This window comes from Polaribacter sp. Hel_I_88, assembly GCF_000687935.1.
Taxonomy (GTDB): Bacteria; Bacteroidota; Bacteroidia; order Flavobacteriales; family Flavobacteriaceae; genus Polaribacter.
Window position 1 is genome coordinate 1,845,484 of the sequence record NZ_JHZZ01000001.1, and the last position, 57,671, is coordinate 1,903,154.

The window sequence follows — 57,671 nt, forward strand, 5'->3', positions numbered from 1 at the left end:
GAGTTTTCAGTTTATTGGCATTTTCGATTGCCCATTCTCCAGTTTCAATAAACTTAATCGAGTAATTTGGACTAATTTTAGCGTGAATTAAAGGATCATTCATATATTTTTTAACTTCTTTTTTATCTCTAGAAATTGCATTTATATCCAACTCATTTCCCATTGTTAAAGATGGAACGATGTTTTGAAGCATTTTACCTACAAACAATTTTATAGCTGGCGGTTTAAAAGCCAATTTTAAAAATGGACTTGTGGCTATAATTCCTTTTAAATGGTGTTCTTTTCTGATGCTATAATTTACAACAGCATTACCACCCATAGAATGTCCGTATAAAAAAACGGGTTTGTTTGGAAACAAATCTTTTGCTTTTTCTATCACTTTAGTAATGCTTTCTAAAACAGCTTCAAAATTTGGATTATGACCACGTTTTCCTTCGGTTTTACCATGTCCAAAATGATCAAAAGTAACCACAGAAAAATTGTTCTCTGTCAATTTTTTTGCTACATGTTTGTAACGACTAGAATGTTCGCCCATTCCATGAGCCAAAACTACGACTGCTTTTGTGTTTTCTGCTTCCCAATATTGACCGTAAAATTTAGTCTTATAAAAGTTGAATTTAAATTCTTTATGTGTCATAAATAAATATTTACACAAAAATAGAGAATTATTATTCGTAAGTTATACGTATATTTATCGTAAATAATACATAAAATGATTCAAAATAAAAAAAGAAAAGAAGTTACTTTAGATGCTAATATCATAGAATTACTAGAGCTGCAAGCAAAAAGGGAAGGTAGAAAGCTGAAAAATTTTATGGAATATGTTTTGTGTGAAAAGGCAAATGATTTTCAGCTAACAGAGGATTATAAAAAAATGATGGACAAAACTTTAGATGATTTTGATAAAGGAAATATTAAATTTAAGGATTGGGATGCTGTGAAAAAAGAAATGTATAAGAATGATGTTTAAAATATAATCTTATTAATAAGATTTTTAATTAGTTATATTAATATCATCAGAAGTACTTAAAACACCATCCTTTCCGAGTGAAATTAGTTTGTAATTTAAGGAATCTTTTGAGATAGTGTAGCTAAAATTGTTTTTCCAACCATCTAAAGTGATGTTTTTACGCAATGGATTTTTTCTAATAATTGTTTTTAATTCCTTTGGATAAAAGCCAAACTGCTTTTTCTCTGCTTCTAATAATAATTTTATTTCAATAATTTTATCTAAAGTCGAAGCAAAATTTTGATTTCGAATATTGTTTAATCTTAAAATGAAAATAGGAATTGAGATTATAAGTATTACAATCCCAATTTTATTCATAGGACTTATCATTCTTTTTTTTGTCAAGTTGTTTTCTTTCTCGAACTTTCTTCTTTTTCTAACTTTAAACCAATGTTTAATATCTGAATAAAGCTCTATAACATCATCAATTAAACTATGCACTTTTATTGTTTTTCAACCAAACTCTAAGTTCCTTTCTCAAAGATTGCTCAGGTTTTGGCAAAGGAATTGTATTTCCGAATTTCTTACTTCTATTAAATTTAGAGAATGTGATTTTTAGTTGTTTCCATTCTTCAGGATACAATTCTAAAAATTTATTGAACATTGATTGTTCTGTTTGTTTCTCTTTCAATTTATCAAAAATAAGTTTGAATTTTTCTTCTTTTTCTAAGCTCATCTGGTTAATATTTTAAGATTTTTTTGATTTGTTTATTCAGAATTCAACAAAACAAATTTCATTGCTTTTGCTTTCAGTAAACATTCTTCATATTCTTTTTCGGGAATTGATTTTGCTGTAATAGCACCACCAACAGAATACGAAATATACTTTTTTTCATCGTTATAAAGTATACTTCTAATGACAACATTAAAATCGAAATCGCCATTTGGTGTAAAATACCCCACAGTTCCAGAATACAATCCACGTTTTGTTTCTTCTAAATTTTCAATGATTTTCATCGCAGAAACTTTTGGAGCGCCAGTCATACTTCCCATTGGGAAAGTACTTTGTAAAACATCAATTGGATGCGTTTTATCATCAATTTCAGAAACCACAGTCGATATCATTTGATGCACTTGTTTAAAAGAATACACCTTGCACAATTCCTCCACTTTTACAGAACCCATTTTTGCGGTTTTTGATAAATCGTTTCTTACCAAATCTACAATCATCACATTTTCAGAACGTTCTTTGATATCTCTTTCTAAATCAGATGCAATTTTGGCATCATCAATTTTACTAATTAAACGTTTTGCAGTGCCTTTTATAGGTTGAGAAATAATCTTATTTCCTTCTTTTTTAAGATATCTTTCTGGAGATGCACTCAACAAATATTGATGCTCCATTTTTAGAAAAGTAGCAAATGGAGGCGTAGAAATTTCATTTAAATGATTGTACACTTTCAACGGATTTATGGTTGAATTTTCTGCATAAAATTCCTGACAAAAATTAGCTTCATAAATATCGCCTCTTTTAATGTGTTCTAAGACTTTGTTCACTTTAGAGTGATATTCGTCTTTATGAATTCGGAGTTTTATTTTGAAGTTATTTTTCGAATTCACTTCGACAAGCTCAATGTGACAATCAATTTTATTAATTTCCTCAAAATCTACATCAATTTCATTATCTACCATTTTTAAATACTGAAATTCAACGGTATTATCTTTGATAAAAAACAACTTTTGAGGCTGAAAAAAGTACAAATCTGCAAAATCTAAGCCATCAAAATTATGAGATGAAAGTCGTTCTACATCATTCTTTACATCATAAGAAATATAACCAAAAATATAGTCTTTTGTAATAGTTTGATATTCTTTTAGCTTCTCAAAAGCATTAAAATAATCTGTTTTTATAGATGTGAATTCTTCAACAGCTAAACAACCATCAAAACTAGAATATTGCTGTTTGTAATTGTTAGAATCCAACCACAAAACTGTTTCAAATTGTTGTGCCCAAAGTAAAATTTGCGCTTTGAATTTAGCTATATTATCAACAGTAAAAGTTTTTGTAGTTCTTTGCATATTTTCTGTAAAAATACTTGAAAGTTTTAGAAATAAAAAAGACCTCACAGGTTTTAGAAACCTGTGAGGTCTGTAATACTATAAATTTATTTTAAGCATTTAATGGTTTTCCATCCCAAGCAGCTTTTGCAGCTTCTTTTACAGCCTCAGAATACGTTGGGTGACCATGACAAATTCTTGCTAAATCTTCTGCACTTGCTCTATATTCCATAGCAACAGCAGCTTCCATAATTAAATCTGCAACTCTTGCACCAACCATATGAACTCCTAAAATTTCATCTGTTTTTTTATCAGCTAAAACCTTTACAAAACCATCAATATCTCCACTTGCTCTAGATCTTCCTAAAGCACGCATCGAAAATTTACCAGCTTTATAGTCTATTTTTGCCTCTTTTAATTCTTCCTCAGTTTTACCAACTGCAGCAGCTTCTGGCCACGTATAAACAATGCCAGGAATTAAATTATAATTGATATGTGGTTTTTCGCCAGCAATATATTCTGCAACTACAACACCTTCTTCTTCAGCTTTATGAGCTAACATTGCACCTTTTACAACATCGCCAATGGCATAAATATTTTTTACGTTGGTTTGTAAATGATCGTTGATGGTAACTTGACCACGTTCATTAACTTCCACACCAACTTTTTCTAATCCTAAACCTTTTGTATATGCTTTTCTTCCTACAGAAACCAGGCAATAATCACCAGAAAATTCAATTTCTCTATCTTTTTTATCAGTTGCTTTTACAACAATAGTATCTCCATTTCTTTCAACAGAACTCACTTTATGACTTGTTGCAAATTTAACGCCTTGTTTTTTGAATACTTTCTGTAATTCTTTAGAAACATCAGCATCCATTCCAGGAACAATCTTGTCCATATATTCAATTACAGTAACTTCTGCTCCCAAACGTGCGTAAACAGAACCTAATTCTAAACCAATAACTCCACCACCAATTACAATTAAATGTTTTGGAACTTCTTTTAATTTTAAAGCTTCTGTAGAGGTTATAATTCTGTCTTTATCAATATTGATAAAAGGCAAATTGGCAGGTTTTGATCCAGTTGCGATGATGATATCTTTTCCTTCAATAACTTCTGATGAACCATCATTTTTAGATATTTGTACATGCGTTGCATCTTCAAAAGAACCTAAACCTTCAAAAACATCAATGTTATTTTTGTCCATTAAATATTTAATTCCACCAGTGGTAGTTTCTACAACATTGGCTTTTCTTGCAACCATTTTTGTAAAATCGAAAGATGGTTTTTCAACAGAAATTCCATGTTCTTCAAAATGATTTACAGCATCGTAAAAATGATGCGAAGAATCTAATAAAGCTTTAGACGGAATACAACCAACATTTAAACAGGTTCCTCCTAAAGTGCTGTATTTTTCAATAATCGCAACTTTTTTTCCTAATTGTGATGCTCTAATTGCAGCAATATATCCTCCAGGACCAGAACCAATAACAATAATATCGTATTTCATGTGATGTTTTTTAATTGACATTTAAACAACAAAAATAAGGATATTTTTAGAGAATACTATTCAAATTATGTAGATTTACATTTTGATAATTTATAAATTTTATCTCATGAAAGTTTTAAAGAATACAGGAATAGTTTTATTGATAATTTTAGTGATTGCTCAGTTTTTTGGACCTGAAAAAAACGATGGTAATATCGATACTGTAAATGCATTTATTGCAGAAACGAATCCACCAGAAAATGTTTTGAATGTTATGAAAACTAGTTGTTTTGATTGCCATTCTGCAAAAACAAATTACCCTTGGTATAACTCAATTACACCCGTTAATTATTGGTTGGATGAGCATGTTAAAGATGGAAAAAAGCATCTAGATTTTTCTAAATGGAGTGAATACTCTTTGAAAAAGAAAGAACACAAAATGGATGAATTGCATGAAGAAGTAGAAAAAGGAGAAATGCCTTTAAATTCTTATACTTGGACACATGATGAAGCAAATTTAACGCAAGAACAAGTGGATGCTATTGTAACTTGGGGTAAAAAAGTACAAGCTGATTATAAGCAACAATTGAGCGCAGAATAATTGAAACAACATGTTTTAATAATTGGAACAGTTTGGGTAGAACCCAATTCGTCTGCTGCTGGCAGTAGGATGTTGCAATTAATTGAACTGTTTTTAAATGAAAATTATAAGGTAACTTTTGCTTCTACTTCTCAAAAATCTGAAAAAGCTGCAAACCTAACTTCTTTACATGTAGATGAAGTTATTATTGAATTAAATGCATCTACTTTTGATGATTTTATCATCAACTTACAACCCACAATGGTTCTTTTTGATCGATTTATGACAGAAGAACAATTTGGTTGGCGAGTTGCAGAAAATTGCCCAAATGCACTAAGAATTTTAGATACTGAAGATTTACATTTTTTACGAAAAGTCCGTCATCAACAACTCAAAAAAGGAGAGGAATTTACCAACGAGGCTTTATTAAAATCTGAGGATACAAAAAGAGAAATTGCCTCAGTTTTAAGATGCGATTTGTCTTTAATCATCTCAACGTATGAAATGGATTTGCTAAAATCTGTTTTTAAGATTGATGAAAAAATCCTGTATTATCTTCCTTTTCTTTTAAATAAGATTGATGAATATCAATCTGAAAAATGGAAAACTTTTGAAGAAAGAAAGCATTTTGTTTTTATTGGTAACTTTTTCCATAAACCAAATGTAGATGCTGTTATCACTCTTAAAAAAGAGATTTGGAGTGAAATTAGAGAATATCTTCCAGAAGCAGAAATGCACATTTATGGTGCTTATGTAAATCAGCAAATACAAGAATTACACAATAAAAAAGAAGGTTTTATTATAAAAGGATTTGCAGAACACTCAAAAGAAGTCATAGAAAATGCAAAAGTTCTTTTAGCACCTTTAAGTTTTGGGGCAGGTATAAAAGGCAAATTAACAGAAGCCATGATTTGTGGAACGCCAAGTGTTACAACATCAATTGGAGCAGAAGGAATGCACAATAATTTACCTTGGAATGGTTTTATAGAAAATGATTTTCATCAATTTTCAAAAAAAGCAATAGAATTATATTCTGATAAAAGTATCTGGAAAAATGCTCAAGAAAACGGAATTGAAATCATCAATAACATCTACGATAAAGAAAAATTAAGTCCACTTTTTATCCATAGAGTATTAGAAATTCAAAAGAATTTAGAAAACCATAGAACTCAAAATTTTTTTGGAAGTATGTTGCAACATCAAACGTTACAAGCTACAAAGTTTATGAGTAAATGGATTGAAGAGAAGAATAAGTAGGCAGTTTTTCAGGCTTCAGTTGGGAGTAATCAGCAGTTTTTTTAGTTTTCAGTTGCAGTTTTCAGTCATCAGCAGAACTTTAGTAACTTGCTGACTACAAATTGATTTACTGAGAGCTGTCAACTGGACTATAATCTAAAGGCAAAGCATTTGCGAATTTTTTATAGGACCAATAGCCCTCATAATAAACATCTAAAGGATTTACTAAAAGACCATTCCTGTCGATTACAGATGGTTTTTTTAACGGAATTACAGAAGATGATTGTGGATAAGCTTCTCTCATTTTACTAAAAACACTTCTCTTAATGTAGCCTATTTCTTCTTTTTCTTTTGTGTAAACTACTAAAATATTATACTCTATATTTAGATAATTTCTCATATTTTTCTTTGAAAAAATATCAGTAATAGGAGCTTTACTTTTATAAATATTGTCTTTATATTTTGGTAATTTTACTTTTTTAAGTAAAACTCTTGCTGAATCCAAAGCATTTTTAGGTACTGTTATTTTTTCTGTAAAATTTATTGTAGGTAAAGATAACCTTACCAATTCTCTAGCTTTTTTTATTTCTGCTTCACTTGGTCTTTCTGGGTTAGGAACTCTTTTAAAAAGATGTATTAAAAAGCCATCTTTGTAGGTTGTTCCTTTTAGTAGTGATTGATAAAAATGAACGTAAGAGCCATTATAAGTTTTCAATCTATTTGCTAGCCAGCGTTTTTGCTTCCTTTTATTCCCTTTTAATTCTTGATATCTTGAGTATCCTAAATAACTTACATAATTTTTATTTCTTTCAAAGTGTTCTAATTCATAAATAATTGAATATCCTAAACCTTTATGATATATTTCTATTGGTTTTCTGGCATAAGCAGTTAAAATATTTTCTAATGCATTATATTCAAAATGTAAAACTTCAGGATTTTTAATTTCACAATCTTTTGAAAGTTCTGATTTGCCAATAAATTCTTTCTTAAATTCAGCAAGGTTATACTTCCATTCATCATCATATACCGTTTTTTTTATGATAATTTCATCTAACATTTCATCATCTTCTACTAAAGCAAAAACCAATGGTTTTAAATAATTGGCTGTGTTTAAGGCGTAATTAATTTTTTTGAATCCTAAATAAGACACAATTAAGTCATATTGCCCAGGTTTTACAGAAATTGAAAATTCACCATTTTCATCTGTAGTAGTTCCTAACATTGTATTGTTTAAATACACAGCAACATTTTCTAAAGGGCCATTTTGTTGAAAAACAGTTCCTTTAATTTCTATTTGCGAAAAGGACGAAACAGTAGAAAAAACCAAAAAAATAAAAAATAATTTCCTCATTGTATATTTATATAACGAATAAAGAAGAATTTTATAACAATTTCTGGTGATTAATATTTAGTCGTTAAAAAGTCTTCAGTTGGCAGTGGCAGTTTCCAGTTCTCTGTTGACTGCAAACTGCGACTGCAAACTGAATACTAAACCAATCCAGCTCTTTTTAAAAGTGCATCTGGTTTTGGTTCTTTTCCTCTAAAACGTTTGTATAATTCCATTGGCTTTTCTGTACCACCTTTCGATAAAATATTTTCCTTGAATTTTGTAGCAACTTCTTTACTGAAAATCCCTTTTTCTAAGAAATATTCAAAAGCATCTGCGTCTAAAACTTCTGCCCATTTGTAAGAATAATAGCCAGCAGCGTAGCCACCTTGAAAGATATGTGAAAACGAGGTACTCATTGCATTATCTAAGACATCTGGATATAGTTTTGTATCCCCAAAAGCAATGTTTTCAAACTCTTTTATACTTTTTATTGCTGATGGATTTTCAGAATGCCATTTCATATCTAACAATCCAAAACTTAACTGACGTAACGTTTGCATGCCTTCATGAAAACTTGCAGATTCTTTAATTTTCTCAACATATTTCATTGGGATGATTTCGCCAGTTTCATAATGTTTTGCAAACAACTTTAAGGCCTCTTTTTCATAACACCAGTTTTCTAAAACTTGACTTGGTAATTCAACAAAATCCCAAGAAACAGAGGTTCCAGATAAACTATTGTAAGTGGTATTTGCTAGCATACCATGTAAAGCGTGCCCAAATTCATGAAACAAGGTTGTAACTTCATTAAAAGTCAATAAAGATGGTTTGGTTGCTGTTGGTTTTGTGAAATTACAAACAATAGAAACGTGAGGTCTTTCATTCACGCCATTTTTTATATATTGAGATTTGTAACTTGTCATCCAAGCACCATTTCTTTTTCCTTTTCTAGGATGATAATCAGCATAAAAAACAGAAATAAAGTTGCCTTTATTATCAGTAACATTGTATGTTTTTACATCTTCATGATATTTATCGATGTTAAAAACTTCTTTAAAATTCAAATCATACAAACGATTTGCAATCTCAAAAACGCCATCAATTACATTTTCTAACTTAAAATATGGTTTTAAAATTTCTTGATCTAAATCAAATAATTCTTTCTTCAGTTTTTCTGAATAATAAGCACCATCCCATTTTTGCAGCTGATCAATTCCGTCTAAATTTTTAGCGAATTTCTCTAAATTTTCAAATTCTTTTTTAGCTGCAGGTTTTGCTTTGGTTAATAAATTATTAGAAAAATCGATTACTTTTTCTGGTGAAATAGCCATTCTTTCTTCCAAAACAAAATGAGCGTGTGTTTTATATCCTAATAAATTTGCTCTTTGTTGACGAAGGTTTACAATCTCTAAAACAATTTTTTCGTTGTTAAACTTGTTGTCTTGGAACGCTTTTTTACCAGCAGCAATTGCCATTTCTTTTCGCAATTCTCGGTTATCAGCATAGGTTAAAAACGGAATGTAGCTTGGGTATTGTAAGGTAAAAATATACCCTTCTTTATCTTGTTCTTTTGCTTGTTGACTTGCAGCTTCTTTAACAGATTCTGGCAAACCAGCAACATCTTCTTCATTCGTTAAATGCATTTCAAAAGCATTGGTTTCTGCCAATACATTTTCGCCAAATTGTAAGGATAATTTAGAAAGTTTCGCATCAATTTCACGAAGTTTTGTTTTATCAGCATCGTTTAAATTGGCACCATTTCTTGCAAAACCTTTGTATTGTTTATCTAACAAAGTTTTTTGTTCTGGAGTTAAATCTAAATTTTCTTTATCATCAAAAACCGATTTTACTCTTTTAAAAAGTTCCTCATTTAAAGTGATGTCATTGCTAAACTCACTTAACCAAGGAGAAACTTCCTGTGCAATTTTCTGAATTTCATCATTCGTTTCTGCCGAATTTAAATTGAAGAAAATACTCGTAATTCTACTTAATTTATCGCCAGAAAAGTCTAAAGCAACTGTGGTGTTTTCAAAAGTTGGAGCATCAGTATTTTGTACAATTGCATCAATTTCTGCTTTTGCAATTTCTATACTTTTTTTAATGGCTGGTTTATAGTGTTTGGTTTCTATTTTAGAAAACGGAGCTGTATTAAAATCTTGTAAAAGTGGATTCATGTTTTGTATTCAAGGTTTAATATTTAAAATTCAAGATTAAATTTTGAATCTTAAATAATAATTTTTTAAATTTTAATTAAATATGACATAAATTCACAAATAAATAGAGGTGAATTTATGTCATAAAAATAAGAATAAGTAGTTGATTAACTTTGAATTTTGAACTAAGAATTTTGAATTCTTTTCGCTGCTTTTTCAACTTTTAATTTCAAACCTACTTTATAGGTAATTATTTTATCTAACACACATTTATCTGAAGTTCCGATAATTTGTGCTGCTAAAATTCCTGCGTTTTTTGCACCATCTAAAGCCACAGTTGCAACAGGAACGCCTCCAGGCATTTGTAGGATTGATAAAACAGAATCCCAACCATCAATAGAATTTCTGCTTTTTACAGGAACTCCAATTACAGGCAAAGGACTCATACTTGCTACCATTCCTGGTAAATGTGCTGCACCTCCAGCACCTGCAATAATTACTTTTATGCCACGTAAATGAGCATTTTTAGAATATTCTACTAATTTTTCTGGAGTTCTGTGAGCAGATACAATATCAACTTCTATAGCAATATCAAAACTCTCTAAAATATCAATTGCTTCTTGCATTATTGGAAGATCTGAATCGCTTCCCATTATTATTCCTATCATGATTTAATCAGTTTTTTTAGAAGCCATTTTTTAATTTCTGGAAATTTTAAATTTCCTTTTGATGCTTCAATTACAAAATTATAAGTCTCTTCTTTTGTTGAGTTTAATTGCAGTCCTTCTTCAATTAATAGCATTTTCATCATTGCATATGCAACTCGCTTATTCCCATCAATAAAAGGATGATTTATAATAATACTTTCAAAAATTGCAGCAGATTTTTCTACAACTGTTGGATATAAGTCTTTAACATCAAAAGTTTGGAAAGGTCTATTTATTGCAGATAATAATAAAGATTCATCTCTTAATCCAGATGATCCACCAGATTCTTTAACCACTAATCTGTTTATTTCAACAGCAAGTTCTTTAGAAATCATTTCGCTAAATCCTCGAATAAAGATTTTTCATCTTTTAAAATCTGCTTAACAATATTTAGTCTGCTTTTATCTGAAGAAGATGTTTTTTTAAAATACAAATAAGCATCATTTAATTTTTCATCAGATAAATTATCAATTATTCTTTTAAGAGAATTCTTTTTTTCTAAAATATTCATAATTTTAAATTTACTAAATTTTATTTACTTATCACTCTAATCATTTCCTTAACCTTCTGCGCAATTGCTCTAGCTTTATCAATATCAGCATTTACAATAGTTACATGACCCATTTTTCTAAAAGGTCGTGTTTCTTTCTTGCCATAAATGTGAGGCGTAACTCCATCAATCTTTAAAATTTCTTCGATATTTTCGTAAATTACATCACCAGAAAAATTTTCCTCACCAACAAGATTTACCATTATTCCTGCAACTTTACTAGCTGTATTTCCCAAAGGTAGATTTAAAATTGAGCGTAAATGTTGTTCAAATTGATTGGTATAACTCGCTTCAATTGAATAATGACCAGAATTATGTGGTCTTGGAGCAACTTCGTTTACCAAAATTTTATCATCCGAAGTTTGAAACATTTCAACTGCCAACAAGCCAACAAAATCTAATTTACTAACTACATTTAGTGCAACTTCTCTTGCTTTTTCTGCGACTTTAAAATCGATTCTAGCTGGGCAAATAACATATTCTACTTGGTTGGCTTCTGGATGAAATTCCATTTCCACAACAGGGTATGTTTTTGTTTCTCCAGCTGCATTTCTTGCAACAATTACAGCCAATTCGTTTTTAAACGGAATTAATTTTTCTGTAATACATTCTACTTTTGGCAAGCTTTGTAAATCTGCAACGTTTCTTACAATTTTAACACCATTTCCATCATAACCAAATCGTGCAGCTTTCCAAACAAAAGGAAACTCGATAATATCATTTTCGTAAGAATGTATTAATTCTTGTAAATAGGCATAATGAGAAAATTCTGCTGTTGGGATTTGGTGATCAACATAAAAGTTTTTCTGCCTTGCTTTACTTTGAATAATGCGTAAATCTTTCGGTTTTGGGTAAATGGCTAAACCTTCATCTTCTAACTGATCTAGGGCGTCTAAATTTACGTTTTCAATTTCGATGGTTAATACATCAACTGATTTACCAAAATTGTAAACAGCATCAAAGTCTAACAAATCTCCAACCACAAAAGTGTTGCAAATTGCTGCACAGGGTGCATTTTTATTTCCATCTAAAATCGAAGTGTGAATATCGAATTTTTGAGTTTCTGCCAAAAGCATTCTACCTAATTGACCACCTCCTAAAATACCTAATTTAAAATCTGAAGAAAAATAGTTTTTCACGTTTATTGTTGTTGTGTTTCAGCAAAAATAAGCATCTAAAAAGTAAGAAGCTATTAAAAATTACTGATTCGAATTCTACTTCCGTTTTTTGTAACTCTATACTCAATGGCTGGACACTCAAAACCATCCGTTTGTGGAGCTCCACCAAAATCTACACTATAACTACTTTCATGACAAGAACAAGTTAAAACTCTGTTTTCAAAAGTCATTGCAGCAGCACATTCATTTTTTGGGCATAATTTATCGAAAGCAACAAAATCGGTTCCGTTTGTGTTAAATAATAAAATGCCTTTAATACCACCAGGAAGTTCTGCAAAACCTCCAGGAGTTTGTGCATTTATCAAACTTGGGTTGTTTAAATCTGTAGTAATACTTAAATTAGGTGATCTTAAACAGTTTGTTAAGTTTGTAGTATCAGAGCAATTTATAAACATTGTAATACCAACTAAAAGCAATATTTTTTTATACATATTCAATGTGTGTTTTTATAAAAACGATTGCAAGTTACAAATATTTTGTACATTTGTTATCAAATCTCATTCCTGTGAAGGCAATGGGATTTTTTAAATTAAATAACTATGAGTGAAGTATCTTATTATTCAGAAGAAGGATTAAAGAAGTTGAAAGACGAATTGTTGCAATTGGAGCAAGTTGAGCGTCCAAGAGTAACGCAAGAAATTGCAGATGCAAGAGATAAAGGCGATTTGAGTGAAAACGCAGAATATCATGCAGCAAAAGAGGAGCAATCTCATTTAGAATTTAAAATTGCAAAGCTTAAAAATGTGGTTGCAAATGCGCGTATTTTAGATGAAAGTCAGTTAGATACGTCTAAAATATTAATACATTCCAACGTAAAAATTAAAAATACTACAAACGGAATGGAATTTAGCTACAGATTGGTGGCAGATTCTGAAACCGATGTTAGAAACGGAAAACTATCTGTAAACTCGCCAATTGGTAAAGGTTTATTAGGTAAAAAAGTTGGTGATATTGCAGAAATTAAAGTACCAAATGGAATTATGAAATTCGAGATTGTAGAGATTTCGAGATAATTTTATTTGAAGCTATTTCCTGCTTTCCACTATATCTTTTTGCTGAGTTCTCGATACAAATTTGCAAAAAAAAAAGCAAATTCACTCGAACTAAGCAAAAAGGATGTCGTTCCAATCAGGGCTAAACTTGTTTGCAAACTTTCTCAATTAACTAATTTAGAAAGTACTATTTTAAAGAAACTATTATAATTCGGGTTTTGGCTTTGCTAAAACCCGAATTCTTTTTTATATTTAACCAATAACCAATAACCAATAACCAATAACCAATAACCAATAACCAATAACCAATAACCAATAACCAATAACCAATAACCAATAACCAATAACCAATAACCAATAACCAATAACCAATAACTAATAACCAAAAAATGAGCATATTCACAAAAATAATTACAGGCGAAATTCCAAGTTATAAAGTTGCAGAAAACGAAGATTTTATTGCGTTTTTAGACATCAACCCAAATGCAAAAGGACACACTTTAGTAGTGCCAAAAAAAGAAGAAAACAAAATTTTCGATTTATCTGAAGAAGCCTATATTAATTTAATGCAGTTTTCTTACAGAGTTGCAAAAGCGTTAGAAAAAGCTGTTTCTTGTAAAAGAATAGGAATGAGTGTAATTGGTTTAGAAGTACCACATGTGCATGTTCATTTAGTGCCAACAAATGTGATGAGTGATATGCAGTTTACTCACAAAGTAAATTTAAGTAGCGAAGAATTTGTTGCTTTAGCTGAAAAGATTTCTAAAGAGTTTGAGTAAATCTCATGATTTGAAAGAATTATTAAAAGATTTTTTTAGAGGCTTATTTTATGTATTAGATGAATATACAATTATCACAGGTATCATATTTCTATTTCTATCTGGATATTTAATTATAAAGGTTTTACCAAAAGCATATAATGCAAATATGCAAAAAAAAAGTTTATATAGATATTGGAATACTTTAGGAATTGTATTTGTGTTAACATTTTTAAGTTCGTCAATACTCTTCATTCAAATTTATAGAATATTTAAAATGCTTTTTTTTCCATAGTTTTTGTCATTTCGACCTTTCGTCTTCGCTCAAGATAAACTTTAGGAGAAATCACATAACAGTGAAAACATAAAGTTGTTTTTTTATTAGTTTTTTGCATCTAAAAATTCAGTAATTTTTCAATTATTCCAACAGTTTGTAAAAAATTCTAGCCCTGATTGGAACGACATCTTTTTTTATTTTTCATAAAAAAGATATAGTGGAAAGCAGGAAAAAGCTCCAAAAACTAAACCTTATCCAACAAAATCTGAAAAGTTGTTCCTTTGTCAATTTCTGACTTTTTAACGAAGATTTTTCCATTATGATAATCTTCTACAATTCGTTTTGAAAGCGATAAACCTAATCCCCAACCACGTTTTTTGGTGGTAAAACCAGGTTTAAATATTTGTTTAAATAATTTTTTAGGCATTCCTTTTCCTGTATCAGTAAGCGTAATTTTTATTTTCTTTTGTTCGCTTTCAATTTGTAGGTTTAAATTTCCTTTTCCTAACATAGCATCAATACCATTTTTAATGAGATTTTCAATTACCCAACCAAATAATTCCGCGTTTAAATTTGTGTACAGTTCTTTGTCAGTAGCCGAAAATGAAAATGAAATTTGTTTAGAGCTTCTAGATTCTAAATAATCGAAAGCTTGTTGTGTAATGGTTACAATATTTTGCTTTTTGAGTTCGGGTTTTGAGCCAATTTTAGAAAAACGGTTGGCAATGGTGTTTAACCTGTGAACATCTTTTTCAATTTCATGAATATAAGTTTCATCAACTTTTTCCATTTTTAAAATGGCAATCCAACCTAATAAAGATGATAAAGGTGTGCCTATTTGATGCGCAGTTTCTTTAGCCATTCCTGTCCAAAGTTTGTTTGTTTCTGCAGCTTTGTTTGAGCTGTAGAACAAGTAAATAACCGCTAAAAACAACACTAAAATTAGTAATAAAGCTAAAGGATAATAGGTAAGTTTGTCTAATAAAGCTGAATCTCTGTAATAAATATAGTCTGTTTTGCCTAAATAATCTACTTCAATAGGTTTGTTTTGATTCTTCATTATTGCTAATTGTTCAGCCAAATATGTAGAATCGTTTTCTTTTTTAGGATCTAGATTGTTTGAGCCTTTTATAGCTCCATCAGCATCTACCAAAATAAATGGAATATCTTTAGTTCTGCTGATAATATTTAAAGGAAGCCCAGAGATATTTTTATCTAAATCTGCCAAATTATCGGTTCTAAGCTCTTTAATGGCTTCACCATGAATCTCCATTTTTGCTCTTTCTGCCTGTTTAAATTTTTGAAAGAAAGTATAGGTATTCCAAAGAATTAAAGTAACAATTACAAGAGAAACCAGAATTGTAATTCGTTTGAATACTAAAGTGTTTGAGAAAATTTTCATTAAAAACAAATATAAAGATTTCTTGTATATAACTCATTTCAAGTTTTGATAGTATCTTTGTTGCAACAAAAATTATTAGTCATTTCTCTTATTTTTGATATTTAACATAAATGAGTTTGTATTAAAAACTTCTCGATACAATTTTCTCATAAAATCGAAAATCACTCGAAGTGACATTTATCTAAATTTTAAATATGCTTTCTATAGATCCAAAAGAAATATCAACAGGAAAATTACATGGTTATTTATTAGGTGCAATTGCTCCAAGACCCATTGCGTTTGCAAGTACCATTGATGCTGAAGGAAACCCAAATTTATCTCCTTATTCGTTTTTTAATGTGTTTGGTTCAAATCCGCCAACATTAATATTTTCGCCAGCAAGAAGAGTAAGAGACAATACTATAAAACACACGTTAGAAAACGCTTTGGAAACAAAAGAAGTAGTTATAAATGTGGTAAATTATGACATTGTGCAACAAATGTCTTTAAGCTCTACAGAATATGCAAAAGGTGTAAATGAATTTGAAAAAGCAGGTTTTACAATGTTAAAATCGGATAAAATAAAACCTTTTAGAGTTGCAGAATCTCCTGTACAATTTGAATGTAAAGTAAAAGATGTTATTTTTACAGGTGATGAAGGAGGAGCAGGGAATTTAATAGTTTGTGAGGTAGTAAAAATGCATATTTCTGATGCTGTTTTAGATGAAAATGGAGCGATTGATCAACATAAAATTGATTTGGTTGCAAGAGCTGGAGGAAGTTATTATACAAGAGCTAGAGATGGTTTTTTTGAAATTGATAAACCAATAGCTACTTTAGGAATTGGTGTTGATCAAATTCCTGCAGAAATTAGGAACAGTACCATCCTTACAGGAAACAATTTGGGCATGTTAGGAAACGTAGAGCAATTGCCTTTAGATGAAACTGTTGATAACTTTGCGAAAGAACATCCGCAATTTATTGGGTTAGAAACTACAAAAAAACATACATTTGCCCAAGATTTTTTAAGTAATAACGATGTAGAAAGTGCTTGGAAAGTACTTTTATTAAAATAAATATTATGGAAGTTATTGGTAAAGTAAAGTTAATTGGAGAAGTACAAACGTTTGGTGCAAACGGATTTAGAAAAAGAGAATTGGTTGTAACTACAGACGATCAATATCCACAGATGATTATGATTGAATTTGTACAAGATAAAACAGATTTATTGAATAATTATAAAGTGGGGCAAGATGTAAAAGTTTCTATTAATTTAAGAGGTAGAGAATGGATCAATCCACAAGGAGAAGCTAAGTATTTTAACTCTATACAAGGTTGGAGAATTGAAGGTATTTCTGGAGGAGCATCTGCACAAAACTTACCACCTGTAGATCAATTTGAGCCAGCATCTAACGTTTCTGATGATGAGCCAGATGATTTACCATTTTAATATAGACATTAGTTTCTTGACTATAGTCGATAGTAATAAAAAGAGTGCAATTTTAATGAAAATTGCACTCTTTTTATTTTTGTTTAAACTCTAAAGTCTATTTCTTCTTTTCTGGCATTGGTCCACGTAAATGCACAACTAAACCGTTTAAAAAATTACGTAAAAATTGATCTCCACATTCTACATATTTTGGGTGATCTTCTGCTCTAAAAATAGCACCTAATTCCGCTTTTGATACTTTAAAATCTACCAAAGCACAAATTTCTATAATATCTGTATCACGTAATTTATGTGCTACTCTTAATTTTTTGAAAATATCATTATTACTTAATCCCATATTATAAATATACGTTTTTTAGTGATACTATTAAAGTTGATAAACTATGTAAAGTTAATCTACTACTTGAAAAATGGCCCAAGCATAAGCCGCAAATCTAGCAAATCGAAAAAGCCCAAAAAAGACTACATTTCTAAAAGGATATTTGATCATTCCTGCAGCTAAACAAGCAATTGAAAAAGGTAGAGGTAATAATGCCCCAACTAAAATTAAAAAACCTCCCCATTTTCGAGTGTTTTTTAAATTTGCAGCCATTTTTACTTCTAAATATTCTTTAAGTGATTTTATTTTTAAAGCTGTTTTTCCAATAAAATAAGAAACCAAACCTCCTAAATAAGACAACGTAGCTAAAATTGATAGGTTTATTATAGGACTTTCCGTTTTTCCAGACCAAGCAATAAAAATTTCTGGAGGAACTAACCCCAGCAAAGTTTCGGAAACGAAAAAAGTTATTAAAATACCGGTTTTAGAAAATGTCTCTGTAATTGTTTCTAAACCTTCATTAATATCATATACATATTTATTAAAAAGAAACACGCCAATAACAACCAAAACAATTGGAATAAATGCTTTTTTTACGCTTTCCCAAACAAATAAATAAAAGCCAGTTCTCCCATAATAATTATGGAGTCTTTTACCTATAAATTCAGTATTTTTCTTTCTTTTTTTGCGCTTTTTTTCCAAGAAACTTTTTATTTTGTTTAATTTACAAAAATACTAACAATAATCTTATCTTTTAAACTAAATGATAGTTTAACGGATTTTTAATAATTTACTACATTCGCATAAAAATATACAAAAAAAGTGATTTGGCTTTCAGATAAAATAGAATTTCCAGCATATAAATTTACAACTAAAGATGGTATTTTGGCTTTGGGTGGAGATTTGTCATCAGAAAGATTAATTCATGCCTACAAAAATGGAATTTTTCCTTGGTTTTCAGAAGATGATCCTATTGTTTGGTATTGTCCTCATAAAAGAATGGTTTTATATCCAAAGGATTTAAAAGTATCAAAATCCATGCGAAAATTCATCAACAAAAACGAGTTTACGATTACAGAAAATACGGCTTTTGAAGAAGTAATTTATAATTGTAAAAACATTGAAAGAGGAGATGGTTTTGGTACTTGGATTACAGATGAAATGGAACAAGCTTTCATCAACCTGCATAAAAATGGGGTTGCAAAATCTATAGAGGTTTGGTTTGACAACAAATTAGTGGGTGGTTTGTATGGATTAGAAATTAATAATATTTTTTGTGGAGAAAGTATGTTTAGCAAAGTTTCTAATGCCTCAAAATTGGCGTTTATTCATCTATCAAAAAATAAAAATTACAAATTAATAGATTGCCAAATATATAATGAACATTTGGCAAGTTTAGGTGCCAAAGAAATTGATAGAGATTTGTTTTTAGAGATTTTGAAAAACTAATTTTTGCTGTTCTTTTTTGATATTTAAAAAGTAAGTCCAAAAAAAAAGACTTTCTTGAGGAAAGTCTTTTTTTAAGATTATACAAACTAAAAATTAGTTAGCATCTTGCTCTAATAAATCAAAAAACTGATTTAGTTTAGGCATAATGATAATTTTTGTTCTTCTGTTTATAGATTTATTTTCAGCAGAATCGTTTGGTGCTAATGGCACATATTGACTTCTACCAGCTGCAATTAATCTCTCTGGAGTTACTCCATATTTATACTGTAAAATTCTTGTGATTGAAGTTGCTCTTAAAGCAGATAAATCCCAGTTATCTTGAATTATATTTCTTTTAATTGGTGTAGAATCTGTATGCCCTTCAATCATCACATCCATTTTAGGTTGATCCTTAATTACCTTTGCAATTTTTTCTAAAACAGTGTATGCTTTATCAGTTACGTTATAACTACCGCTTTTAAATAATAATTTATCAGAAATAGAGATAAAAACAACTGTTTTTTCGACATTTACAGTAATATCTTCATCTTGAATGCCATCAGTTAAATTTTTAGTTAAGTGATATTTTATAGCTAGATTAATAGAATCTTTCTGCGTCATTGCTTGTCTAATTCCATTAATATACTTGTCTTTTTCATTTAACTGAGAAATTACAGTTTTAATGTTGTCAGAAGAAGATTGCGTTAAAACAGTTAAGTTTTCAACTTGTTTCAAAGCTGTTTTTTTATCTTCTTTTAAAGAACTAATTTGCTCTCCAAGAGCATTTAATTTAGCTTCTTGCTTTTCTTTTTCTATTAAGTATTTTTGTAAGGTAGTTTCTACTGTTAATAGTTCTTCTTTAGTCTGAGAATTGTTAGCTTCTAACTGCGCATATTTCTTTTTAGAAACACAAGAAGTTACAAGGATTAAAGAAAATAGTACTAATATTGATGCTTTTTTCATTTTTTTTATAATTAAATTCAAGCAACAAATTTAACAAAATAGACATACAATAAGCATAATAAATAGGATTTTATGAAAACTTTATATGCTATTTTTGTAAAAAACTACCATAATTATGAAAACTATAAAAACTATCCTATTTTATTCATTTTTATTGACTTTTATTGCATGTAAACAGTCTTCTATTAAAAAGGATTTTGTTTTAAAAGGCTTTGTTTTTGGTACTACTTATAAAATAACGTATTTAAACGCCGATAAAAATTACAAAAAATCTTTAGATAGTCTTTTCTTATTGGTAAATAATTCAGTGTCTACTTATATGGAAACTTCGGATATTTCTCAAATAAATCAAGGAAATACTAGTATTTCTATTGATGAAATATTTACGGAAGTCTTTAAAAAATCTAAAAAAATATATAAAGAAACTGATGGGTTTTTCGACCCAACTGTTGGAAATTTAGTGAATGCTTATGGCTTTGGACCTAAAAACGAAATGTTAAATTTAACAGATATTGAGGTTTTTGAACAAATGCAATTTGTTGGTTTGGATAAAGTAAAACTTGTGAATGGTGAAATTGTAAAAGAACATCCTAACGTTTATTTAGATTTTAATTCGATTGCTAAAGGTTTTGGGATTGATGTAATTGCACGTTTTTTTAATGATAAAAATATTGATAGTTATTTGATAGAAATTGGTGGAGAGATTAGAGCAAAAGGAACCAAGAAAAATGATGAACCTTGGATTATTAAATTGGTGAATCCTGTGGATGTAGAAAATGGTTTTAAGGTGATTAATTTGTCTGATAAATCGATGGCAACTTCTGGCAACTATAGAAAATTCAGAGTTTCTGAAGATGGAAAAAAATATGTTCATACTGTCAATCCAAAAACAGGTTTTGCAACAGAAAGTAACTTGTTAAGTGCTTCTGTAATTGGTGCTGTAGACTGTGCAGATGTAGATGCGTATGCTACTGCGTTTATGGCAATGGGTTTAGAAAAAACCAAAGAGTTTTTAAAAAATAATAACGAATTAAAAGTGATTCTTATCTATCTGAATAAGAATGGAGATTTAGAGGAATATAGCACTTATAAGTAGTTTTAAGGTGATAAAAAGTTTCAAGAATTCAAGTTACAACTTATAACAAACAGGTAAAATTTCGCCTTTCATCAAACAAAAACGGTTTAATATTTCTTCGGATATCTTTTTGGTGTAGTCAATTTCATCAACCTTAAAACCAACAGATCGTAGTTTGTTAAAATAGTCGAGTCCATACACTCTTACATGATCATATTGCCCGAAAATTTTGGCACGTTCTTTTTTATCGGTAATAGAATCGTCTTCAAAAGTTGTTTTTCTTGATGTATCTTGTGGAATCTGAAAAATACCAAATCCACCTTTTTTGAGCACTCTATACAATTCCTGCATGGCTTTTTTATCATCTGGAATATGCTCTAAAACATGATTGCAAAAAATTACATCGTAAGAATTATCAGCAAAAGGTAGATCGCAAATATCTGCTTTTACATCTGCAATCGGACTTTCTAAATCAGATGTTGTGTAGTCTAAATTTTTTTGTTTTCTAAAAATATCTAAAAAACATTGTTCAGGTGCAATGTGTAATACTTTTAGTTTCTCTTTGGATGTAAAAAAATCAGTTTCATCCTTTAAAAATAACCACATTAATCGATGCCTCTCTAAAGATAATGTTGATGGGGAAAGCGCGTTTTCTCGTTGTTTTCCATATCCATAAGGTAAAAATTTACGAAAAGATTTTCCATCAATAGGATCTGTAAATTTATCGCCTTTTAAAGTTAATGCTATTACTGGACGCACCAAATAACTAACCTTTATAAGCAAAGGTCTTGGTATTGTATTAAGAATTTTTTTGAAAATTTTATTTGACACAGATTTCACGGATTTTCACTGATAATTACTTTCATAATTTCATAGGTAAAGATTATAAAAATTTACCAAGTCAATATTATAAAATTACTCTTTTGTACTTTAAACTATCTTCACCAAAGTTAATTAATAAACCGATTCTTAATTTTGAAACAGCTAAATAATTTAAAGTTTGTTTTACATGAGAATCCGTTAAACAACGAATAGCTTTTATTTCTAAAACGATGTTACCATTAATTATAAAGTCTACCCTATATTTATGAGGAAGAATATTCCCTTTGTATGTAATATTAAATGTTTTCTCTTTTGAATATTCAATATTATTATTTATAAATTCTATTTCTAAGGCATCACTATAAACTACTTCACTAAATCCTTTTCCTAATTGGTTATGAACTTCCATACAAATTCCAATAATTTTATATGTATCTTCTTTATAAAGTAGACTGTTCATAATATTTAATTATTTAATTCGTGAAAATCTGTGAAATCTGTGTCAAAATTTATCAGATAAAATCTCTTTACTGTCTAAACTCATCTTCTTCATCAGTAACAATTCCCAAAGCTTCATTAATATATTTAAAAGTAGAAAGTAGTTCTGGTTTTCCGTTTACAATGGCAACATCATGTTCAAAATGCGCAGAAGGTTTATTATCTAAAGTGGTAATTGTCCAACCATCAGCATGATGTCTTATTTTGTGAGTTCCCATATTTGTCATAGGTTCTATGGCAACTACCATTCCTTCAACAAACTTTTTTCCTCTTCCTCTTCTACCATAGTTTGGCATTTCTGGATCTTCGTGCATTTCGCGTCCTAAACCATGACCTACCAATTCTCTTACAACACCATAACCGTGCTTTTCTGTAAAGTTCTGAATGGCATAACCCACATCGCCAACTCTATTGCCTGCTTTAAATTCGCGAATTCCTACATATAAACTTTCTTTGGTAACTTCTAAAAGTTTTTTGGTTTCAGCATCAATTTCGCCAACAGCAAATGTATAGGCATGATCTCCATAAAAGCCATTTTTAAGAGCTCCACAATCAATAGAAATAATATCACCTTCTTTTAAAGGTTCTTTAGTTGGGAAGCCGTGAACAACTTGCGAGTTTGGACTCATACAAAGTGTATTTGGAAAATCATACAAACCTAAAAAGCCAGGAATTGCACCTTGTTCTCTAATAAAATCTTCGGCAAGCTTATCTAAATATAAAGTAGTTACACCAGGTTTTACTTCTTTGGCAAGCATTCCTAATGTTTTAGAAACGATTAATGCACTTTCGCGCATAATTTCTATTTCTTCTCGGGTTTTAATTTTAATCATTTTAAAAAAATTGAGCCACAAAGTTACTATATTTATTGAGAATTACTTGTTTGAGGAAGATAAAGGATTTTGAAAAAGAAAGACGTGAATTATATAAATTATACAAATTTTATTATTTGTGGCTATTTGTGAAGTTTTTCCTAAAAAAAAAACACCAAACTTTTAAGCTTATAACTTAATGTTTGGTGTTTGCAATAATTTAAGACGAACGTTATTCATCTTTATTTTCTTTTTGAATATTTTTACCTATTACAAATACTGAGACTAAACTTACAACTGTACCTCCAGCTATAATTCCTCCGACAGTAGTTTCTCCCATAGCAGCTAAAAAAGTTCCACTTCCAATACCTACAATTCCGATAATAAGTCCAAATATTTGCCCTAATTTACTTTGGCTTGATTGACTAGTAATAACTTTGTCCTCCATTTTCATTCTATGAACTTGTTGAACTTCTGCCATTTTCATAATTCTATCTGCTCCTTCTGGTATAACTGAATTATATTTAATTAAAGTGTCAGCATCAGGCAAAGGACCTGAGTGGCTTTTATGTTGAATAGAGACAACAGAAATACTATGAAGTATCTCCATTTTTTTCTTAAGAGGAACACCTTTAAATATTTCGGGATTAAGACTTACTAAATCCTCTTCTATTTCTTGTAATTCTTCAGGTATTTCTTGTTGAGCTTTTTGAATTGCAGCCTTATTAGATGATTTTTTTGACACTAAAAACTATTTTAGACAAAGCTCTCGCTTATTTTTATTCTCAAACTTTTCTTTTGATTTCTTAATATCATCACCTATATTTTCCCAATCTGACATTATTGCTTTAAAGTCAGCTTCTTTTTCTGTTTTAGAATAGTTATAATCAAAATAACTACCTGCTAAATTCAAAATAGAACCCATTCCTACCCAAAAATTATTTTTCGGTAAGAGGTGATTAGTTCCATATTTAATATTTCGTTTCTTCATAGTTATAATTTAATGACTTAAATGTAATAAAAAAATTATTCTTAATATAGCACAAAAGTAGTAAAAATACTACATCTAACAATGTACATATAAAATAGCTAATTTCATGCCAAAACAAAGTTAATATTTAATATATTAACGTAATTATAAGATGAAATATTGTACGTTTTGTTACAAACTACTTTTTATATAAGTAACTTTTATTCGTTAACTAAAGTTTTTCAACTATTTAATCTTCACTCTTATCATAAGAATGTTTGTAGCTTTTACCTTGCACAATTTTTAAAATATCTTTTTCGATGGTTTCTCTTGGGTATTCTACAAAACGTCCTACTTCTTTATCGTTTTTTAAAAAGATAAAAGTTGGCACTCTTATAAGATTGTATCCTTCTTGTAAATTGTCTGGAGTTCTTTTATTTCTTCCTACAGATATCAATTCAAAGTAGTCTTCATTAAAACCAGTTTCTTCTAAAATTTTATAAAAACGAGGAACTTCTCTTCTGCTATCTCCACACCAAGTTCCCATAAATCCTTTAATTGTAAAGTTGTTTATTTCGCCTTTCAATTGTTCAATTACTTCTTTGTCAGTTGTGTATTCTTCATACCTGCTGTCAAACCAAGATTTATAAGCATCATCTGTAAAAGATTCTTTATTAACAATACCAATTAAATAACCTCTGTCATTTTTTTCTGCATTAACCTCTGCAGCTTTTTCTCTTTCAATTACTTCAACTTCATCAATAACTACTTTTTTGCTGTCTACAGAAGTTTTACTTGTGTTACAAGCCATAAAAATAATTGTTGACAATAATATTAAAGTGTATTTCATAATTATAATAACGATTTTTGTGTCATTTCTACTGGTTGTTCTACTCCAATTAGCTCTAAAATTGTTGGAGCTATATCGCCTAAAATACCACTTTTTATTGATTTTATTTCCTCATCAATTAAAATAAAAGGAACAGGGTTTGTGGTGTGTGCTGTATGAGGAGAACCATCAGGATTCATCATAGTTTCGCAGTTTCCATGATCTGCAATTAATAGGGTTGTGTAGCCATTTGCCAAACCAGTTTCAATTACTTTTTGTGCACAAATATCTACAGTTTCGCAAGCTTTTATGGCAGCTTCCATAATTCCTGTATGACCAACCATATCTCCATTTGCGAAATTTAAACAGACAAAATCTGCTTCGCCTTTCTCTAAATCTTCACACAAAGCCTCAGTTAATTCGTATGCTGACATTTCTGGTTGTAAATCGTACGTTGCTACTTTTGGTGAGTTTTTTAAAATTCGAGATTCACCTTCAAAAGGAGCTTCTTGGCCACCAGAAAAGAAAAACGTTACGTGAGGATATTTCTCTGTTTCAGCAATTCTTATTTGTTTTTTACCCGCTTTTGATAAAACTTCACCTAAGGTGTTTTTAATATTGTCTGTATTATAAATTACGTTGATACCTTTAAAAGATTCATCATACAAAGTGATGGTTGTAAAATGCAAATCTAATTTTTTCATTCCAAACTCTGGAAAATCAACTTGAGATAAAGCACTTGTTAATTCTCTTCCTCTATCTGTTCTGTAATTAAAGAATAAAACTACATCACCAGATTCAATTTTGGCTTTTGCAGAACCATCTGCATTTGTAGCGATAATTGGTTCTATAAATTCGTCAGTAATTCCAGCTTCGTAATTTTCTTTAATAGTTGCAACAATATCATGGGTTTTAGTTCCAATTCCTTTTACGATACCATCGTAAGCTTTTTTAATTCTTTCCCATCTATTATCTCTATCCATCGCAAAATAACGACCAGTAACAGAGGCAATTTCTCCAGTGGTTTTCTTCATATATTCTTGAAGATCATTCATGAAAAAAGCACCAGATTTTGGGTCACAATCTCGTCCATCAGAAAAAGCATGCACAAAAACATTTTGCACATTTTGTTCTTTTGCAACATCTAAAAGACCTTTTACGTGGTTAATGTGTGAGTGAATTCCACCATCTGAGACCAACCCTAATAAATGTACTTTTTTATTATTTTCTTTGGCATATGTAAACGTATCTAACAAAACTTTTTCTTGTCCTAACGTTTTTTCACGAACAGCTTTGTTGATTCTTGCTAAGTTTTGATATACAATTCTACCAGCACCTAAATTCATGTGGCCAACTTCAGAATTCCCCATTTGCCCTTCAGGCAAGCCAACATTTTCTCCATCTGTTCTTAAAGATGCGTTTGGATATTTATTGTATAAAGCGTTTATGTATGGTGTTTTTGCGTTGTAAATGGCAGATACTTTTGGGTCTTGTGTAATTCCCCAGCCATCTAAGATCATTAAGATTACTTTCTTGTTCATTTTTCTATATTATACTGTAAAAATAAGAAAGATTTTAGAGAACCATTTAAAATTTTACGAAACCGATAACGTAAATCAAGATGATCATTATAAAAATTAGAATTATACTATTTCTTTTTAGAGTTTTTCTATTTTCTTTTTGAAGTTTTTCTCTGATATTTTTAAGTTGATGAGGAGTTGCTTTTTTATCAAAAGAAACTTGAATATTTTTACCTGCTTTTAAATCTTTCATTTTTTTAAAAGCAGAAACACGCTCTCTTTTGTTGTTTTTTAACGAAGTAACCATTGCAGCTATTGAACCCATAACGTAGATATTTATATATAAGTAGTTGAAAATCAATAAATGTTACAAAAACAAACTGAAATATGTAGTGAATGAGATTGTTTATATTTTTATTAGAATCGATTATGGAATCAATTTTTAACAAGAAAAAAGTATTTCTTCATTTACAAAATTCGTAATTTTACACAGTTAATTTTATCAAATATCTAATGGAATTGCATTTTGAATTAAACGAAGTTACCAAAAAGTTACCCAAACATTTGCACAAGTTTGTTGTAAAGCAACCTTATGAAGAATATACCTCTCAAAACCAAGCAGTTTGGAGATATGTGATGCGAATGAATGTAGATTATTTGAGCAAAGTTGCTCATAAATCTTACATGCCAGGTTTGGGAAAAACAGGAATTTCTACAGAAAATATTCCTAAAATGGAAGGTATGAATCGAATTTTGAAAGAAATTGGTTGGGCTGCAGTTTCTGTAGATGGTTTTATTCCTCCAAATGCTTTTATGGAATTTCAAGCCTATAATGTGTTGGTGATTGCATCAGATATGCGAACCATAAATCATATAGAGTATACTCCAGCTCCAGATATTATTCATGAAGCTGCTGGTCATGCACCTATTATTGCAAATCCTGAATATTCTGAATATTTAAGACGTTTTGGAGAAATTGGAAGCAAAGCAATTTCATCTGCCAAAGATTATGAAATGTACGAAGCCATTCGTCTTTTATCCATCTTAAAAGAAAACCCAAATTCTACTGAAAAGGAGATTAATGAAGCACAAGAACAAGTAGAGTGGTTGCAAAATAATATGGGTGAATTGTCGGAAATGGCAATGATTCGTAATTTACATTGGTGGACAGTAGAATATGGTTTGATTGGTACTTTAGAAAACCCAAAAATTTATGGAGCAGGTTTGCTGTCATCTATTGGAGAAAGTGCTTGGTGTATGCAAGATGAAGTTAAAAAAATGCCTTATTCAATTGAGGCTGCTAGAATTAATTTTGATATTACAAAACCACAACCTCAATTATTTGTTACGCCAGATTTTGCCTATTTAAGTTTGGTTTTAGACGAATTTGCAAATACAATGGCTTTGCGAAAAGGAGGTTTAAATGGGATAAAAAAATTGATAGATTCAAAAGGTTTAGGAACAATTGAATTAACAACAGGAATACAGATTTCTGGAAATTTTGATAAAGTAATTCCGTTTAAAAATAACAAAGTTGCCTATTTTCAAACTGTTGGCGAAACTGCTTTGGCTAATAGAGATAAAGAGTTGATTGGTCATGGAATTTCAACGCACAAAAATGGTTTTGGAAGTCCTATTGGGAAGTTAAAAGGAATTAATTTGCCTATTGAAGACATGAGTCCAAGAGATTTAAAAGCCTATGGAATTTACGAAGGCGAATTTATGACTTTGGAGTTTGAAAGTGGCATCATTCTAAAAGGAAAAGCAATTACAGGAACCAGAGATTTACGTGGTAAAATTTTAATGATTACGTTTGATGAATGTACAGTAACTTACCAAGATGAGGTGTTATTTAAACCAGAGTGGGGTTTGTATGATATGGCTGTTGGTAAAGAAGTTGTTTCTGCGTATGCTGGAGCTGCAGATGTTGCGTCTTTTTTAGATACAAGCAAAGTTTCTGAAACAAAAACGCACAAAATAACCTATTCAGAAGCTGCTAAAAAACTGTATATTTTGTATGATGAGGTTCGTGAAATGCGTGAAACAAATTCAGCAACTGAAGCAAAAATAGAAGTGATATTTCATCGACTTAAAAAAGAATATTCAGAGGATTGGTTGCTATTATTAGAATTGTATGAATTGGCGTTAGAAAACAATTTTGCTATTAAAAAAGATATTCTAAATACTTTGGAAGCATTAAAAAGTATCAAAAGTTATACAAAGCTTATAGAAAATGGCTTAAATTTGCATCTTAATTAAATTAAAACAACATGGGTTTATTTGACATGTTTAAAAGAAAAGATATGAGTTTAGATATTAAAGAATATTTAGAAAACGACGCTGTTATTTTAGATGTAAGAACACAAGAAGAGTGGAATGAAGGGCATATTGAAAACGCAAAACATATTGTTTTAAATTTAATTCCTTTAAAAATTGAGGAAATAAAAGCTTGGGATAAACCAGTAATTGCTGTTTGTAGAAGTGGAGGTAGAAGTGGGCAAGCTGCACAGTTTTTAAAGCAAAATGGTGTAGATGTTATCAATGGTGGTCCTTGGCAAAATGTAGATCAGTATATAGAAAAGTAAAAATAATATATGTTTTAAAGATTCTGCACAAATTGCAGGATGAGTTCAACTAAAAAATTTAAGGAATTTTAAAATTCCTTAAATTTAAGTTTTATTAAATCAAATTCCTTTTTTGAGCTTTCATAACAGCTTCCATTTTACTGTGAACTTGTAGCTTTTTGTAGATATTTTCTATGTGTTTTCGAACAGTTGAAGGCGAAATAATTAAATTATCTGAAATATTATTATAATTTAAACCTTTGCTTAACTGAAGTAAAATTTCGGTTTCTCTTTTGGTCAATTTAATTTCCTCAACATTTTCAGGTTCAGAAGTAGATAAATCAGGATTTCGTAATAAATTTAAGGTTTTCAAAGCAATACTTGGCGTCATTGGTGCACCACCTTCTGTTACTTCTATAATACTTTTGTATAAATTTTCGGCGTCAATTTCTTTTAATAAATAGCCATTTGCACCTGCTTTTATAGCATTAAAAATATACTCATCATCATCTACAACAGTTAACATAATTACTTTTATCTGCGGATATTTGTTTTTTACCAATTCTGTAGCTTTAATACCATTCATTTCAGGCATTTGAATATCCATTAAAATAACATCTATATTATGGTTTTCCTCTAATTTACCAATGAGCTCTGCACCATTATTAGCATGAAATTTTACGGAAATATCATCAAAAAAAGATAATTTTTCTTTGATGGCTTTCGTTAAGAAATAATTGTCTTCTGCAATGCAAATTTTTAAGTTCATAGCTAACATCTTGATTCATAAAAATAACAATTCTTTTTAATGTTTGTTATACGTCATTTGCCGTATTTTCTAACGCAATTTCTAGCGTAATTTCTGTTCCTATTTTTTCTTTTGAATTAATGCTCACTTTTGCATCAATTTCACTCATTCTTTTTTCCATGTTGCTTAAACCATTTCCTAAATCAACGGAATTTATATCAAAGCCTTTGCCATTATCAATAATAGAAATCACAAAATTTTGATGATCTTTTTTAAGATGAATTTCAACCTTGCTTGCATCCGCATATTTTATTGCGTTATTTATGGCTTCTTGAATTACTCGAAATAAATTCATGCCTATTAAAGACGAAAAACTAGTGTTTTTATCAATAGTGTATAAAATTTCAAACTCTAGTTCTGGCACTGCAAGTTTTGCTTTTTCTATGAACGATAAAATTCTTGAATGCAAATCTTCCACTGAAATTTTACTTTTATTCATAGCCCAAATAGTATCTCTTAACTCATGGATGGTGCCTGATGTAAAAGAACTAATTGTGCTTAATTTGTCTTTTAATTTATCATTAGCATCTTTAGAAATAAACTTTAAATTATCGATTGATGATATGATAAAAGTAAGTTGAGAACCAATATTGTCATGCAAATCTCTAGAAATTCTTAAACGTTGTTCTTGCAGCCTGTTTTGAGTTTTTATAATTGCTAAAGCATCTTTTAAATCGATTTCTTTTTGGAGTTGTTTTCTTTTAAATTGATTTTTTTTGTAAATCCCAAAAAAGATAATTCCTAAAATTAACAATGCTGATGCCAAAAGAATTGCATACAAATTTCTGTTTTTTATGGCTAATTCTTTTTCTAAGAGTTCTTCTTTTTGTATCGCAATTTCTTTTTCTTTTTTTGCAGTTTCATATTTAACTTCAAAATCAGAAATTTTAGTTTGTAAAGAATTTTTAGAGAGTTCGTTCTCTAAATCGTATTGCTTTTGAAGATAGGTGTATGCTTTAGCAAATTGGTTTTTTGCTGCATACACTAACGATAAATTTTTATATACTTTGGCTTTATCAGCAGGATTATTCGAAATTTCTATTAACGGAAGTGCTTTTAATAAATAACTTTCTGCACTATTTATTTGCTTCAATTTTAAGTAATTAACACCTAAATAAAGATAAGAAACTCTTAAAGTTTGAGCGTCATTAGTTTTCTCAGCATCAATTATTACAGACTTGTAAATAGAAATTGCTTTTTTATGTTGATTTCTTACAGTGGCTAATTGAGCAATACCAGTTTTACTGAATAAAATTACCTTGCCATATTCTATTTTTTCAGCAATATTTAAAGATTTTTGATAATAATTTTCTGCTTTCGAATATAGTGACGTGTCTTTTTCTTTCTCTCCAATTTCTTTATACATTCCTGCAATGTTATACAAGCTGTTAGCAACATCAACTTGATTGGTTCCGTTTTTCTTTATCTCTAAAGCTTGTAGATAAAACTCTAAAGCTTTTTGATACTCTTTCATATCTTCATAAATCAAACCAATATTGTTAAAAGATTTACCTAAGGCAGTAGAGTCATTTAATTTTTCTGCAAGAGAAATTGCTTTTTTATGAACGTCTAAAGAACTTTCTGCTTTCCCTAAATAAGACATGGCAAGTGCTTTATTATTCAAAAAACGCAGTTCATCCACTTCGTTTTTCTCTTTTTCAGCCAATGCAAGTGCGCTTGTAAAGTTTTTCAAAGCACTTTCAAAGTCGCCTTTATAAAAATTTAAAACACCTAAATCTCCATAATATTTGTTGTGTAAAAAGTAATCATACTCATCTTTCATTTTTTGCCAAGCCAAATCGTATTTAGCTTGAGATTTTACATAATCTCCTTTTATTAAATATAATTGAGCATATTTTAAAATTGCATGAATGTTTTGCGTTTTAAGAGTTTCTTCAAAATTTGTTAGTTGAATTGTTTTTTGAATATAAATTTCTGCGGAATCTTTATTTGAATTAAAATAATAATCCACCAAATGCATTAAAGTGGTACTTTTTTCTTTTGTACTTGTGGTGTTTTTTAACACCAATTGTAAACTATCAACTTTTTTATCTTGCGAAAAAATGGAAATGCTAAAAAATAAGCTAATACTAAAAACGCGTAATAATTTCATAAAACACTGGTTTTGAAAGCAACAATTTACACTAAAATTTAAATTAATAAAATATTTCATCGAAACTAAATGCAAGTTGCATCAATTCAGTTTTAATTTTTAAAATTCCATTGTGTAAAAAGGCACTATTCTTTTTAAGTTCTAAATCAATATTTATCAACTCATTTTTAATTGATTTTTCTTTTTCTAATTCATTTTCTAAATTTTGTAAAGTGTTATTTCCTAACTTTTTATAATTATTTAAATAAATGTTGATAATTAATAGTAGTATAATTACAGCAAAAAACAGCAATAAAAAAGCCTCAGTAATTAACATATTATATTTTTTTTTGAAAGGATAACACTTGATATTGATAAGAAAAAAATATCGAGAACTTATTTTCTAAAAATAATATTCTCGATAAAAAACTCTCTTTCATAATTTTATAAATGGGGAAATCTAATAGTTTTTATTTCCAACTGATGTTTGTTGTTCACCATTGTAAATTTTAGTTTTAGCTTTGAAATCCTCTACTTTTTTTTGAGAATTCAATCTATTTACGAAACAAAAAAAGTGTATAAAATATTTTTTGTTTTCATAATTAGTAATCCTAAAATTCAGCTACAAAACTGTTTAAAAAGAAATACGAAAACAATACGTCATTTGACGTATATTTAAAAGAAATGAATTTTATTAAAAATTGATGAAAGGAAATTGTTGCTGTATTTTTTCTTTTTTTGAAGATAAATTTTTTAAAAACTGTTGATGTCCTTCAGAATTTTGATTGAAAGGTTTGTGGAGTATGCCTTTTTGAATTGTATCAACTTCTTTTAAGATTGATGCTGTTTCTGGTGAAAACCAAGCGTCTGCAAATTTCCCCCAAATATAATTAATGGCTGTTGCATTTGGATGAATCATATCTTCTGCGTAAAAACGATAATCACGCATTTCGTCCATCATAAGTTCATAACTTGGAAAATAATGGATGTTTTTTCGAGCATTTATGATTTTGTGAATTCCTGCAATTAAATGTGCTTTACTTTGTGTATTTTCGATAAAACCATCTTTTAAATGACGAACAGGAGAAACTGTAAAAATTATATTTGCTTTGTTATAAATTGATTTTAGCAGTGCAATAATTGCCTCTAAACTTTCAGTAATTTCATCAACAGTTAAAAGTTCTTTTAAGAATTTTTTTTGCGGAATTTTATGACAATTGGCTACAAATTCATCAGTTTCTATAAATCTATAAACCCAAGCAGTTCCTAAGGTAATTATAATATGAGAAGCTTCTAGTAATTTTTTATTAGTTGATAAAACAGCCGCATTCAAATTTTCTAAAATTTCATTTTTGTTGGATGAACTTAAACTGGAATGCGCATCAAAACAATGCCAACGTTCATTTTGAAAAATAAGATCACTTTCTAAATATACTTTTTCATTTATAGCATTAGTAATAAAAGTTTCAATTGCTTTTGGATTAAAAAGAATTCCAAACGGATTTTGAGTTGCTCTAAATTTAAAATAGTTTAATTTGTTACCAATATTTTCTGAAAAACACGAACCTACTAAAAACAGTTTTGAGTTATAATCTATTTGATTATGTTCTTGTTTTTTTAATGGAATTTGAGTTTGTAGTTTCATGATTTTTGCATCGTGTTTTTTAAGTATCAAACAAAAAAGAACTCACGTACCAAATTCCGAAACCAGAAACAATTAATACAAATAGGATTAATAAAAGAGCAATTAAGAATTTTCCTGTATTTTTAACTTTCTTCAATCTAAAATTTTTTTTATTTTAAATAATCTTTTGCTCTTTCTAAAACTTTAGGAATTCCTCCAGGGTTTTTACCTCCAGCAGTTGCAAAAAATGGCTGTCCACCTCCACCTCCGTGAATTAATTTCCCTAATTCTCTAACTACTTTTCCTGCATCATAACCACGTTCAGCAGCCAACTCTTTAGAAATATAACAAGTTAACATCGCTTTTTCTTTTGATGGAGCAGTAGCAAATAACAAAAATAAATTTTGATACTCTTTCCCTAAAGCAAATGCTAAATTCTTAATTCCATTAGGATCTAAATCTATTTTCGTAGCCAAAAATTGCACACCATTTATTTCTTGCAATTGGTTTTTAAGTTCGCTAGATAAATTTTGTGCTTTATCTTTTAATAATTGCTCCACTTGTTTTTGCAAATCAGCATTTTCATCTTGTAGTTTTTGAACTGCTTTTACAGGATTTTTAGAATTGTTTAAAAGTGCTGCAACTTCTGATAAAACAGCATTATTATCCGTATAAAAATCTTTTACAGCTTCGTTTGTAATGGCTTCAATTCTTCTTATTCCTGCAGCAACTGCGCCTTCGCTTTTTATTTTAAAATGCCAAATATCTCCTGTGTTTTTTACGTGAGTTCCTCCACAAAGTTCAATAGATTTTCCAAATTTTATAGCTCTAACTGTATCACCATATTTTTCGCCAAACAATGCTAATGCACCATTTTCAATAGCTTTTTCCATGGTAATATTTCTACTTTCTTCTAAAGGAAGTTTTCCAGAAATACGTGCGTTTACAAAGTTTTCTACATCTTGAATTTCATCTGAAGTTAATTTAGCAAAGTGAGAAAAATCGAATCGTAAAGATTTAGGTTTTACTAAAGAGCCTTTCTGCTCTACATGCGTTCCTAAAACTTCTCTTAAAGCTTGATGTAATAAATGTGTTGCTGTATGATTACTCGCAGATAAATTTCTATGTTTTTCATCTACAATAGCTTTAAAACTTCCATTTATATGTTCTGGAAGATTTTTTGCAAAATGAATAATTACATTATTTTCTTTTTTGGTATCTAAAATATAAACGATATCTCCTTGAGGAGTTTCTAAATAACCTTTATCACCAATTTGTCCTCCACCTTCTGGATAAAAAGGTGTTAAATTAAACACCAATTGATACATTTCGCCATCTTTTTTAGATGTTATTTTTCGGTATCTTGTGATTTTTACTTCTGCTTCTAAAAAGTCATAACCCACAAATTCTTCAACAGCATCATCTATTAAAATAGTCCAATCTTCTGTGCTCATTTCACTTGCAGCTCTTGAACGATTTTTCTGTTTTTGGAGTTCAGCTTCAAACCCTTTTTCATCTAAAGTATAGCCTTTTTCTGATAAAATCAAAGCTGTTAAATCTATAGGAAATCCAAAAGTATCATACAATTCAAATACTTTATCACCAGAAATTTCTTTAGTTTTTGCTGATGAAATAATACCATCTAACAAAACCAAACCTTGATCTAACGTTCTTAAAAAAGAAGTTTCTTCTTCTTTAATTACATTTTCAATCAATTGTTTTTGTGCCTTTAATTCAGGAAAAGCATCACCCATTTTATCACTTAAAACAGCAACCAATCTGTAAATAAAAGGTTCTTTTTTATCAAGAAATGTAAAACCATATCTTACAGCTCTTCGTAAAATTCTACGAATCACATAACCAGCTCCAGTATTGCTTGGCAATTGCCCATCTGCAATAGAAAATGCAACTGCTCTAACATGATCAGAAATTACACGAGTTGCAATATCTTGTTTGGTGTCTGAACCATATTTTGTATTTGTAATGGTACCAATTTCTCTAATAATTGGCGTAAAAACATCAGTATCATAATTAGATTGAACATTTTGTAAAACCATACAAAGGCGTTCAAAACCCATACCAGTATCAATATGTTTGTTAGGTAATTCTTCTAAAGAACCATTGGCTTTCCTATTATATTGCATAAAAACCAAGTTCCAGATTTCCACTACATGAGGATGATCTTCGTTGATTAAAGTGCGTCCATCAACTTTAGCTTTTTCTTCTGCAGATCTAATATCAACATGAATTTCAGAGCAAGGTCCACAAGGTCCTTGTTCGCCCATTTCCCAAAAATTATCCTTTTTATTACCTTTTAAAATTCGGTCTTCAGCAATATATTGTTTCCAAATATCAAAGGCTTCTGTATCCATTTTAAGGTTATCAGCATCATCAGAACCTTCAAAAACGGTTACATATAAAATGTCTTTATCAATTTTGTAAACTTCGGTTAATAATTCCCAAGCCCAAGCAATTGCCTCTTTCTTAAAATAATCTCCAAAAGACCAATTCCCTAACATTTCGAATAAAGTATGATGATAGGTATCATAACCAACTTCTTCCAAATCATTATGTTTACCAGAAACACGCAAACATTTTTGCGAATCTGTAATCCTGTTTTGTTTTGGAGTTCCATTTCCTAAAAAATATTCTTTAAATGGTGCCATGCCAGAATTTACAAATAGCAAAGTTGGATCATCCTTTGTTACCATTGGTGCAGAAGGAACCACCAAATGAGATTTTTGTTTGAAAAAATTTAAAAAAGTAGCACGAATATCTTGAGATTTCATATAATAGAAGTTTCCAACAAGTTGGATTTTGTTAATTTATTTTTAAAAAACTACTTGAAAAAAAGCAGTTGTAAAACATTTTGTAAATTTGCACGTTCTTATAAATGAGTTTTATTGAAAAAAATCAATTATAGCACAAAAATAGAACATTTAGTTATATGGCAAAAGTAAAATATTATTATGATGAGGATACGCTTTCTTACAGAAAAATTGCTGTAAAGAAAACGGACTATTATCGAAGAATATTGTTTAGCTTTTTAGGAGTTATATTAATTGCTTTCTTTGGTTTTATTGGGTTTAGTCAAATTATTACATCACCTTCTGAACGTGCTCAAAAAAGAGAATTAGAGAATTTAAAGTTCCATTATGAGTTGATTGATAAAAGATTGGAAGAAAGTTCTGAGATTCTATCACAATTACAAGAAAGAGATAATAATATTTATAGAAGTTACTTTGAAGCAAATCCGATTCCTGAAGAGCAACGAAAAGCTGGTTTTGGTGGAGTTAACAGATATAAAAATTTAGAAGGCTTTGATAATTCTGGATTGATAAAAAACTTAACGAAAGAAGTTGATATTTTATCAAAACAAATGGTGGTGCAATCTAAATCTTTAGATGAGATTGTGGCTTTAGCGAAAGAAAAAGAAGATATGTTAGCTTCAATTCCTGCAATTTTACCCATTAAAAAAGGAGAATTTTATGTGGCTTCAGGGTATAAAATGAGAATGCATCCTATTTTAAAAATCAATAAGTTTCATAAAGGAATGGATTTTACAGCACCAAAAGGTACACCTGTATATGCTTCTGGAAACGGAAAAGTTACCATTGCTCAAAGAAGTAGTACTTTTGGAAATGTTGTTTATATAGAACATGGTTATGGTTACAGAACTATTTATGCGCATTTAAGCAAAATAGAAGTAAAAAAATACAACGAAGTTAAAAGAGGAGATTTAATTGGTTTTGTTGGTAATACTGGTTTATCTGTAGCTGCGCATTTACATTATGAAGTGCATAAAAATGGTAGAGCTTTAAACCCAATCAACTTTTATTATGGAGATTTATCTTTAGAGGAATTTGCTACTTTACAAGAAACTTCAGAAGAAAGTCAATCTTATGATTAACAAATTTGTGGAAATGTTTAACTGTTGAATCGTTTAAGCGTATTCGCAATTACACAATTACACAATTACACAATTACACAACAATGCACATAGATTTACCTGAAAAACGATATTACAAAATCGGAGAAGTTGCAAAAGCTTTTAGCGTAAATACTTCATTGATTCGTTTTTGGGAAAAAGAGTTTGTAATTATCAAACCTAAAAAGAACGCTAAAGGAAACCGACTTTTTACTCAAGAAGATATTGTAAACTTCAAAATAATCTTCAATTTAGTAAAAGAAAGAGGTTTTACTTTAGAAGGGGCAAAGCAAAAATTAAAGAAAAATCCTGATAATATCTTCGATAATCAGGAAATTATTAGTAGATTAGAAGCTGTAAAAGCGGAACTTCAAAAGATTAAAAACTCACTTTAACTTTTTTGGTCTTTGCGAAGTTTACTTTTTTGTAAACTGTGGCAAGCTTTATATTAATTATCTAAATTCTATTTTACGACTCACATTGTTTTTTAAACTTACTATGCACGCATAATATTTTTCATTATATTTGGAAATAGATTTTGTTTTTCATCAACAAAAGCAATTCTTAGAAGCCAACTATAAAATTTAAAATAGTATGTCAAAGAAATATGTAGATTTAGAAACCTTAAAATATTTGCTTTATGATGTTCATAAATTAGAAAATTTATTATCAAGAGAACGTTTTAAAGAACACGATTTAGAATCTTTAGATTTATTTATAGATTCCGTTAAAGAATTTTCTGACAGAGAATTATATCCATATTTAAAAGAAATGGATGAAACGCCTGCACATTTTAAAGACGGAACTGTAATTGTGCACGAACAAGTTCAGAAAGTAATGCATCAATCAGGAGAAATGGGCATTATTGCTGCTTTATTTGATTATAAAGATGGAGGTTTGCAAATCCCATCCTCGGTTTTTCATGCAGCATTATACATTATGGATGCTGCCAATAATCATTTACCTGGGTATCCAAGCTTAACATTAGGAGCAGCAGAATTAATTATAGAATTTGGCGTACAAAGTTTAAAAGATGCCTATGTGCCAAAGATGCTTTCTGGAGTTTGGGGAGGCACCATGTGTTTAACAGAACCACAAGCAGGAAGTTCATTATCTGACATTACTACAAAAGCAACCCCAACAGAAAACGGATTTTACAAAATATCAGGTCAAAAAATATTTATTTCTGGAGGCGATTATAAAGAAGCCAAAAATATTGTGCATTTAGTATTGGCAAGAATTGAGGGCGCTCCAAAAGGAACCAAAGGAATATCCTTATTTGTAGTTCCAAAAAACAGAATTACAGAAAATGGATCTTTAGAATATAATGATGTAATGACTGTTGCCGATTTTCAAAAAATGGGACAAAGAGGTTATTGCACCACACATTTAGGTTTTGGAGATAAAGACGATTGTAGAGGTTGGCTTGTGGGTGAAGAGCACAAAGGTTTGGCACAAATGTTTTTAATGATGAATGGCGCAAGAATAGCAGTAGGTAGAGGAGCTGCAGCAATTGCAATGGCTGCTTACAGAACCTCATTGCAATATGCAAATGAGCGTCCACAAGGAAGAAAATTATCTGCTGATGGAAAGAAAAACCCAACAGAAAAACAATCTTTAATTATAGAACATCCAGATGTTAGACGAATGTTATTCTTGCAAAAAGCAATCGTAGAAGGTTCTTTAAGTTTGGTTTTATTAGCATCAAAGTATCATGATATTTTAACCACAGCAACCTCAAAAGAAGAAAAAGAAAAGTACCATTTGTTGTTAGAAATGATTATTCCTATTGTAAAAACATATCCATCTGAAGCTGGTGCAGAAGCTGTAGATAATGGTTTGCAAGTTTTAGGAGGTTATGGTTTTTGTACCGATTTTTCGTTACAACAATATTATAGAGACATCAGAATTTCTGCTTTGTATGAAGGTACAACAGGAATTCAATCGCAAGATTTATTGGGTAGAAAAGTACCAATGTTAAAAGGAAAAGGGTTGGAATTATTATCAGCAGAAATTGTAAAAACAATTATTTCTGCTTCTTTAGATGATGATTTAAAAATCTATGGAACTATTTTAGGTGATAAATTAAAACAATCTCAAAAAGTTTTAGGTCATTTAATGCCTTTTGCAATTAAGGGAAATTATGAGCGCTATTTAGCAGATGCCAATTTATTTATGGAGCACATGAGTATTGTTGTGTTAGGTTGGTTATGGTTAGAAATGGCTGTGGATGCTAAATCTAAACTTACTAAAGCTGATAAAAAATATTCAGAAACTTTTTATGAAAGTAAAATTCACACCATGAAATTCTACTTTAAATATGAAGTTCCGAAGACAAATTCGTTAGCAGAATCTTTAATGAACAATGAAGTTTTAACCATCAAAAAAGACAAAGAACTTATTTTATAATGAACATAAAAGAACAATTTAATTTAGAAGGAAAAGTTGCCATAATTACTGGTTCTAGCAAAGGAATTGGAAAAGCTATCGCAAAAGGTTTAGCAGAAAACGGAGCACAAGTTGTAATTTCTAGTAGAAGTCAAGAAGCTTCTGACGAAGTTGCCAAAGAATTTACAGCAGAAGGTTTAAAAGCAATCGGAATTGCTTGTCATGTTGGAAAAGAAGAGCAACGTAAAAATTTGGTAACTAAAACAATAGAAGCTTTTGGTAGCATTGATGTTTTAGTTAACAATGCAGCAATCAATCCAGTTTTTGGCCCAATAGAAGAAGTAAATCCTGCAATTTTTGATAAAATTATGGACATAAATGTAAAAGCACCTTGGTCTTTATCAAACTTGGTTTTACCACATTTTAAAGCGAATAAAAACGGAAGTATCATCAATATTGCTTCTGTAGAAGCATTAACGCCCGGTTTTGGATTGGGAATTTATTCCACAAGTAAAGCTGCTATTTTAATGCTGACAAAAAATCAAGCTAAAGAATGGGGACAATATGGAGTAAAAGCCAACGCAATTTGTCCAGGTTTAATTAAAACAAAATTCAGTGCTGCTTTGTGGCAAAATGAAAAAATACTAAGCAAAATTGAAAAATCGTTACCAAGTGCAAGAATGGGAATGCCAGAAGAAATGGTAGGTTTGGCTTGTTTATTAGCTTCGGATGCTGGAAATTATATGACTGGTGGAGTTTATACTGCTGATGGTGGTTTTATGATTACTGGGTAGTTTTTCAGTTTGCAGTTGCAGTTTTCAATCAGCAAAAAATTAAGTGAGATTTGTCATTTCGACTTTTTGGAGAAATTTCATAAAAAATGGTCACACATAAATAAAGCACAACATAGCCTATGTTTCTATGTGTTAAAAATTAAAATTTCTTTTCAAATAGGAACTCAGAATATCCCAAAAAAGTCAAAAGAATTACAACATAAATCAGCAAATTTTGGAACAAAAACACAACCTTGATGAGTATTTAAAAATCCATTATATTCACAGAAGTAATTGGTTAAGAGCTGCTGTTTTGGGTGCAAATGATGGTATTTTATCAACAGCAAGTATAGCTATTGGTGTTGCAGCAGCAAGCGTTACAAGAGAACCAATTATATTAGCAACTTTGGCAGGTTTGGTTGCTGGTGCTTTGTCTATGGCTGCAGGAGAATATGTTTCAGTTAGTTCTCAAACAGACATTGAAAAAGCAGATATTGAAAGAGAAAGGCAAGAATTACAAGAAATGCCAAAAGAAGAACTTCAAATTTTAGCTAAAATATACCAAAATAGAGGATTAAAAAAAGAAACAGCTTTACAAGTTGCAGAAGAATTTACAGCACACGATGCTTTAGCTGCTCACGTTAGAGATGAGTTAGGAATCAATGAAATATCTAAAGCAAAACCAATTCAAGCAGCTTTGGCTTCAGGAGCGTCATTTGTTTTTGGTGGAATATTACCTTTATTAGTCGTTTTTCTTCTTCCTTTAAAATCATTAGAATTGTATATTTATGTTTCTTCTATCGTTTTTCTAGCTATTTTAGGTGCACTTGCTGCAAAAACTGGTGGAGCTAAAATAATGAATTCTGTTGCTAGAATTACTTTTTGGGGAACTATTGCAATGGGTATTACAGCGTTAATTGGTTATTTATTTGGTATTAATTTATAAAGAAAAGAATAAAACTATGAACTTCGAATACTCCCAAAAATCAAAAGATTTACAACATAAATTATCCACTTTTATAGAAGAACACATTGTTCCAGTTGAAGCAGAGTTTATTGCTTTTCAAAGTGATAAAAACAATATGTGGAAACGTTTCCCAAAAACGGAAATGCTAAAACAAAAAGCCAAAGAAGCTGGTTTATGGAATTTGTTTTTACCTAAAGATTATGGAGAATTAAGCCCTGGTTTAACCAACTTAGAATATGCGCCTTTAGCAGAAATAATGGGGAAGAAAATCTGGATTTCAGAAATTTTTAACTGTTCAGCTCCAGATACAGGAAATATGGAAGTATTGGCAAAATACGGAAATGAAGCACAAAAAGAACAATGGTTAACTCCATTAATGAATGGCGAAATAAGATCTGCTTTTTTAATGACAGAACCACAAGTTGCTTCTTCAGATGCTACAAATATTGAAACTTCTATTGTTTTAGATGGTGATGAATATGTAATAAATGGAAGAAAATGGTGGTCTTCAGGAGCCATGGATCCTCATTGTAAAGTGGCTATTTTGATGGGAAAAACTGATGCAAATGCACATAGACATCAACAGCAAAGTATGATTTTGGTTCCTATGAATACAAAAGGTTTAAAAATTGTGCGTCCACTTTCGGTTTTAGGTTTTTATGATTCTCCAGAAGGCCATGCAGAAATTATTTTAGATAATGTTAGAGTGCCTAAAGAAAACTTAATTTTAGGAGAAGGTAGAGGTTTTGAAATTGCTCAAGGACGTTTAGGACCAGGAAGAATTCATCATTGTATGCGATTGGTTGGAATGGCTCAATATTCGTTAGAAATGATGTCTCAAAGAACTTTAGAAAGAGAAACTTTTGGTAAAAAGTTTTACGAGTATAGTAGCATTCGTCATGAAATTGCAACATCAGCATGCGAAATTGAACAAGCAAGATTATTAACACTTTCAGCTGCAGATAAAATGGACAAAGTTGGCAATAAAGAAGCTAAAGATATAATTGCCATGATTAAAATTGTTGCGCCAAATATGGCTCAAAAAGTAATTGATAGAGCCATGCAAATTTTAGGGGGAAAAGGTGTTGGACAAGATACGTATTTGCCTCATTATTTTGCCATTGCTAGAATGTTACGATTGGCAGATGGTCCAGATGAAGTACACATGTATCAGTTAGGGAAAAGTTGTATTAAAAAATATGGAAGTCAATAATGAGCAATCAAAAAGTAAGGAAAGGAGAAGATTTGCCAGAAGCAAATCTTAAAAAATATCTTCTAGAAATCATCTTAATTGAATCTTTGAAAAGTGACTTATATGTTGAACAATTTACACACGGATTTTCCAACTTAACCTATTTATTAAAAATAGAAAACAAAGAATTCGTTTTAAGAAAACCACCAAAAGGCGCTATTAAAAGAGGTCATGATATGAGTCGTGAATTTAAAGTACAAAGTGCTGTACATAAAGTGTTTTCTAAAGCGCCAAAAATGTTTGCTTTTTCTGATGATAAAACTATTTTAGGGAGTGATTTCTACATTATGGAAAAAGTAGAAGGCATCATTTTAAATTATAAGGAAGCACATAAAAGAAATATTACTGTTGATGATTATCAGAAAATAGCCAATTCTTGGTTAGATACTTTAGTTGAATTGCATAATGTAGATTATAAAGCGATTGGTTTAGAAGATTTAGGAAAGCCAGAAGGGTATGTTGAAAGACAGGTTTCAAATTGGGGAAAGCAATATGTAAAAGCAAAAACAGAAGAAGTTCCAGAAGCAGAACTAGTGATGAATTGGATGCAAGAACATCAACCAAAAGTTTATGAGCATTGTTTAATACATAATGATTTTAAGTATGATAATGTTGTTTTTAAAGATGATTCTTGGCAAGAAATAAATGCAGTTTTAGATTGGGAAATGGCAACCTTAGGTGATCCTTTAATGGATTTAGGAACTTCACTAGGGTATTGGACAGTGGCAACAGATCACGATTTTGTAAAACAAGGAATTCCTTCCCCAACCATTTTTGAAGGAAACCCCATAAGAAGTGAAATTGCAAAAATGTACGCTGAAAAGTCTGGTAGAACTATAGAAAATCTGGTTTTTTATTATGTATTTGGCTTGTTTAAAATTGCAGTAATCGCTCAACAAATTTATTTTCGCTTTTCAAAAGGATTTACAACAGATCCACGTTTTGCTAATTTGAATAAAGCTTCAGAATTGTGTTGTAAATTGGCGTTAAAAGCCATAAAAACAAAGTCGATTGATTAAATTTTGATTAAGAATTCTAACCTGCAAGGTTTTTAAAACCTTGTAGGCTTAAAATACATAGTTATAAGAACTTTAAGATTTTGTTGCAAAATGAAAACATGAGATTCTTTAAGAATAACAAATATTGTGGAGATTTGTTTGTGTGTTTATGAGTGATTTTACCATTCAGTTTGTCACGCAGTAAGCGTCTCAAAAAGATGATGATAAAGTGTCAAATTTTAAAAAAAATAGAAATAAACTAAGAAGTATTAGCCATTTTATCAAATTTCCACGTTAATAAACCTGTTTTTACGATGAGTTACCTTAATTGTAAAACGCGGTTTCGACATTATCATTATTAAGACATCAAAAATTATTTTTGACTAAAAAACTAAATATTATTGAAATGAGTAACTTATCGAACATTAAACTAGAAATTGAAAAATACGCTAACGAATCTAACTTTACTGAATTGCAAATTGTTGAAAAATTAGAGAAATACTTTTTCAATAAAAAAGTAAATGCAAATTTGAAACTCTATAAAAAGGGTAAGAAAAAAGTGAGTGAAATTACGAAAGATTTAAAAATTTCACCTCGAAGATTTTATGCTATTTTAGAAAAGAAAAATATTGAACATACTAAATACAATAAATAATTAGAATTGAAAATCTTAAGACTTGCTGAAAATAAAGACGTGGGATTCTTTCAGAATTACAAATGTTATGGAGATTCGTGTGTTTTATATAAGATTTTTCATCATTTAATTTTTCACGCTGAAGAGCGTCTCAAATAATGATAAAAAATATTATTGTCTGATTTAATTTCGCTCCTATGGAGCTTTAGAACATTTTTGTACTTTTTTATTAATATTATGCTCTTACAGAGCTAAAAATCCCATAGGGATGAAATATTATTAGAAAATTGTTTCAAAATTAAACTAAGCCCTAGAAGGGCGATATATTAAATATTTGTTTATTTAGTAAGAGTTTTAGAATTTTATAAAGTTTTAATTTGACAATAATAAGGAAACTTTAAAAATTATTTAAAAATAACCAATTTGCGTTAGGGATTGAAATGACATCCTTTTTGCTTTTTCGCAAAAAGATATAGTGGAAAGCCCGACCTTTTTAGGGAACGCCCAAATTAAAGTTAAAAAATATGCAAGTAAAAGACAAAGTAGTAATCATAACAGGAGCAGGTTCTGGAATAGGAAAAGCAACAGCCATTCATTTTGCAAATCATGGAGCAACAGTTATAGTTTCTGACATCAATTTAGAAAAAGCGCAACTAGTTGCAGAAGAAATTGTAACAAATGGAGGAAAAGCGCTACCTATAAAAGCAAATGTTGCTAAGTTTGAGGATGTAGAAAAGTTAATAAAACAAACAGTTGCAGAATTTGGCAAATTAGATGTAATTGTTAATAATGCAGGAATTGGCCCAAATTTGTTAAGAACACATGAGTCAACTTTAAGAGATTGGGATCGAGTGATTTCAGTGAATCAAACAGGAGTTTTTTACTGCATGAGAGTAGCTTTGACGCAATTTTTAGAACAAGGTTATGGAAATATTGTAAATATTGCTTCTTTGGCGGGTTTAAAAGCATCGCCCAATAATATTAGTTATAGTGCCAGTAAATTTGCTGTGGTTGGTATGACAAAATCGGCAGCAATGGAATATGCAACCAAAAACATAAGAGTAAATGCAGTGTGTCCTGGGTATACAGAATCGGCTTTATTGAATCAATTATTGAATGCAAAACCAGAAATGGATACAATTTTAAAAAGTGTAATTCCTATGAAACGTTATGGAAAAGCAGATGAAATTGCAGATGCTGTGGTTTGGTTGGCTTCAGATAACACAAAATTTATAACAGGACAAACCATAACGTTAGATGGAGGAACATCACTTTAAAATTGAGAAGAATATTTAGTAAATTTGTAAAAACACAAAATCAATCAAAAAATAAAATTTAGAAATTATGAAAAAATGGTTAATACCTGTAATAATTATTGCTGTAATTGTTTTTGCAGTATATAGTTGGGCAAAAGGATTTAATAACGAAGCTGTTGTTTTACAAGAAGATGCGAAAACAACTTGGTCTAATGTAGAAAGTGCTTATCAAAGAAGAAATGATTTGATTGGGAACTTAGTAAAGATTGTACAAGGAGCAGCAGATTTTGAAAGAAATACTTTAACTGAAGTAATTGAAGCAAGAGCAAAAGCAACATCAACAACTATTGATGCAAACAATTTGTCGCCAGAAAATATGGCGCAATTTCAACAAGCTCAAAATGGATTAGCAGGTGCTATGTCAAAGTTATTGGTTTCTGTAGAACGTTATCCTGACTTAAAAGCAAATGCAAATTTTTTAGAGTTACAAAGTCAATATGAAGGTACAGAAAATAGAATTAATGTTGCTAGAGATCGTTTTAATGAGGGTGTAAATAATTATAATAAACATATCAAAATTTTCCCAAATTCTTTATTAGCGGGTATCTTTAATTTTGACGAAATGAATCGTTACAAAGCTGATGCTGGTTCAGAAAACGCTCCAGATGCTAGTTTTGATTTTAATAATAAAAAAGATTAAAAATGTCTAAAGTAGAAGCATTTCTTACCAAAGAAGAAGAGCAAGAAATTATTTCTGCTATTAGAGTTGCAGAGAAAAATACTTCTGGCGAAATTCGTGTTCATATAGAAGCTACATCTGATAAAGATCCTTATGAACGCTCGTTAGAAGTATTTCATCTCTTAAAAATGGACAACACAAAAGATGCAAATGGTGTTTTAATTTATGTGGCTGTAGATGACAAAAAATTTGTTATTTACGGTGATAAAGGAATTAATGAAGTTGTGCCAAAAGATTTTTGGAATGCTACCAAAGATATTATGCAAAGTCATTTTAAAAATGCTAATTTTAAACAAGGAATTGTTGACGGAATCTTAAAAGCAGGTACAGAACTACAAACACATTTTCCTTGGCAAACAGATGATAAAAACGAACTTTCTAATGAAATTTCTAAAGGATGATATTTAGTAAACAGTTTTCAGTTCGCAGTATGCAGTTATCAGGTTTGTGTAAAAATTGGTTGGTTTTTGTTGTGCTACTTTTTTCTTTACAAACTTTTTCGCAAGGATTTGAAATTCCTGAAACTCCAAAGTTTCAAACAAGTGTGTACGATTATTTAGAGCCAAAACTACTTTCTGAAGCACAAAAAGCAAATTTAGAGAGTAAATTAGTTCGATACTCAGATACTACATCAACTCAAATTGTGGTTGCAATTATTGCATCTACAGAAGGAGAAAATATTAATTATTTAGCAGCAAATTGGGGCGAAAAATGGGGAATTGGAGATGCCAAAAAAGATAATGGTGTATTAATTCTATTGGCCAAAGACGATAAAAAAATTGCCATTCAAGTTGGTAGAGGAGCAGAGCCCTTATTAACCGATTTTCAATCAAAAAGAATTATAGAGAGAGTTATTTTACCTGAATTTAGAAAGGGAGATTTTTATGGAGGTTTAGACAAAGGCGCAGACTATATTTTTAAAACTTTAAATGGCGAATTTAAAGGAACTCGCCAACAAAACAAAAAAGGTTTTGATCCTGGAATTATTATTTTCGTAATTATGATTATCATCTTTTTTATGATTGTTTCTAGAGGAAATAAAAATAATAAAGGTGGAGGCAGAGGATACAGAAGAGGTTCTGTGGCTGGTTCAATACTTGAAGCTATTATTTTGAGCAATGCAGGTAGAGGTGGAGGAAGTTTTGGTGGCGGATTTGGAAGTGGTTCATCTGGAGGAGGTTCCTTTGGTGGAGGTGGTTTTGGTGGCGGATTTGGAGGTGGCTCTTTTGGAGGTGGAGGCGCTTCTGGAGGTTGGTAAGAAGCCTTTTATCTATCTTAATAATCTTATTATAACTTATTTTATTACAAACTTTCTGAATACTACACTTAAGTTAAAACTCTTTTTAACTAAAGATAAACATTTATTTTTTTCATATTAGAAAATTATAAAGTATAATTACTTATGAAAAAAATAACAATCCTTTTAAGTATATTTTTATTGATAAGTTGTCAAAATTTTGGACAACTAAAAGTACTAGGTGAATTACCTGGAGGTTTAAAAGAAATTTCGGGAAATGAAATAGTTGCAGGTTCAGATTTAATTTGGATTCATGAAGATGGAGGAAATAAGTCAGAAATATTTGCAATTGATTTTAAAGGAAAAATCAAAATAGAACTTGATATTAAAGAAAAAAATAATGATTGGGAAGATATTACTTCAGATGAATTTGGGAATCTTTATATTGGCGATTTTGGGAATAATTACAGTTCAAGAAATCATTTAAAAATTTTAAAAATAAATAAAAAAGATCTAGATAAAAAAGAAGTCGAAGTTGAGGAAATAGAATTCGAATACGAACATCAAGATAAATTTCCACCAAAAAAGAAAGATCGTTTTTTTGATGCTGAAGGTTTCTTTTATTTTAAAAACAACTTTTATGTGTTTACAAAAAGTAGAGTAGCAGATGCATATGGAAAAACATCACTCTATAAAATTCCTGCAAAAAAAGGGAAACATACTGCAAAAAAAATCGGAAGTTTTAATAATGGCAAAGAATCTAACGCTTGGATTACTGCTGCTGATATTTCAGAGGATGGAAAAAAAGTAGTGCTTTTATCACAAAAAAATGTACTTATTTTTACTGATTTTAAAAGTGATAATTTCTTATCTGGAAAAGTAAAAAAAATACCATTAGAACATCAGTCTCAAAAAGAAGGAGTTTGTTTTAAGGATAAAAATACACTTATTATTACTGATGAAAAAGCTGGTAGAAAAGGTGGTTTTTTGTATGAATTAAAAATTAATTAAATCAAAAATTTAAAAAGCAACAAGATCCAGCCTGCAACTAAAAACAAACCTCCCAAAGGTGTAATTGGTCCTAAAAACTTCAATTTTTTATTGTTTGCTGATGATAAAACCAAGCCATAAATAGAAAATGAAAACAAGATAGTACCAATGATGAAAGTATTTATAATATAGGCGTTTATAGTTGCTGAAACGTCTAAATTAAAGCCTAAAACAAGCAATACAATTGCATGATACATTTGGTATTTAACACCTGTTTCAAAACTCTGTAACTGATCTGTAGTTAATTTTTTCTTTAATAAATGTGCCCCAAAAGCACCAAAAATTATTGCTAAACTACCAAAAATACATCCAAAAATTAAAGCTAACTGACTCATATCTTAAAAATCAAAACCTAAAGTAAAAGTTATACGTACTCCATCATCACCAGTAAAAACACCAAAATTACCTGCTAGAATATCTGCTGCATTTATAAAAAATCCTCCTCCATAAGAAGTTCTTGGTTGGTTAGTTGTGTTAGGTAAAGCCGTTAAACTATCTGGAGTTCCCCAAACTTTACCATAATCAAAACCACCAAAAAGTCCTATATTGGTAGGCAATAAATTTGTTTTTACGCTTCTTAAATTCCAACGAATATCAGAAGAATGATAAAAAGCATTTTTGCCTGCAAAACGTTCGTTTCTATAAGCACGCATTCCATTATTACCTCCAATACTAGATGCTTGATAAAATTCAAATTCATCATCAAAAATAAATTGACCATTAATTTTTGACGCTAAAACTAATTTTCCACTAGGTATTAATTTATGGGTAATTGATAAAGAAGATGCTGCATAGGTAAAATCTCTATTTTCTTTGATGTTGCCTGTAAAACCAACTTTTGCTAAAAGTTGAACACCTAAAGTGGGAAAAGCAGGATTGTCTGAATGTTGGTAAGAATAACTAGCTTCTGTATTAATAAATTGTTGTCTTTCAAAAACTCTATTGCCAGCTGCATATTGCGTTTCCAAAAATCTACCTGCTGTTCTATCTACATTATAATTTTGATATTTTGCAGCCACTTTAAATTCAGCACCTAATTCGCCTCTCCATTTTAAATAGGTTCCTCCAATTACTTTTTCAATTTTAACTCTATTAAAATCTCTATTTTCTATATCATCAGCCTCTAAATTAACAGAGCTGTTGCCAAAACCGAAGAAGTTTTGGGCAAAATTTGCACTTGTATATTTTCCTTCAAAACCTAAATTCCACTTTTTTATGATGTTAGCAAATTCACCATCATAATTTAGCTCAAAACCACTTGTTGCAAAATAATAAAAAGCAGATACCACGTGTTTTCTGGTAAAAGGATTTCTTTCAAAACTATTTACCAAAAAAGTATTTTTAACGCCTAATTTTATGCCATCATCTGGATTGTAACCGATTGCAGGTGAAAGTGAGTTTTTAAAACTTCTAATTTTTTTATAATCATAGATATTGGTTCTATAATCATCTGTCAGTTTCTTGTTTACATTTGGAGTTTTAAAAGTGCTTTTCTTTGATTTATAGTCATAAACTTTTACTTTTTTAGTTTCGTTAATTTCATATACATCGTTATTTAGGCCACCAATAATTTTTAAATTTATTGTTTTTTTACCAGCATTTCCATTTAATGTAAACACGTCATCATCATCTAAACCATATAGCCAAATGTTTTTAGTAACATCATATTTATAGGTTCTTTGAAGCATAATGTCTGCTTTTTCTCCACCTTTAATTCTATACACTGTAACTTTTGTATCTCCATTTTCAAAACGTTCAATATCAAACCAATCATCTTTATTGGTTCCTTTTATCACTTGAAAATTATTTAAATAAGCATAGTATTTATCTGCTATTTTTTGAAGATTCTTTTTTCTTCCTTTTAGTTTTCTTTTAATATCCTGAATGGTTTCATCATGAACTTCTTTTGGGAATTTTGCAAATGCCCCTTCTATAACCTCATCTGTAATTTGGTTTTGTATAATTGCAACTTGTGCATCCCAAACTTTTTTATCAGAATTATGAATCAAAGTCATATCTAAAGGATAACCAGATAAATTGAACCACTTTGGTTTTTCTATATCTACTTGGTAAGAGCGCATTCCTCTTAAATCTGGAATTAATCTTGTAAAAATATTTAACAAAATTCCATCACCAAAAATAGAAAATGCTTGATCTCTATCTCTGGGTACAGGTCTGTAAACTACTTTATCATCTGTTTCAAATTCAGCCCATCTCCATTGGTCTTGGTGTCTGTCCCAATCTCCTATAAGCATATCAAATAAACGTGCTCTAATATAAGATTCTTCGTCAATACTATATTTTTCGTCTTTTTTTAAGTTTTTTCTTAAATCATCTGTACTAATTATTTCATTAGCATAACCAAAACTTTTTTCATCTCCATGACCATCTGCACTTCGTTCTTCAATCATATATAACTCATCTCCATAATCTGCATTAAATTCGCCTAAACCTTTTTGTTTTGGCACATAATATAAAACAGGATTTGAGTGATACACATCTATAGCATCAGCTAAATCTCCAATTGTAAAAGGCGCATATGGGTGTGAGCCTGTAAAAACATCCAGTAATAAATCTTCTGTGTATGTTTTACTAAATTGGCCTTCTACATATTGATCTTTAAAAGCAACAGCTTGCAAATATTGTACAGCGTTTTTGCGTAAAGCTCTCATTGTGTATTCTCTACCTTCTTTGTCTTCTAGTCGTAAAGTTTTAGATTGATGTCCTCCACCTCTTCTAACAGGAGTTAAACCACCATGTAAAGTGTCTAAATTTACTGTAGGCGCATTTACTTTTTGCCCAAAATATTTTCGGTATCTTTTGCCCCAAAGTAAATTGTAAAATTTTCCTTTTGTAACTTCTTGATCCGTATAAATAGAAGCTTCTTTTTCCGATAGTTTTGCATTTGGAAAATCGCTATATTCTATGATACTATCTTTCTTGAAAACATTTGCTTCATATACTATTTTACGATCTTTAGCTGTGTAAAAATGAACAGTAGAAGAACCATCTTTATAAACGTCTAACCTTGCAAAACCTTGTGTTCCGTATGAAAATTTACCTCCATTTACATTTTTTGTTGCTGTTAGTTTAGAGCCAGAACCACTTACAATTTGAGGTATATTATCTTGTACTATGTACTGAATGCTGTGCTCATGTCCTGAAACAAAAATTATCTTTTCATTTTGTTGCGCCAAACTAATAATACGTTTTCTTAACCTATTGTATTTTTCGTTTTGTTGATCTACATCTAAAGCACCAGCAGTTTTACGAAGAATATTTATAGCACTACCTATAATTGGCAAAGGTTTCATGTGGCTTTTAAAAGAATAATAACCTCCATGAGGACCGTTTGTAAACATAGGGTGATGCAAAGCAATAAGTGTTGTTTTTCCTTGAGATTTTTTAATATCTCCCTCTAACTCTTCAAAGAATTTTTCACGCGTTTTTATCTCACATTCATCATTGATTCCTGGGTGATTATCCCAATTTGTAACAAACCAGTGTGTGTCTACAACAATAATATTAATAGCATCATTAACTTCAATTTTTTCTAAAGGACAACCATTATCTGGTTCAAAACTTTTTTTGCCTAAAGCATCTTCTACTAATTTTTCTTGTCTCTTTAATCCCTTTAAACCATTATACCAATCATGATTTCCAGGAATCATTAAAGTTTTTCCAGGAAATTTTTTGCCAATATCTGTTTGAACTTTTAAACGATGTTTTGCTAATTCATATTCTTTAGAATTTTCTTCAGGAATTCCTTTTGGGTAAACATTATCACCCAAAAAAATTAAAGTCGAATTTTTTTTTGCTTTTAGAATTTCTTGATTTAAGTAAGACAAGGCAGAATCTCTTCTGTATAAATCAGAATTACCAGCATCTCCAATTAAATAAAAAGAGTGACTTATATTAGACGAATCTTTTCTAGGAACATAATTTTGACCTTCTGCCACCTGCATTTTTACAGTTGCACAAGCAGAAATTAATAAAACGACAAAAGAAATATATATAAAATTTTTGAGTGCTTTCATAAATGCAAAATTAACTATTTAGAAATTGATTTTTTATAACTATTCAAATCTTCTTTCGTATCAATATCTAATAAATTTGTTGATAAATCTGAGCAAAGAACATCATTTTTATGATGATTAATGAACTCTTTTGCACCTTTATCTGCCTCAATCAAAATTAAATCGTTAAAATATTTTTTTGGGATAATTGCAGGAACTCCAAATTTGTTTCCATACTTAGAAGCAATAATATTCTCTTTATTTTCTTCGGATAAAAAAATCATCGATTTTAAGTACGCAATATCAATAGCTGGTTGATCTGCGAGTAAGATAAAAAAGCTTTCAAAATTTAAGTTATTTTTTTTAAAGTGATGAATGCCTGCAACAATACTAGCACTCAAACCTGTTTCAAAATTTGTATTGTTGATAAAATTGATGTTTTTTGTTACGATTTCACTCTTAACTTTATCAGCATTTGCACCTAAAACACAAAAAATGTCATCAGAAAAAATATTTTTAATTTTCTCTAAAGTAATGTCTAAAAGTGTTTTTTGATTGATTTTCTCTAGCTGTTTAATACTTTTCATTCTGGATGATTTCCCAGCAGCTAAAACTAAAACAGCAATATTTTTCATTTACGATGAATGAATTTTTCCAGTTATATTTCTCAAAGAAAAAGGTTCTTTTTGGTTGATGACAGACAAAATTTCTGCAACAATAGAAATTGCAATTTCTTCGGGAGTTTTTGCACCAATATGCAAACCTGCAGGAGAGTAAATACAATCTAAAAATTCTTCAGTTGTATTTGGAGCAAACTCAAAAAGCTCATTCAACAAACGTTCTCTCTTTTTTGGTGACCCAATGATTCCTATATATTTTGGTTGATAATCTGCCAATTTTACAACGTATTTTAAATCTTGTACATAACTATGATTCATAATTACTATGGCGCAATTTTCTTGAATATCTGTAAATTGAATGGTTTCTGGAGAATCTCCAACAACCGAATTTGCACCAGGAAAATCTTTCAAACTTTTAGAATCTTTAGCAGATGTAATTACATCAATTTCCCAACCTAAGTTTGTAGCTATTTTACATAGTTTTACAGCATCATGTTCACCACCAATAATCATCAATTTAAAAGCAGGTTTTAGAATTTGCGAAAAAACTTCAACTTTATGTTCTTGTTGATGATTAAAAGTATCAGCAAAAGTAAATTGTTGTTGATTCTCGAAAGTTACAACAGAACCAAAATTGCCAAAAGTTTCATCTTCTTTTTTAAAATAACTATCAATTTTTAAAGCTTCTCTTTTCGCACTTGCTTTTAAAAAGGTTTTTAAAAAATCATCCGTAATAAAAAAAGGTTCAATTAAAATATAGAGCATACCTTCACAACCTAATCTGTATCTACCATCATACGTAATAATTTTTGGTTGATTATCTTTAAAAACAGTGTTTGCTCTGTGTATAATTTCTTTTTCTACACAACCACCAGAAACAGCTCCAACAGTTTTTAAATCTTCAGCAATAAGCATTCTAACACCTGGTTTTCTGTAGGATGATCCTTTCAAAAAAACCACAGAAGCCAAGACGTTTTTCAATCCATTTTGTTGATTGAGAATTGCTTGCTGTACTATTTCTTTAAACTCGTGCATCATAAATTTACGACAGTTTTAAAGGCATTTCCGTTAATCTTTTTCCTGTTAATCTTCTTACAGCATTTGCAATTGCAGCAGCAATAGGACCTAAAGGAGGTTCGCCAACAGGCAAAGGTTTATCAACTCCTTGCAATAAAAATACATTAATTTCTTTAGGCGAATGTTTCATTAATCCCATATCATAAGGTCCAAAAATGGTTGGTTGTAATTGTCCGTCTTCAATAAACATTTTTTCGTGCATTGCTGCACTCATTGCCATAATCATGGCTCCTTCACATTGTGCTTTTACTTGATCTGGATTTACTGCAATTCCACAATCCATAACACAGGTTATTTTATGAACCTTTATTTGATTATCAACAATAGAAACTTCTGCAACTTGTGCACAAGGCGTTCCTGTATCAGTAGAACTTGCAAAACCCATCGCTTTTCCATCAACAATTGCATCAGAATACTTAGATTCTTGTTGCGCTTTTTTGATGACGTTTTTTAAACGAACTCCTTCTTCATTGTCTTTAATTTGCGCTAAACGCAACTCAATTGGGTTTTTATTTCCTTTGATTGCCAATTCATCCACAAAACTTTCAATAGCAAACGTATTGGCTAATAAACCTAAACTTCGCCACCAACTTGTAGCAAATGGCAAGGTTTTATGCCATTGAACAGCTCTAATATTTTCGATTCCAGAATAATGAATACTTCCACCTCTTATAGCACCAAAATCGGCCCCTAAAACTTTATTAGCAATATCTGGTAATAATAAGGAATCAATTGCTACATTTCCACTTGCAAAATGATGTTCTAAATTAGCAATTAAACCCTCTTTATTTAGTTTTCCTTTCATAATATGATGTGTTGGTGGACGAAACATATCATTCTGAAATTCTTCTTTTCTTGTGAAAAAATATTTTACAGGTTGCCCAACTGCTTTTGATAATTGAACAGCTTGAATTGCGTGATTTGTATTTAATCTTCGACCAAAACCACCTCCTAAATAAGTCGGAATTATATTGATATTTTCTTTATCAATATCTAACGCTTTAGAAATTTGATTTTGAGTAATACCCACAACTTGTGTAGAAAGAATTACAGTAACTTTACCATCTTTGTAAGAAGCAACAGCACCATTTGGTTCCATTTGAGCGTGCGCACCTAAAGGACTTTTAAATTCAATTTCTAAAATGTCTTCATCATCATTTTCTAAATTATCTCCTTCTTTTTGAACAATCATTTCATCTCCACTTCCTACAGAAATTAACGTTCTAATATCTTCTTCTGTCCATTTTTTTGAGATGTTCCACTCAACATCAACTTCCATTTTTGCAGCCAATGCTTGTGGATATGTTTTAGCAACAATACCAACCCAATCATCAATTTGAACAACTTTTACAACGCCAGGCATGTTTTCTGCATTGCCAAAATTTGCACTTTTAAAAGTTGCTCCAATATGTTCTGGTCTAATGATAACTGCATGTAACATATTGTCCATTTCAGCATCCATTCCAAAAATAGCATCACCAAAAATTTTTGCTTTTAAATCGATTCTTGGCACAGGTTTTCCAACTAATTTATAGTCTTTAACAGCTTTTAATTTTGGAGTATCAGGAATGTCCCATTCTGTAATATCTTTAACAGCATCAACATAACTTATTTGTTGGTTGTTTCCAGAAACAATTCCGTCTTTAGTCGATAAATTTTCAACAGGAATATTTAGTTTTTTAGAAGCTTCAATCTTAATCATTTCACGCATTGTAGCAGCCATTTCACGCAAAGGCATCCATAAAGAAGCTACAGATAAACTACCTCCAGTTCCTAAACCATCTACAACTCCACTTGCTGTAGATGCTGCAATAACTTGAATTTGATCAATATTAATATCTAATTCATCTGCAGCAATTTGAGCCAAACCTGTAAAAGTTCCTTGACCCATTTCTACTTTTGGCGAATGTAGCATTACAGTATTATCTTCTGTAATTTCGAACCATAAATTAGGTTCAGTTCCAGAACCTGAATAAGGAGATACGAAAGAATCTGCAAAATCAATAATTTGTCTACGAATTGGATTTCTCATTACATAGGTTCCAACTGCTAAAACGCCTAAAGTTCCTAAACCACCTCTCACTAAAAATTTTCTACGTGATATATTTTTGCTCATATCTTAAATTTTAGTTTCTCTGGTTAATTCAGCAGCTTTATGAATTGCTTTTCGCATTCTATAATAGGTTGCACATCTGCAAATATTAATGATGTTTTTATTTATATCTTCATCTGTAGGGTTATCATTTTCTTTTAATAAAGCAGCAGTTGCCATGATAAATCCTGGCTGACAATACCCACATTGAGGCACAACTTCATCAATCCAGGCTTGTTGCACAGGATGTGGATTTTCTGCATCACCCAAGCCTTCAATAGTAGTAACATTTTTACCTTCAGCAAATTTTACAGCATAAGAGCAAGAACGCACAGCAACATCATTTACGTGCAATGTGCAAGCTCCACAAGCAGCTTTTCCACAGCCAAATTTGGTTCCTTTTAAATCTAAAACATCTCTTACAACCCACAAAAGAGGTGTATTGCCATCTTCTATATCAATAGAAATTGCTTTGTTATTTATTTTAAATGATATTTTCATTTTTTAATTTTTGATGTTAATTTGGTCAACTTACAACTTTACTTTTGATGAAAAACATCTCGATACAATTTTGCAAAAAGGCAAAATCACTCGATATGACATTGTGTTTTTTTTAACTTATTATTCGTGCTGTCAGTTCGAGTGAAATTTCTTTTTCAGAAATTTTGTATCGAGAACATTTAATCATAAACCATTTTTTATTGAATGATTAATCTTCAGGAATTACAGCTCCATCAGCAATCCATTCTTTGACAACTTTTTTAAATTCCTCTTCAGAAATTGGTGGTTTTTCACGTTTATTTCCAGCAGCATCAACACCAGGATTCCAAGCCCATAAAACAAGTTCGTCTTCAGTTAAATGTTTTTCCACTCCTTTTAAATCTTTTCCTCCGTTTTTTTCTTTATCTAAAATAACAGCTGCAATTTCCTTTCTGGTTAAACCTTTCCAAGCCATAGATTGTGGAGCTAAACCCCAATGTGGAGCACCAGGAACTCCAGAATAATTATTATTTTCTGTTTGATGACAAGTGGTACATTTTGTAGCTTCAAAACCATGATCATTTTCTCCACCTTCCATTCCAAAATAATGAGGATGACTATCCAAACCTTGTTTTGGAACATTATCACTTGGATGACAATTCATACATCTTGGATGCATCAAAACATCCATCATTTTATTAAAATTGTCTTTATTTTTTGATAAATTGATTGTTTTTTCATCCAAAGAA

At 30.1% G+C, this 57,671-nt stretch carries 61 protein-coding genes (2 of these 61 only partly in view); 24 read left to right on the top strand and 37 right to left on the bottom strand.

What is annotated here, in order from left to right; translation table 11 throughout:
* On the bottom strand, positions 1–637 hold the 5' portion of the coding sequence (locus tag P161_RS0108200) for an alpha/beta hydrolase (protein WP_026776531.1). The gene continues 179 nt to the left of window position 1, outside the view; 637 of the gene's 816 nt are visible here — the first part of the coding sequence; the start codon lies at positions 635–637; its stop codon lies off the left edge, out of view.
* Positions 638–712: 75 nt separating this feature from the next.
* Here P161_RS0108200 and P161_RS0108205 point away from each other — a divergent pair, with 75 nt between their 5' ends.
* A complete protein-coding gene (locus P161_RS0108205; RefSeq protein WP_036841346.1) occupies positions 713–970 on the top strand; it encodes a hypothetical protein in 258 nt (85 codons plus the stop codon).
* Positions 971–994: 24 nt separating this feature from the next.
* Here P161_RS0108205 and P161_RS0108210 read toward each other — a convergent pair whose 3' ends face one another.
* The 4 genes from P161_RS0108210 to lpdA form a co-directional block, all read right to left on the bottom strand.
* Positions 995–1,450 carry a type II secretion system protein GspG gene (locus tag P161_RS0108210; protein ID WP_026776533.1) on the bottom strand — a complete coding sequence of 152 codons (456 nt, stop codon included), beginning with the start codon at positions 1,448–1,450 and terminating at the stop codon, positions 995–997.
* Positions 1,443–1,685: a hypothetical protein gene (locus P161_RS0108215; RefSeq protein WP_026776534.1), complete on the bottom strand. Its 243-nt coding sequence runs from the start codon at positions 1,683–1,685 to the stop codon at positions 1,443–1,445. Before P161_RS0108215 ends, P161_RS0108210 begins: the two co-directional genes overlap by 8 nt.
* 32 nt (positions 1,686–1,717) lie before the next feature.
* Entirely contained in the window at positions 1,718–3,028 is a 1,311-nt protein-coding gene (pabB, locus tag P161_RS0108220) for an aminodeoxychorismate synthase component I (RefSeq protein ID WP_026776535.1), read from the bottom strand.
* A gap of 91 nt (positions 3,029–3,119) precedes the next feature.
* Positions 3,120–4,520 (bottom strand): dihydrolipoyl dehydrogenase, encoded by a 1,401-nt coding sequence (gene lpdA / locus P161_RS0108225; RefSeq protein ID WP_026776536.1) that lies wholly within the window; start codon positions 4,518–4,520, stop codon positions 3,120–3,122.
* A 106-nt stretch (positions 4,521–4,626) separates the two neighbouring features.
* Between lpdA and P161_RS0108230 the strand changes: the two genes are divergently transcribed.
* Both P161_RS0108230 and P161_RS0108235 read left to right on the top strand, forming a co-directional pair.
* The gene (locus tag P161_RS0108230) at positions 4,627–5,100 is read left to right on the top strand and encodes a heme-binding domain-containing protein (RefSeq protein WP_026776537.1); all 474 of its coding nucleotides are present in this window, start codon (positions 4,627–4,629) and stop codon (positions 5,098–5,100) included.
* A complete protein-coding gene (locus tag P161_RS0108235) occupies positions 5,101–6,336 on the top strand; it encodes a glycosyltransferase (RefSeq protein WP_026776538.1) in 1,236 nt (411 codons plus the stop codon).
* 106 nt (positions 6,337–6,442) lie between these two features.
* Here the strand turns inward: P161_RS0108235 and P161_RS0108240 are convergent, their stop codons facing one another.
* From P161_RS0108240 to P161_RS0108270, 7 genes are all read right to left on the bottom strand, one after another.
* Entirely contained in the window at positions 6,443–7,666 is a 1,224-nt protein-coding gene (locus tag P161_RS0108240) for a carboxypeptidase-like regulatory domain-containing protein (RefSeq protein WP_026776539.1), read from the bottom strand.
* Between the two features lie 137 nt (positions 7,667–7,803).
* Positions 7,804–9,819, bottom strand: a complete 2,016-nt coding sequence (locus tag P161_RS0108245) for a M3 family metallopeptidase (protein ID WP_026776540.1) — start codon at positions 9,817–9,819, stop codon at positions 7,804–7,806.
* Positions 9,820–9,983: 164 nt separating this feature from the next.
* A complete protein-coding gene (gene purE, locus P161_RS0108250) occupies positions 9,984–10,466 on the bottom strand; it encodes a 5-(carboxyamino)imidazole ribonucleotide mutase (RefSeq protein WP_026776541.1) in 483 nt (160 codons plus the stop codon).
* The gene (locus P161_RS0108255; RefSeq protein WP_026776542.1) at positions 10,463–10,840 is read right to left on the bottom strand and encodes a type II toxin-antitoxin system death-on-curing family toxin; all 378 of its coding nucleotides are present in this window, start codon (positions 10,838–10,840) and stop codon (positions 10,463–10,465) included. Before P161_RS0108255 ends, purE begins: the two co-directional genes overlap by 4 nt.
* Entirely contained in the window at positions 10,837–11,016 is a 180-nt protein-coding gene (locus P161_RS0108260) for a hypothetical protein (RefSeq protein WP_026776543.1), read from the bottom strand. The genes P161_RS0108255 and P161_RS0108260 overlap by 4 nt, the downstream gene beginning before the upstream one ends.
* 20 nt (positions 11,017–11,036) lie before the next feature.
* Complete coding sequence (locus tag P161_RS0108265; protein ID WP_026776544.1) at positions 11,037–12,194, bottom strand: 5-(carboxyamino)imidazole ribonucleotide synthase; 1,158 nt, start codon at positions 12,192–12,194, stop codon at positions 11,037–11,039.
* A gap of 53 nt (positions 12,195–12,247) precedes the next feature.
* Complete coding sequence (locus P161_RS0108270; RefSeq protein ID WP_026776545.1) at positions 12,248–12,664, bottom strand: Rieske 2Fe-2S domain-containing protein; 417 nt, start codon at positions 12,662–12,664, stop codon at positions 12,248–12,250.
* A gap of 108 nt (positions 12,665–12,772) precedes the next feature.
* Here P161_RS0108270 and greA point away from each other — a divergent pair, with 108 nt between their 5' ends.
* The gene (gene greA / locus P161_RS0108275; protein ID WP_026776546.1) at positions 12,773–13,246 is read left to right on the top strand and encodes a transcription elongation factor GreA; all 474 of its coding nucleotides are present in this window, start codon (positions 12,773–12,775) and stop codon (positions 13,244–13,246) included.
* A gap of 166 nt (positions 13,247–13,412) precedes the next feature.
* Here greA and P161_RS18260 read toward each other — a convergent pair whose 3' ends face one another.
* Entirely contained in the window at positions 13,413–13,622 is a 210-nt protein-coding gene (locus P161_RS18260) for a hypothetical protein (RefSeq protein WP_036841350.1), read from the bottom strand.
* Here P161_RS18260 and P161_RS0108290 point away from each other — a divergent pair.
* Positions 13,615–14,004 (top strand): HIT family protein, encoded by a 390-nt coding sequence (locus P161_RS0108290; RefSeq protein WP_026776547.1) that lies wholly within the window; start codon positions 13,615–13,617, stop codon positions 14,002–14,004. The two genes, P161_RS18260 and P161_RS0108290, sit on opposite strands and share 8 nt — an antisense overlap.
* A gap of 500 nt (positions 14,005–14,504) precedes the next feature.
* Here P161_RS0108290 and P161_RS0108300 read toward each other — a convergent pair whose 3' ends face one another.
* Complete coding sequence (locus P161_RS0108300) at positions 14,505–15,662, bottom strand: HAMP domain-containing sensor histidine kinase (protein ID WP_026776549.1); 1,158 nt, start codon at positions 15,660–15,662, stop codon at positions 14,505–14,507.
* 194 nt (positions 15,663–15,856) lie between these two features.
* Between P161_RS0108300 and P161_RS0108305 the strand changes: the two genes are divergently transcribed.
* Together P161_RS0108305 and P161_RS0108310 are read left to right on the top strand one after the other, a co-directional pair.
* Positions 15,857–16,717, top strand: coding sequence for a flavin reductase family protein (locus P161_RS0108305; RefSeq protein WP_026776550.1), 861 nt, complete (start codon positions 15,857–15,859; stop codon positions 16,715–16,717).
* 5 nt (positions 16,718–16,722) lie between these two features.
* On the top strand, positions 16,723–17,091 hold the full coding sequence (locus tag P161_RS0108310) for a DUF3127 domain-containing protein (RefSeq protein ID WP_026776551.1): 369 nt from the start codon (positions 16,723–16,725) through the stop codon (positions 17,089–17,091).
* A gap of 97 nt (positions 17,092–17,188) precedes the next feature.
* On the opposite strand, the gene P161_RS0108315 is transcribed toward P161_RS0108310, so the two are convergent.
* Complete coding sequence (locus P161_RS0108315; protein WP_026776552.1) at positions 17,189–17,428, bottom strand: DUF1456 family protein; 240 nt, start codon at positions 17,426–17,428, stop codon at positions 17,189–17,191.
* Between the two features lie 54 nt (positions 17,429–17,482).
* Positions 17,483–18,112: a YqaA family protein gene (locus tag P161_RS0108320; RefSeq protein WP_026776553.1), complete on the bottom strand. Its 630-nt coding sequence runs from the start codon at positions 18,110–18,112 to the stop codon at positions 17,483–17,485.
* A gap of 120 nt (positions 18,113–18,232) precedes the next feature.
* On the opposite strand from P161_RS0108320, the gene aat reads away from it, so the two are divergent.
* Positions 18,233–18,859: a leucyl/phenylalanyl-tRNA--protein transferase gene (gene aat / locus P161_RS0108325; RefSeq protein WP_026776554.1), complete on the top strand. Its 627-nt coding sequence runs from the start codon at positions 18,233–18,235 to the stop codon at positions 18,857–18,859.
* Positions 18,860–18,952: 93 nt separating this feature from the next.
* On the opposite strand, the gene P161_RS0108330 is transcribed toward aat, so the two are convergent.
* Positions 18,953–19,801: an OmpA family protein gene (locus tag P161_RS0108330; RefSeq protein ID WP_026776555.1), complete on the bottom strand. Its 849-nt coding sequence runs from the start codon at positions 19,799–19,801 to the stop codon at positions 18,953–18,955.
* A 115-nt stretch (positions 19,802–19,916) separates the two neighbouring features.
* Between P161_RS0108330 and P161_RS0108335 the strand changes: the two genes are divergently transcribed.
* Positions 19,917–20,897 carry an FAD:protein FMN transferase gene (locus P161_RS0108335; protein WP_026776556.1) on the top strand — a complete coding sequence of 327 codons (981 nt, stop codon included), beginning with the start codon at positions 19,917–19,919 and terminating at the stop codon, positions 20,895–20,897.
* Between the two features lie 33 nt (positions 20,898–20,930).
* On the opposite strand, the gene P161_RS0108340 is transcribed toward P161_RS0108335, so the two are convergent.
* The 8 genes from P161_RS0108340 to P161_RS0108375 all read right to left on the bottom strand — a co-directional run bounded on the left by P161_RS0108340 (position 20,931) and on the right by P161_RS0108375 (position 26,652).
* Positions 20,931–21,707 carry a class I SAM-dependent methyltransferase gene (locus P161_RS0108340; RefSeq protein ID WP_081817007.1) on the bottom strand — a complete coding sequence of 259 codons (777 nt, stop codon included), beginning with the start codon at positions 21,705–21,707 and terminating at the stop codon, positions 20,931–20,933.
* A gap of 76 nt (positions 21,708–21,783) precedes the next feature.
* On the bottom strand, positions 21,784–22,158 hold the full coding sequence (locus P161_RS0108345; RefSeq protein ID WP_026776558.1) for a GxxExxY protein: 375 nt from the start codon (positions 22,156–22,158) through the stop codon (positions 21,784–21,786).
* Positions 22,159–22,225: 67 nt separating this feature from the next.
* The gene (gene map / locus P161_RS0108350; RefSeq protein ID WP_026776559.1) at positions 22,226–23,029 is read right to left on the bottom strand and encodes a type I methionyl aminopeptidase; all 804 of its coding nucleotides are present in this window, start codon (positions 23,027–23,029) and stop codon (positions 22,226–22,228) included.
* A gap of 211 nt (positions 23,030–23,240) precedes the next feature.
* A complete protein-coding gene (locus tag P161_RS0108355; RefSeq protein WP_026776560.1) occupies positions 23,241–23,753 on the bottom strand; it encodes a DUF2335 domain-containing protein in 513 nt (170 codons plus the stop codon).
* Positions 23,754–23,759: 6 nt separating this feature from the next.
* Positions 23,760–23,999 carry a hypothetical protein gene (locus P161_RS0108360; RefSeq protein WP_026776561.1) on the bottom strand — a complete coding sequence of 80 codons (240 nt, stop codon included), beginning with the start codon at positions 23,997–23,999 and terminating at the stop codon, positions 23,760–23,762.
* 229 nt (positions 24,000–24,228) lie between these two features.
* Positions 24,229–24,828, bottom strand: a complete 600-nt coding sequence (locus P161_RS0108365; protein ID WP_026776562.1) for a thioredoxin family protein — start codon at positions 24,826–24,828, stop codon at positions 24,229–24,231.
* 2 nt (positions 24,829–24,830) lie between these two features.
* Positions 24,831–26,348: a 2,3-bisphosphoglycerate-independent phosphoglycerate mutase gene (gpmI, locus tag P161_RS0108370; protein ID WP_026776563.1), complete on the bottom strand. Its 1,518-nt coding sequence runs from the start codon at positions 26,346–26,348 to the stop codon at positions 24,831–24,833.
* Positions 26,349–26,394: 46 nt separating this feature from the next.
* Positions 26,395–26,652, bottom strand: coding sequence for a hypothetical protein (locus P161_RS0108375; protein WP_026776564.1), 258 nt, complete (start codon positions 26,650–26,652; stop codon positions 26,395–26,397).
* Positions 26,653–26,840: 188 nt separating this feature from the next.
* On the opposite strand from P161_RS0108375, the gene P161_RS0108380 reads away from it, so the two are divergent.
* Both P161_RS0108380 and P161_RS0108385 read left to right on the top strand, forming a co-directional pair.
* Positions 26,841–28,586 (top strand): aromatic amino acid hydroxylase, encoded by a 1,746-nt coding sequence (locus tag P161_RS0108380; protein WP_026776565.1) that lies wholly within the window; start codon positions 26,841–26,843, stop codon positions 28,584–28,586.
* 44 nt (positions 28,587–28,630) lie between these two features.
* On the top strand, positions 28,631–28,912 hold the full coding sequence (locus P161_RS0108385) for a rhodanese-like domain-containing protein (RefSeq protein ID WP_036841850.1): 282 nt from the start codon (positions 28,631–28,633) through the stop codon (positions 28,910–28,912).
* A gap of 94 nt (positions 28,913–29,006) precedes the next feature.
* Here the strand turns inward: P161_RS0108385 and P161_RS0108390 are convergent, their stop codons facing one another.
* The 5 genes from P161_RS0108390 to alaS form a co-directional block, all read right to left on the bottom strand.
* Entirely contained in the window at positions 29,007–29,660 is a 654-nt protein-coding gene (locus P161_RS0108390; protein ID WP_026776567.1) for a response regulator transcription factor, read from the bottom strand.
* A 46-nt stretch (positions 29,661–29,706) separates the two neighbouring features.
* Entirely contained in the window at positions 29,707–31,812 is a 2,106-nt protein-coding gene (locus P161_RS0108395) for a tetratricopeptide repeat-containing sensor histidine kinase (RefSeq protein WP_197026335.1), read from the bottom strand.
* A 43-nt stretch (positions 31,813–31,855) separates the two neighbouring features.
* Positions 31,856–32,128 (bottom strand): hypothetical protein, encoded by a 273-nt coding sequence (locus P161_RS0108400; RefSeq protein ID WP_026776569.1) that lies wholly within the window; start codon positions 32,126–32,128, stop codon positions 31,856–31,858.
* 357 nt (positions 32,129–32,485) lie between these two features.
* Complete coding sequence (locus P161_RS0108410; protein ID WP_026776570.1) at positions 32,486–33,436, bottom strand: GSCFA domain-containing protein; 951 nt, start codon at positions 33,434–33,436, stop codon at positions 32,486–32,488.
* Between the two features lie 149 nt (positions 33,437–33,585).
* Positions 33,586–36,204 (bottom strand): alanine--tRNA ligase, encoded by a 2,619-nt coding sequence (alaS, locus tag P161_RS0108415; protein ID WP_026776571.1) that lies wholly within the window; start codon positions 36,202–36,204, stop codon positions 33,586–33,588.
* Positions 36,205–36,362: 158 nt separating this feature from the next.
* On the opposite strand from alaS, the gene P161_RS0108420 reads away from it, so the two are divergent.
* The 13 genes from P161_RS0108420 (at position 36,363) to P161_RS0108485 (ending at position 48,598) form a co-directional block, all read left to right on the top strand.
* On the top strand, positions 36,363–37,325 hold the full coding sequence (locus P161_RS0108420) for a M23 family metallopeptidase (RefSeq protein WP_026776572.1): 963 nt from the start codon (positions 36,363–36,365) through the stop codon (positions 37,323–37,325).
* Between the two features lie 83 nt (positions 37,326–37,408).
* Positions 37,409–37,738 (top strand): MerR family transcriptional regulator, encoded by a 330-nt coding sequence (locus P161_RS0108425; protein WP_026776573.1) that lies wholly within the window; start codon positions 37,409–37,411, stop codon positions 37,736–37,738.
* A 199-nt stretch (positions 37,739–37,937) separates the two neighbouring features.
* The gene (locus tag P161_RS0108430) at positions 37,938–39,752 is read left to right on the top strand and encodes an acyl-CoA dehydrogenase (protein ID WP_026776574.1); all 1,815 of its coding nucleotides are present in this window, start codon (positions 37,938–37,940) and stop codon (positions 39,750–39,752) included.
* A complete protein-coding gene (locus P161_RS0108435; RefSeq protein WP_026776575.1) occupies positions 39,752–40,525 on the top strand; it encodes an SDR family NAD(P)-dependent oxidoreductase in 774 nt (257 codons plus the stop codon). The genes P161_RS0108430 and P161_RS0108435 overlap by 1 nt, the downstream gene beginning before the upstream one ends.
* A gap of 214 nt (positions 40,526–40,739) precedes the next feature.
* Complete coding sequence (locus P161_RS0108445) at positions 40,740–41,450, top strand: VIT family protein (RefSeq protein WP_155810447.1); 711 nt, start codon at positions 40,740–40,742, stop codon at positions 41,448–41,450.
* 16 nt (positions 41,451–41,466) lie between these two features.
* Positions 41,467–42,684, top strand: coding sequence for an acyl-CoA dehydrogenase family protein (locus tag P161_RS0108450; RefSeq protein WP_026776577.1), 1,218 nt, complete (start codon positions 41,467–41,469; stop codon positions 42,682–42,684).
* Positions 42,684–43,742 carry a phosphotransferase family protein gene (locus P161_RS0108455; protein ID WP_026776578.1) on the top strand — a complete coding sequence of 353 codons (1,059 nt, stop codon included), beginning with the start codon at positions 42,684–42,686 and terminating at the stop codon, positions 43,740–43,742. The genes P161_RS0108450 and P161_RS0108455 overlap by 1 nt, the downstream gene beginning before the upstream one ends.
* Positions 43,743–44,127: 385 nt before the next feature.
* Complete coding sequence (locus P161_RS0108460; RefSeq protein ID WP_026776579.1) at positions 44,128–44,376, top strand: hypothetical protein; 249 nt, start codon at positions 44,128–44,130, stop codon at positions 44,374–44,376.
* A gap of 503 nt (positions 44,377–44,879) precedes the next feature.
* Complete coding sequence (locus P161_RS0108465) at positions 44,880–45,632, top strand: SDR family NAD(P)-dependent oxidoreductase (RefSeq protein ID WP_026776580.1); 753 nt, start codon at positions 44,880–44,882, stop codon at positions 45,630–45,632.
* A 67-nt stretch (positions 45,633–45,699) separates the two neighbouring features.
* Positions 45,700–46,311, top strand: a complete 612-nt coding sequence (locus P161_RS0108470) for a LemA family protein (RefSeq protein WP_026776581.1) — start codon at positions 45,700–45,702, stop codon at positions 46,309–46,311.
* A 2-nt stretch (positions 46,312–46,313) separates the two neighbouring features.
* Positions 46,314–46,751, top strand: coding sequence for a TPM domain-containing protein (locus P161_RS0108475; protein ID WP_026776582.1), 438 nt, complete (start codon positions 46,314–46,316; stop codon positions 46,749–46,751).
* Complete coding sequence (locus tag P161_RS0108480) at positions 46,748–47,608, top strand: YgcG family protein (RefSeq protein WP_081817008.1); 861 nt, start codon at positions 46,748–46,750, stop codon at positions 47,606–47,608. Before P161_RS0108475 ends, P161_RS0108480 begins: the two co-directional genes overlap by 4 nt.
* A gap of 144 nt (positions 47,609–47,752) precedes the next feature.
* Positions 47,753–48,598 (top strand): hypothetical protein, encoded by an 846-nt coding sequence (locus P161_RS0108485; RefSeq protein ID WP_026776584.1) that lies wholly within the window; start codon positions 47,753–47,755, stop codon positions 48,596–48,598.
* On the opposite strand, the gene P161_RS0108490 is transcribed toward P161_RS0108485, so the two are convergent.
* The 7 genes from P161_RS0108490 to P161_RS0108520 all read right to left on the bottom strand — a co-directional run.
* The gene (locus P161_RS0108490) at positions 48,595–48,972 is read right to left on the bottom strand and encodes a DUF423 domain-containing protein (protein ID WP_026776585.1); all 378 of its coding nucleotides are present in this window, start codon (positions 48,970–48,972) and stop codon (positions 48,595–48,597) included. The genes P161_RS0108485 and P161_RS0108490 overlap by 4 nt on opposite strands.
* 3 nt (positions 48,973–48,975) lie before the next feature.
* Complete coding sequence (locus P161_RS0108495; RefSeq protein ID WP_026776586.1) at positions 48,976–52,674, bottom strand: metallophosphoesterase; 3,699 nt, start codon at positions 52,672–52,674, stop codon at positions 48,976–48,978.
* A gap of 14 nt (positions 52,675–52,688) precedes the next feature.
* Positions 52,689–53,288: a nucleotidyltransferase family protein gene (locus P161_RS0108500; protein WP_026776587.1), complete on the bottom strand. Its 600-nt coding sequence runs from the start codon at positions 53,286–53,288 to the stop codon at positions 52,689–52,691.
* Entirely contained in the window at positions 53,289–54,311 is a 1,023-nt protein-coding gene (locus P161_RS0108505) for an XdhC family protein (protein ID WP_026776588.1), read from the bottom strand.
* A gap of 4 nt (positions 54,312–54,315) precedes the next feature.
* The gene (locus P161_RS0108510; RefSeq protein WP_026776589.1) at positions 54,316–56,466 is read right to left on the bottom strand and encodes a molybdopterin cofactor-binding domain-containing protein; all 2,151 of its coding nucleotides are present in this window, start codon (positions 56,464–56,466) and stop codon (positions 54,316–54,318) included.
* 3 nt (positions 56,467–56,469) lie between these two features.
* A complete protein-coding gene (locus P161_RS0108515; RefSeq protein WP_026776590.1) occupies positions 56,470–56,943 on the bottom strand; it encodes a (2Fe-2S)-binding protein in 474 nt (157 codons plus the stop codon).
* Between the two features lie 208 nt (positions 56,944–57,151).
* Positions 57,152–57,671, bottom strand: partial view of a hypothetical protein gene (locus P161_RS0108520; RefSeq protein WP_026776591.1) — the 3' portion only. The gene runs 95 nt beyond the window's last position; 520 of the gene's 615 nt are visible here — the last part of the coding sequence; its start codon lies beyond the right edge, outside the window; the stop codon is at positions 57,152–57,154.

Bases quoted from the DNA above. Each gene is read 5' to 3' on its own strand.
- P161_RS0108205 (WP_036841346.1), top strand. From the start codon at position 713: ATGATTCAAAATAAAAAAAGAAAAGAAGTTACTTTAGATGCTAATATC.
- P161_RS0108215 (WP_026776534.1), bottom strand. From the start codon at position 1,685: ATGAGCTTAGAAAAAGAAGAAAAATTCAAACTTATTTTTGATAAATTG.
- pabB (WP_026776535.1), bottom strand. From the start codon at position 3,028: ATGCAAAGAACTACAAAAACTTTTACTGTTGATAATATAGCTAAATTC.
- lpdA (WP_026776536.1), bottom strand. From the start codon at position 4,520: ATGAAATACGATATTATTGTTATTGGTTCTGGTCCTGGAGGATATATT.
- P161_RS0108230 (WP_026776537.1), top strand. From the start codon at position 4,627: ATGAAAGTTTTAAAGAATACAGGAATAGTTTTATTGATAATTTTAGTG.
- P161_RS0108240 (WP_026776539.1), bottom strand. From the start codon at position 7,666: ATGAGGAAATTATTTTTTATTTTTTTGGTTTTTTCTACTGTTTCGTCC.
- P161_RS0108245 (WP_026776540.1), bottom strand. From the start codon at position 9,819: ATGAATCCACTTTTACAAGATTTTAATACAGCTCCGTTTTCTAAAATA.
- purE (WP_026776541.1), bottom strand. From the start codon at position 10,466: ATGATAGGAATAATAATGGGAAGCGATTCAGATCTTCCAATAATGCAA.
- P161_RS0108255 (WP_026776542.1), bottom strand. From the start codon at position 10,840: ATGATTTCTAAAGAACTTGCTGTTGAAATAAACAGATTAGTGGTTAAA.
- P161_RS0108260 (WP_026776543.1), bottom strand. From the start codon at position 11,016: ATGAATATTTTAGAAAAAAAGAATTCTCTTAAAAGAATAATTGATAAT.
- P161_RS0108270 (WP_026776545.1), bottom strand. From the start codon at position 12,664: ATGTATAAAAAAATATTGCTTTTAGTTGGTATTACAATGTTTATAAAT.
- greA (WP_026776546.1), top strand. From the start codon at position 12,773: ATGAGTGAAGTATCTTATTATTCAGAAGAAGGATTAAAGAAGTTGAAA.
- P161_RS0108290 (WP_026776547.1), top strand. From the start codon at position 13,615: ATGAGCATATTCACAAAAATAATTACAGGCGAAATTCCAAGTTATAAA.
- P161_RS18260 (WP_036841350.1), bottom strand. From the start codon at position 13,622: ATGCTCATTTTTTGGTTATTAGTTATTGGTTATTGGTTATTGGTTATT.
- P161_RS0108300 (WP_026776549.1), bottom strand. From the start codon at position 15,662: ATGAAAATTTTCTCAAACACTTTAGTATTCAAACGAATTACAATTCTG.
- P161_RS0108305 (WP_026776550.1), top strand. From the start codon at position 15,857: ATGCTTTCTATAGATCCAAAAGAAATATCAACAGGAAAATTACATGGT.
- P161_RS0108310 (WP_026776551.1), top strand. From the start codon at position 16,723: ATGGAAGTTATTGGTAAAGTAAAGTTAATTGGAGAAGTACAAACGTTT.
- P161_RS0108315 (WP_026776552.1), bottom strand. From the start codon at position 17,428: ATGGGATTAAGTAATAATGATATTTTCAAAAAATTAAGAGTAGCACAT.
- P161_RS0108330 (WP_026776555.1), bottom strand. From the start codon at position 19,801: ATGAAAAAAGCATCAATATTAGTACTATTTTCTTTAATCCTTGTAACT.
- P161_RS0108335 (WP_026776556.1), top strand. From the start codon at position 19,917: ATGAAAACTATAAAAACTATCCTATTTTATTCATTTTTATTGACTTTT.
- P161_RS0108345 (WP_026776558.1), bottom strand. From the start codon at position 22,158: ATGAACAGTCTACTTTATAAAGAAGATACATATAAAATTATTGGAATT.
- map (WP_026776559.1), bottom strand. From the start codon at position 23,029: ATGATTAAAATTAAAACCCGAGAAGAAATAGAAATTATGCGCGAAAGT.
- P161_RS0108360 (WP_026776561.1), bottom strand. From the start codon at position 23,999: ATGAAGAAACGAAATATTAAATATGGAACTAATCACCTCTTACCGAAA.
- P161_RS0108365 (WP_026776562.1), bottom strand. From the start codon at position 24,828: ATGAAATACACTTTAATATTATTGTCAACAATTATTTTTATGGCTTGT.
- gpmI (WP_026776563.1), bottom strand. From the start codon at position 26,348: ATGAACAAGAAAGTAATCTTAATGATCTTAGATGGCTGGGGAATTACA.
- P161_RS0108375 (WP_026776564.1), bottom strand. From the start codon at position 26,652: ATGGGTTCAATAGCTGCAATGGTTACTTCGTTAAAAAACAACAAAAGA.
- P161_RS0108380 (WP_026776565.1), top strand. From the start codon at position 26,841: ATGGAATTGCATTTTGAATTAAACGAAGTTACCAAAAAGTTACCCAAA.
- P161_RS0108385 (WP_036841850.1), top strand. From the start codon at position 28,631: ATGAGTTTAGATATTAAAGAATATTTAGAAAACGACGCTGTTATTTTA.
- P161_RS0108390 (WP_026776567.1), bottom strand. From the start codon at position 29,660: ATGAACTTAAAAATTTGCATTGCAGAAGACAATTATTTCTTAACGAAA.
- P161_RS0108395 (WP_197026335.1), bottom strand. From the start codon at position 31,812: ATGAAATTATTACGCGTTTTTAGTATTAGCTTATTTTTTAGCATTTCC.
- P161_RS0108400 (WP_026776569.1), bottom strand. From the start codon at position 32,128: ATGTTAATTACTGAGGCTTTTTTATTGCTGTTTTTTGCTGTAATTATA.
- P161_RS0108410 (WP_026776570.1), bottom strand. From the start codon at position 33,436: ATGAAACTACAAACTCAAATTCCATTAAAAAAACAAGAACATAATCAA.
- alaS (WP_026776571.1), bottom strand. From the start codon at position 36,204: ATGAAATCTCAAGATATTCGTGCTACTTTTTTAAATTTTTTCAAACAA.
- P161_RS0108420 (WP_026776572.1), top strand. From the start codon at position 36,363: ATGGCAAAAGTAAAATATTATTATGATGAGGATACGCTTTCTTACAGA.
- P161_RS0108425 (WP_026776573.1), top strand. From the start codon at position 37,409: ATGCACATAGATTTACCTGAAAAACGATATTACAAAATCGGAGAAGTT.
- P161_RS0108430 (WP_026776574.1), top strand. From the start codon at position 37,938: ATGTCAAAGAAATATGTAGATTTAGAAACCTTAAAATATTTGCTTTAT.
- P161_RS0108435 (WP_026776575.1), top strand. From the start codon at position 39,752: ATGAACATAAAAGAACAATTTAATTTAGAAGGAAAAGTTGCCATAATT.
- P161_RS0108450 (WP_026776577.1), top strand. From the start codon at position 41,467: ATGAACTTCGAATACTCCCAAAAATCAAAAGATTTACAACATAAATTA.
- P161_RS0108455 (WP_026776578.1), top strand. From the start codon at position 42,684: ATGAGCAATCAAAAAGTAAGGAAAGGAGAAGATTTGCCAGAAGCAAAT.
- P161_RS0108460 (WP_026776579.1), top strand. From the start codon at position 44,128: ATGAGTAACTTATCGAACATTAAACTAGAAATTGAAAAATACGCTAAC.
- P161_RS0108465 (WP_026776580.1), top strand. From the start codon at position 44,880: ATGCAAGTAAAAGACAAAGTAGTAATCATAACAGGAGCAGGTTCTGGA.
- P161_RS0108470 (WP_026776581.1), top strand. From the start codon at position 45,700: ATGAAAAAATGGTTAATACCTGTAATAATTATTGCTGTAATTGTTTTT.
- P161_RS0108475 (WP_026776582.1), top strand. From the start codon at position 46,314: ATGTCTAAAGTAGAAGCATTTCTTACCAAAGAAGAAGAGCAAGAAATT.
- P161_RS0108480 (WP_081817008.1), top strand. From the start codon at position 46,748: ATGATATTTAGTAAACAGTTTTCAGTTCGCAGTATGCAGTTATCAGGT.
- P161_RS0108485 (WP_026776584.1), top strand. From the start codon at position 47,753: ATGAAAAAAATAACAATCCTTTTAAGTATATTTTTATTGATAAGTTGT.
- P161_RS0108490 (WP_026776585.1), bottom strand. From the start codon at position 48,972: ATGAGTCAGTTAGCTTTAATTTTTGGATGTATTTTTGGTAGTTTAGCA.
- P161_RS0108495 (WP_026776586.1), bottom strand. From the start codon at position 52,674: ATGAAAGCACTCAAAAATTTTATATATATTTCTTTTGTCGTTTTATTA.
- P161_RS0108500 (WP_026776587.1), bottom strand. From the start codon at position 53,288: ATGAAAAATATTGCTGTTTTAGTTTTAGCTGCTGGGAAATCATCCAGA.
- P161_RS0108505 (WP_026776588.1), bottom strand. From the start codon at position 54,311: ATGATGCACGAGTTTAAAGAAATAGTACAGCAAGCAATTCTCAATCAA.
- P161_RS0108510 (WP_026776589.1), bottom strand. From the start codon at position 56,466: ATGAGCAAAAATATATCACGTAGAAAATTTTTAGTGAGAGGTGGTTTA.
- P161_RS0108515 (WP_026776590.1), bottom strand. From the start codon at position 56,943: ATGAAAATATCATTTAAAATAAATAACAAAGCAATTTCTATTGATATA.